41 protein-coding genes and 5 pseudogenes are annotated in these 43,208 nt (G+C 43.7%); 18 read left to right on the top strand and 28 right to left on the bottom strand.

Annotated elements, in window-relative coordinates:
* From R2Q26_RS08950 to R2Q26_RS08970, 5 genes and pseudogenes are all read left to right on the top strand, one after another.
* Positions 1 to 841: pseudogene (locus tag R2Q26_RS08950) on the top strand (calcium-binding protein); the annotation flags it as partial.
* 290 nt (positions 842 to 1,131) lie between these two features.
* Positions 1,132 to 1,590 (top strand): transposase, encoded by a 459-nt coding sequence (locus R2Q26_RS08955; RefSeq protein WP_317535951.1) that lies wholly within the window; start codon positions 1,132 to 1,134, stop codon positions 1,588 to 1,590.
* A 24-nt stretch (positions 1,591 to 1,614) separates the two neighbouring features.
* The gene (locus R2Q26_RS08960; protein WP_317535952.1) at positions 1,615 to 1,977 is read left to right on the top strand and encodes a hypothetical protein; all 363 of its coding nucleotides are present in this window, start codon (positions 1,615 to 1,617) and stop codon (positions 1,975 to 1,977) included.
* 90 nt (positions 1,978 to 2,067) lie between these two features.
* Positions 2,068 to 2,625 (top strand): GrpB family protein, encoded by a 558-nt coding sequence (locus R2Q26_RS08965; RefSeq protein WP_317535953.1) that lies wholly within the window; start codon positions 2,068 to 2,070, stop codon positions 2,623 to 2,625.
* A 162-nt stretch (positions 2,626 to 2,787) separates the two neighbouring features.
* Positions 2,788 to 3,582 carry a CPBP family intramembrane glutamic endopeptidase gene (locus R2Q26_RS08970; protein ID WP_317535954.1) on the top strand — a complete coding sequence of 265 codons (795 nt, stop codon included), beginning with the start codon at positions 2,788 to 2,790 and terminating at the stop codon, positions 3,580 to 3,582.
* A gap of 60 nt (positions 3,583 to 3,642) precedes the next feature.
* Here R2Q26_RS08970 and R2Q26_RS08975 read toward each other — a convergent pair.
* A pseudogene (locus R2Q26_RS08975) lies at positions 3,643 to 3,860 on the bottom strand (integrase core domain-containing protein); the annotation flags it as partial.
* On the opposite strand from R2Q26_RS08975, the gene R2Q26_RS08980 reads away from it, so the two are divergent.
* Positions 3,774 to 3,980, top strand: coding sequence for a hypothetical protein (locus R2Q26_RS08980; RefSeq protein WP_317535955.1), 207 nt, complete (start codon positions 3,774 to 3,776; stop codon positions 3,978 to 3,980). The pseudogene R2Q26_RS08975 and the gene R2Q26_RS08980 overlap by 87 nt on opposite strands.
* A gap of 142 nt (positions 3,981 to 4,122) precedes the next feature.
* Here R2Q26_RS08980 and R2Q26_RS08985 read toward each other — a convergent pair whose 3' ends face one another.
* The 3 genes from R2Q26_RS08985 to R2Q26_RS08995 form a co-directional block, all read right to left on the bottom strand.
* Positions 4,123 to 4,278 (bottom strand): hypothetical protein, encoded by a 156-nt coding sequence (locus tag R2Q26_RS08985; protein ID WP_317535956.1) that lies wholly within the window; start codon positions 4,276 to 4,278, stop codon positions 4,123 to 4,125.
* Positions 4,279 to 4,379: 101 nt separating this feature from the next.
* A complete protein-coding gene (locus R2Q26_RS08990; protein WP_317535957.1) occupies positions 4,380 to 6,215 on the bottom strand; it encodes a copper oxidase in 1,836 nt (611 codons plus the stop codon).
* 123 nt (positions 6,216 to 6,338) lie between these two features.
* A complete protein-coding gene (locus tag R2Q26_RS08995) occupies positions 6,339 to 6,539 on the bottom strand; it encodes a hypothetical protein (RefSeq protein WP_317535958.1) in 201 nt (66 codons plus the stop codon).
* A 253-nt stretch (positions 6,540 to 6,792) separates the two neighbouring features.
* Here R2Q26_RS08995 and R2Q26_RS09000 point away from each other — a divergent pair, with 253 nt between their 5' ends.
* Positions 6,793 to 7,647, top strand: a complete 855-nt coding sequence (locus R2Q26_RS09000; RefSeq protein WP_317535959.1) for a DUF6502 family protein — start codon at positions 6,793 to 6,795, stop codon at positions 7,645 to 7,647.
* Positions 7,648 to 7,854: 207 nt separating this feature from the next.
* Here R2Q26_RS09000 and R2Q26_RS09005 read toward each other — a convergent pair whose 3' ends face one another.
* The 8 genes from R2Q26_RS09005 to R2Q26_RS09040 form a co-directional block, all read right to left on the bottom strand.
* The gene (locus tag R2Q26_RS09005) at positions 7,855 to 8,529 is read right to left on the bottom strand and encodes a class I SAM-dependent methyltransferase (RefSeq protein WP_317535960.1); all 675 of its coding nucleotides are present in this window, start codon (positions 8,527 to 8,529) and stop codon (positions 7,855 to 7,857) included.
* Positions 8,530 to 8,621: 92 nt separating this feature from the next.
* A complete protein-coding gene (locus R2Q26_RS09010; RefSeq protein WP_317535961.1) occupies positions 8,622 to 11,765 on the bottom strand; it encodes a CusA/CzcA family heavy metal efflux RND transporter in 3,144 nt (1,047 codons plus the stop codon).
* Between the two features lies 1 nt (position 11,766).
* Entirely contained in the window at positions 11,767 to 13,359 is a 1,593-nt protein-coding gene (locus R2Q26_RS09015) for an efflux RND transporter periplasmic adaptor subunit (protein ID WP_317535962.1), read from the bottom strand.
* Between the two features lie 11 nt (positions 13,360 to 13,370).
* Positions 13,371 to 14,756, bottom strand: coding sequence for a TolC family protein (locus R2Q26_RS09020; protein ID WP_317535963.1), 1,386 nt, complete (start codon positions 14,754 to 14,756; stop codon positions 13,371 to 13,373).
* Between the two features lie 54 nt (positions 14,757 to 14,810).
* Complete coding sequence (locus R2Q26_RS09025) at positions 14,811 to 15,131, bottom strand: copper-binding protein (protein ID WP_317535964.1); 321 nt, start codon at positions 15,129 to 15,131, stop codon at positions 14,811 to 14,813.
* Positions 15,132 to 15,332: 201 nt separating this feature from the next.
* Positions 15,333 to 15,770 (bottom strand): hypothetical protein, encoded by a 438-nt coding sequence (locus R2Q26_RS09030; protein ID WP_317535965.1) that lies wholly within the window; start codon positions 15,768 to 15,770, stop codon positions 15,333 to 15,335.
* A 58-nt stretch (positions 15,771 to 15,828) separates the two neighbouring features.
* A complete protein-coding gene (locus R2Q26_RS09035) occupies positions 15,829 to 16,182 on the bottom strand; it encodes a hypothetical protein (protein ID WP_317535966.1) in 354 nt (117 codons plus the stop codon).
* A gap of 455 nt (positions 16,183 to 16,637) precedes the next feature.
* Positions 16,638 to 17,111: a PepSY-like domain-containing protein gene (locus R2Q26_RS09040; protein WP_317535967.1), complete on the bottom strand. Its 474-nt coding sequence runs from the start codon at positions 17,109 to 17,111 to the stop codon at positions 16,638 to 16,640.
* 387 nt (positions 17,112 to 17,498) lie between these two features.
* On the opposite strand from R2Q26_RS09040, the gene R2Q26_RS09045 reads away from it, so the two are divergent.
* A complete protein-coding gene (locus R2Q26_RS09045; protein ID WP_317535968.1) occupies positions 17,499 to 18,638 on the top strand; it encodes an NnrS family protein in 1,140 nt (379 codons plus the stop codon).
* Between the two features lie 316 nt (positions 18,639 to 18,954).
* On the opposite strand, the gene R2Q26_RS09050 is transcribed toward R2Q26_RS09045, so the two are convergent.
* The 3 genes from R2Q26_RS09050 to R2Q26_RS09060 form a co-directional block, all read right to left on the bottom strand.
* Positions 18,955 to 19,344: a RidA family protein gene (locus R2Q26_RS09050; RefSeq protein WP_256329213.1), complete on the bottom strand. Its 390-nt coding sequence runs from the start codon at positions 19,342 to 19,344 to the stop codon at positions 18,955 to 18,957.
* A gap of 150 nt (positions 19,345 to 19,494) precedes the next feature.
* Positions 19,495 to 19,674 carry a hypothetical protein gene (locus R2Q26_RS09055; RefSeq protein ID WP_317535969.1) on the bottom strand — a complete coding sequence of 60 codons (180 nt, stop codon included), beginning with the start codon at positions 19,672 to 19,674 and terminating at the stop codon, positions 19,495 to 19,497.
* 211 nt (positions 19,675 to 19,885) lie between these two features.
* On the bottom strand, positions 19,886 to 21,073 hold the full coding sequence (locus R2Q26_RS09060; RefSeq protein ID WP_317535970.1) for an EAL domain-containing protein: 1,188 nt from the start codon (positions 21,071 to 21,073) through the stop codon (positions 19,886 to 19,888).
* A gap of 345 nt (positions 21,074 to 21,418) precedes the next feature.
* Here R2Q26_RS09060 and R2Q26_RS09065 point away from each other — a divergent pair, with 345 nt between their 5' ends.
* Positions 21,419 to 22,279 (top strand): alpha/beta hydrolase, encoded by an 861-nt coding sequence (locus R2Q26_RS09065; RefSeq protein WP_317535971.1) that lies wholly within the window; start codon positions 21,419 to 21,421, stop codon positions 22,277 to 22,279.
* A 121-nt stretch (positions 22,280 to 22,400) separates the two neighbouring features.
* On the opposite strand, the gene R2Q26_RS09070 is transcribed toward R2Q26_RS09065, so the two are convergent.
* Positions 22,401 to 23,636 carry a TraB/GumN family protein gene (locus R2Q26_RS09070; RefSeq protein ID WP_317535972.1) on the bottom strand — a complete coding sequence of 412 codons (1,236 nt, stop codon included), beginning with the start codon at positions 23,634 to 23,636 and terminating at the stop codon, positions 22,401 to 22,403.
* A gap of 470 nt (positions 23,637 to 24,106) precedes the next feature.
* Here R2Q26_RS09070 and R2Q26_RS09075 point away from each other — a divergent pair, with 470 nt between their 5' ends.
* Positions 24,107 to 24,742, top strand: a complete 636-nt coding sequence (locus tag R2Q26_RS09075; RefSeq protein ID WP_317535973.1) for a DedA family protein — start codon at positions 24,107 to 24,109, stop codon at positions 24,740 to 24,742.
* A gap of 131 nt (positions 24,743 to 24,873) precedes the next feature.
* Here the strand turns inward: R2Q26_RS09075 and R2Q26_RS09080 are convergent, their stop codons facing one another.
* Positions 24,874 to 27,519 carry an MMPL family transporter gene (locus R2Q26_RS09080; protein WP_317535974.1) on the bottom strand — a complete coding sequence of 882 codons (2,646 nt, stop codon included), beginning with the start codon at positions 27,517 to 27,519 and terminating at the stop codon, positions 24,874 to 24,876.
* Between the two features lie 446 nt (positions 27,520 to 27,965).
* On the opposite strand from R2Q26_RS09080, the gene R2Q26_RS09085 reads away from it, so the two are divergent.
* Positions 27,966 to 28,946, top strand: a complete 981-nt coding sequence (locus R2Q26_RS09085) for a sulfite exporter TauE/SafE family protein (protein WP_317535975.1) — start codon at positions 27,966 to 27,968, stop codon at positions 28,944 to 28,946.
* Between the two features lie 60 nt (positions 28,947 to 29,006).
* On the opposite strand, the gene R2Q26_RS09090 is transcribed toward R2Q26_RS09085, so the two are convergent.
* Complete coding sequence (locus tag R2Q26_RS09090) at positions 29,007 to 29,306, bottom strand: hypothetical protein (protein WP_317535976.1); 300 nt, start codon at positions 29,304 to 29,306, stop codon at positions 29,007 to 29,009.
* Between the two features lie 26 nt (positions 29,307 to 29,332).
* Between R2Q26_RS09090 and R2Q26_RS09095 the strand changes: the two genes are divergently transcribed.
* The gene (locus R2Q26_RS09095) at positions 29,333 to 29,806 is read left to right on the top strand and encodes a universal stress protein (RefSeq protein WP_317535977.1); all 474 of its coding nucleotides are present in this window, start codon (positions 29,333 to 29,335) and stop codon (positions 29,804 to 29,806) included.
* Positions 29,807 to 29,982: 176 nt separating this feature from the next.
* Here the strand turns inward: R2Q26_RS09095 and R2Q26_RS09100 are convergent, their stop codons facing one another.
* Entirely contained in the window at positions 29,983 to 30,783 is an 801-nt protein-coding gene (locus R2Q26_RS09100; RefSeq protein WP_317535978.1) for an outer membrane protein assembly factor BamD, read from the bottom strand.
* A 63-nt stretch (positions 30,784 to 30,846) separates the two neighbouring features.
* Here R2Q26_RS09100 and rluD point away from each other — a divergent pair, with 63 nt between their 5' ends.
* Entirely contained in the window at positions 30,847 to 31,818 is a 972-nt protein-coding gene (gene rluD, locus R2Q26_RS09105) for a 23S rRNA pseudouridine(1911/1915/1917) synthase RluD (RefSeq protein ID WP_317535979.1), read from the top strand.
* Between the two features lie 133 nt (positions 31,819 to 31,951).
* Here rluD and R2Q26_RS09110 read toward each other — a convergent pair whose 3' ends face one another.
* The 3 genes from R2Q26_RS09110 to R2Q26_RS09120 form a co-directional block, all read right to left on the bottom strand.
* Complete coding sequence (locus tag R2Q26_RS09110) at positions 31,952 to 33,331, bottom strand: porin (RefSeq protein WP_317535980.1); 1,380 nt, start codon at positions 33,329 to 33,331, stop codon at positions 31,952 to 31,954.
* 937 nt (positions 33,332 to 34,268) lie between these two features.
* Positions 34,269 to 34,736 carry a DUF4113 domain-containing protein gene (locus tag R2Q26_RS09115; RefSeq protein ID WP_317535991.1) on the bottom strand — a complete coding sequence of 156 codons (468 nt, stop codon included), beginning with the start codon at positions 34,734 to 34,736 and terminating at the stop codon, positions 34,269 to 34,271.
* Positions 34,670 to 35,347: a hypothetical protein gene (locus tag R2Q26_RS09120; RefSeq protein WP_411182334.1), complete on the bottom strand. Its 678-nt coding sequence runs from the start codon at positions 35,345 to 35,347 to the stop codon at positions 34,670 to 34,672. Before R2Q26_RS09120 ends, R2Q26_RS09115 begins: the two co-directional genes overlap by 67 nt.
* A gap of 68 nt (positions 35,348 to 35,415) precedes the next feature.
* On the opposite strand from R2Q26_RS09120, the pseudogene R2Q26_RS15530 reads away from it, so the two are divergent.
* From R2Q26_RS15530 to R2Q26_RS09130, 3 genes and pseudogenes are all read left to right on the top strand, one after another.
* Positions 35,416 to 35,550, top strand: a pseudogene (locus R2Q26_RS15530) (transposase); the annotation flags it as partial.
* Positions 35,551 to 35,628: 78 nt separating this feature from the next.
* Positions 35,629 to 35,871, top strand: a complete 243-nt coding sequence (locus R2Q26_RS09125; RefSeq protein WP_317535982.1) for a transposase — start codon at positions 35,629 to 35,631, stop codon at positions 35,869 to 35,871.
* A gap of 42 nt (positions 35,872 to 35,913) precedes the next feature.
* Positions 35,914 to 36,748 (top strand): annotated as a pseudogene (locus R2Q26_RS09130) (transposase).
* Positions 36,749 to 36,846: 98 nt separating this feature from the next.
* Here the strand turns inward: R2Q26_RS09130 and R2Q26_RS09135 are convergent.
* The 4 genes and pseudogenes from R2Q26_RS09135 to R2Q26_RS15535 form a co-directional block, all read right to left on the bottom strand.
* Positions 36,847 to 37,140 carry a translesion error-prone DNA polymerase V autoproteolytic subunit gene (locus tag R2Q26_RS09135; protein ID WP_317535983.1) on the bottom strand — a complete coding sequence of 98 codons (294 nt, stop codon included), beginning with the start codon at positions 37,138 to 37,140 and terminating at the stop codon, positions 36,847 to 36,849.
* Positions 37,130 to 37,366 (bottom strand): hypothetical protein, encoded by a 237-nt coding sequence (locus R2Q26_RS09140; protein WP_317535984.1) that lies wholly within the window; start codon positions 37,364 to 37,366, stop codon positions 37,130 to 37,132. Before R2Q26_RS09140 ends, R2Q26_RS09135 begins: the two co-directional genes overlap by 11 nt.
* A gap of 325 nt (positions 37,367 to 37,691) precedes the next feature.
* Entirely contained in the window at positions 37,692 to 38,198 is a 507-nt protein-coding gene (locus R2Q26_RS09145) for a low molecular weight protein-tyrosine-phosphatase (protein ID WP_317535985.1), read from the bottom strand.
* Positions 38,199 to 38,546: 348 nt separating this feature from the next.
* A pseudogene (locus R2Q26_RS15535) lies at positions 38,547 to 38,733 on the bottom strand (YkvA family protein); the annotation flags it as partial.
* A 543-nt stretch (positions 38,734 to 39,276) separates the two neighbouring features.
* Between R2Q26_RS15535 and R2Q26_RS09155 the strand changes: the two are divergent.
* On the top strand, positions 39,277 to 39,549 hold the full coding sequence (locus R2Q26_RS09155) for a hypothetical protein (protein ID WP_317535987.1): 273 nt from the start codon (positions 39,277 to 39,279) through the stop codon (positions 39,547 to 39,549).
* 173 nt (positions 39,550 to 39,722) lie between these two features.
* Here R2Q26_RS09155 and R2Q26_RS09160 read toward each other — a convergent pair whose 3' ends face one another.
* Positions 39,723 to 40,265, bottom strand: coding sequence for a histidine phosphatase family protein (locus R2Q26_RS09160; protein ID WP_317535988.1), 543 nt, complete (start codon positions 40,263 to 40,265; stop codon positions 39,723 to 39,725).
* Positions 40,266 to 40,639: 374 nt separating this feature from the next.
* Here R2Q26_RS09160 and R2Q26_RS09165 point away from each other — a divergent pair, with 374 nt between their 5' ends.
* A complete protein-coding gene (locus R2Q26_RS09165; RefSeq protein WP_317535989.1) occupies positions 40,640 to 40,942 on the top strand; it encodes a hypothetical protein in 303 nt (100 codons plus the stop codon).
* 404 nt (positions 40,943 to 41,346) lie between these two features.
* On the opposite strand, the gene R2Q26_RS09170 is transcribed toward R2Q26_RS09165, so the two are convergent.
* Positions 41,347 to 43,146 carry a bifunctional metallophosphatase/5'-nucleotidase gene (locus R2Q26_RS09170; protein WP_317535990.1) on the bottom strand — a complete coding sequence of 600 codons (1,800 nt, stop codon included), beginning with the start codon at positions 43,144 to 43,146 and terminating at the stop codon, positions 41,347 to 41,349.
* Positions 43,147 to 43,208: the final 62 nt, after the last annotated feature.

Below are 43,208 nucleotides of genomic sequence, written 5' to 3' on the forward strand. Positions count from 1 at the left end.
TGACGTTTATATTGTTGATAATACTGGTGATGTTGTCACTGAAAATCTCAATGAAGGCACCGACACGGTCAACAGCAGCGTAACCTATGCACTATCAGCTAATGTGGAGAATCTAACCCTGACAGGTACATCCGCCATCGATGGTACCGGCAATGACCTGGCTAACATATTGAGAGGCAATTCAGCGGTTAATCAGCTGAATGGCGGCGCAGGTAATGACGTACTCAATGGCGGTGCTGGAGCCGATACCACGAGCGGCGGACTCGGCAATGACGTTTATATTGTTGATAATACTGGTGATGTTGTCACTGAAAATCTCAATGAAGGCACCGACACGGTCAACAGCAAAGTAACCTACGCACTATCAGCCAATGTGGAGAATCTCACCCTGACAGGTACATTGGCCATCAATGGTACCGGCAATGACCTGGCTAATAGAATCACTGGAAATACCGCTGACAATCAGTTAGATGGAGGTGCGGGTAACGACATCCTCGATGGGAAAACTGGCACTAATACGCTAACGGGTGGGGCAGATAAAGATATCTTCAAATTCACCACCGCCGGTCATAGTGACACGATCACTGATTTCACTGTAAGTGATGACACTATCATGCTTGAGAATGGTGTTTTTACTTCATTAACGACCACCGGGAGATTGGCTGCCGATCAGTTCACAATTGGTTCCCAAGCATTGGACGCGAATGATTTCATCATATACAACGATGCAACAGGGGCATTATTATACGATGCAGATGGCAGCGGTGCTGATGCTGCCGTACAAATTGCTACGGTTGGTACTGGTCTAGCCATGACCAATGCGGATATTGTGGTGATTTAGCTAAACAAGCTAGCTAATTAGAAGTTAACAATCAGAGAATGCTTTCCTAATTCTCCATATACAGGAATTAGGAATTTAAAAAACCCCGGCAAAACCCCGGGGACTTGATATGGGAAGCATCCTCCTTTCAGTAGCTTTAATTCAAGGTACACGCCTCAGTTCTGAACACTTTTTCCATTAATGAATAAAAATAGGTGTCAGTCATTGAAAAATAGGTGTCAGTCATTGCATAGTGCATGAAGCGCATTTATGATACGTAGCCATAAATGAATATGGAGAAGAATGGTTTTATGGCACGTCCGATCAGGCTGGAATTTTCGAATGGTTTATACCATGTTATGTCAAGAGGGAACGGTGGAGAAGCTATTTTTGCTGAAGATGAGGATAGACAGCAGTTTCTTGATTTATTAGCAGAGCTGATGACACGCTATCAAGCAATATGTTATGCCTACTGCCTTATGGATAATCACTATCATCTTTTGCTAGAAACGCCCAAGGCAAATCTATCTCAAATAATGCGAGGACTAAACGGGCGTTATACAAGATTTTTCAACAAAACGCGCCAACGATTGGGGCATGTGTTTCAGGGTCGGTATAAAGCGATTATTGTGCAAAAGGATAACTACTTACTTGAACTGTCGCGCTATATCATTTTCAATCCAGTACGTGCCGGTATAATTGATGTTCCAGAAAACTATAGCTGGTCCAGTTATAGTGCCACCATAGGTCGGTATACATGTCCTGACTAGCTTGCTGCTGATAATTTACTCAGTTTGTTCGATCATCAAAGAAGAAAGGCCATTCGCTTATACAAAGTGTATGTCAGTCAGGGTGTTGATCAGCCTTTCTCTGGAAAGGTATTACAACAAGCCTATTTAGGCGATAATGCTTTTATTGGTGAGGTACAAAAACATATTAGTTTGAAACAAAGTGATAGTATTCATATTACCAAGCGATCGAAGAAATCACCCAAGAAACCAATGGATGAAATTGTTGCCGGCATTACTGATAGAGGAGAAGCAATGAATGCGATATACAAAACGGGACATTACACCATGTTTGAAATTGCAACGTATTTTAATGTCCATTACAGCACTGTTAGTCGGTTAATTCGTTCATTTTGCAAGATACAATGACTGACACCTTTTTTGTGACAATGACTGACACCTTTTTTGTGAGAGAGCGTACGGAAGTTATTTAAATGGACTTATACTTTACAGAAAAAGATGTCAAAAATCATGGAAAGTGAAGTTTTGATTGGCGGAATTGAGAAAAGAGAAATCGTAATCGTAGACTATGATCCGATTTGGCCAAACAAATTTCTAGAGCATAAGAAAAAGATTGAAGTAGCCTTGAAAGACAGTTTTATCTTAATCGAACACATTGGATCAACATCAGTTCCGCAGCTGGCGGCCAAGCCAATAATTGACATCATTATTGTTGTTGAAGATTCTAGTAATGAAGCAACCTATCTCCCAACATTATTGGATGCTAGTTATGTTCTCCGGGTGAGAGAGCCCGAATGGCATCAACATAGAATGGTTAGAACTCCAGAACGGGATGTTCATGCACATATTTTTTCGCTTGGGTGTCCGGAGATTAAAAGGCAAATTGCCTTTCGAAATCGACTACGGCAGATTGACGGAGAACGTCTTCTGTACGAGTCTGTCAAGCGTCAATTGGCAAAACAGGACTGGACAGACATGAACGCATATGCTAGCGCAAAAGCGGAGGTTGTAGAGCAAATTACTGCTCGGGCGTTAAGCGAGTCAGACGGTATCTGACCCCATTCTGTATGCTCTTTATAGTTCAATTCTTAAATTATTACTTACGTTTAAATATCTGCTTTAACCTCCTAAGGTCCATGAAAATATTTATGCTATATAAAGTAAATATTTGTGTAGCATCAATCAATTGAATAAGATTTCCTTACTATCCGAATCAAGATGCTCAGGTTTTTTGTAACTCAATCAGATCAAAGTCTTACCAAATTACTGCAATGGCAAACAAAAAGAGCTAGCTTTAAAGTCGCGCTGATTTGTATCGTGGCAGCGTTGGTGCTGACCCTTCATCGCTATTTGGGAGATTATCGTTTTGTGTTATCGGTTTTAAAAAGCATAGAACTAAACAACCTCTCAAATATATTTCAATCATTCATGTTGCATCATGTTAATGCCCAATTACATCAATTAATGTTCTGGGCATCATCCATCGTTTTGTTTTATTTCATTCTGCCATTGCTAGTAATTGTGCTGGTGATAAAAGAAAAACCCGGTGATTATGGATTAGCGCCTAATTACAGTTTTAGCAATTACAGGCCTTACTTGATCATGATCATCAGTATGATTCCATTAATTGCTTATTTCTCAGGAACAGATGGTTTTCTGGCAAGCTATCCATTTTATAAAGTAGGGAAAAATGAGGGGCTTTATCCAAATTTTGTAATCTGGGAGATATTTTATTTTCTTCAGTTTATTGCGCTCGAATTTTTATTCCGAGGATTTTTATTGCATGGAACTAAACGAAGATTTGGAGTTTACTCCATATTTGTCATGACGATTCCCTATTGCATGATTCATTTTGGTAAACCTCTACCTGAAACGATTGGCGCAATAGTGGCCGGTATCGTGTTAGGTGCGATGAGTCTGAAAAGTAAGAGCATTTGGCCAGGTGTAATGCTTCATTATGGTATCGCAATCATGATGGATTTAAGTGTTTTGTATCGCAAAGGAATACTATGAATCAATCTGCCAAACTTCTTTCCCATTGAATAAAGTCTCCATAGGAGTTTTCCCATTTCAGATTTTACCCTGATGAGTTCTTTCATTATTGTAATAATCGATCCAACTGTTCAGGTCTTTCTTAAGGATTCTAAATCATAGTTGCGCTTCTTGCGGAAAGTTACTTGATAGAATTCCTGCAGAATGGTTTTGTGAAATCGTTCACAAATACCGTTGGTCTGTGGAGACATCACCTTCGTTTTGGTGTGATCGATATCATTGATTGCGAGGTACAACTGGGGAAACTATTGACTATGCAAACATTTACATTGGTTTTTCTTATTGCACTATTGCTTACAACACTGACCCAGATTTGGCTGGCAGTAAGACATATTCGATATAGTAATGACAGGATTTAAATTTACAAAAAACCAAGAATATGTATTTCTTGGTGATTTCCTGAGCGCGCCTGATATTGCTTACTATGGGTAAGTATGGTGGGAAGAATCATCAATCAGAAACTAGAAGGGGACGATTAACGCCCCCTTTGTTTGCTCAGTGCTAGCTCAGTACAGTGACATCATTCCAGCTAATTTGGCCGGGTTGTTCCGTTACTCCATTTTCAACTTCGAGAAAGGCCGTTACAACGCCATTCTCAATGGTAAATGTAAACCGTTTATCACTGCTGGTGGATAAATCATCATGTCCTGAGCTCATTTTTTCCCTCATTAATATAGGTAAGTAAAGGTATAAACAGTATTACAAATAGTATTACAAATCATGAGACTCTATCGAACACTGCTTATACCCGTCTTAGCTTATTTAATTGGATTAATTGGATCACGTTGCGCTGGGGTTAGTTGATCACTCCAGGAAGCAGGTAGATTCTGAACCCAGCCGTTATACACGACCGGGATTGGCAGGACACCTTGCCCCCCCATTCCAGGATTACCTTTTATGGTGTCATCGAGTTTTGTTGCGCCTGCAGCAAACAGTCCTACTTGACCTGCAATCATGGCATCGGAGGGATCGCCATCATTGTTTGGATCAGGATCGACAATTAGCAGTCTGTTGGAGAATTTGCTGGCAACATACGCATAGTAACCACCTCCTTGTTTGGCGCCGTATTGCACACCGTGGCAACCAGGATCGCAAGGCAACATGGCAACAACTTCATCAGTGCTGGTATTGACAACAGTAATCGTGCCTGTGAGCGTATTGGATGTGACCATATTTTTCCCATCGGGGGAAACGGGGGTTTGAACCGGTAATGCACCTACAGGGCCGGAAATGGTTCCTGCCACGGGATCATAATCTTTTAGCAGATTAATATGCTTGATAACTTGATGTGTGTCCATGTTTATAACAGCGATGGTGTTATCAAGGAAATTCGAAACATAATATTTGCTGCTATCTGGCATCATGCCGGCTGCCAAAGGATGACTGAATTCACCACCGACTTTTGTAAGGGAATCAATAGCATTTGTATGGAAATTGTATTGCGTGGAATCGCCGAAAAGGGCGTTTGCCGTTACCATGGTTTTGCCCTCATGACTCATCCAGTGCGCATGTGGATTACCTTGTCCAATATTCACCGTACGCAGCACCTCAGTTGCGAGCGGAGCTAGTTCCATGACTGAATCTTTTACATCATCGCCGTTATTGGTGACGTGAATCCGATCGCTATCGGGCAGAGTCATCACATGCGCAGGTGATTCGCCCACAGATACATTGCGAATCAATTTACCCGTTTGACGATCAAAAACAGCCAGTTTATCGTCAAACCATTGTGTCACATAAATAACGCTTTGATCTTTATCGGTCCACATATTGTGTGGATTGTTCATGTCGATGGAAGGCAACGCTACTTTGCGGGTGACCTGCCAAGAAGAGCCATCTACCGCTGATACCGTACCTGGTTTTTCTTTTCCTGAGGTGGTTTCAAACTCAGTGGCTACCCAAACTTCACCTACTGCGGGTATTTTAGGATTTTGAAGCGCTGCCAAGGGAATATCATTGCCATAGCGAGCATTCAGCATTTCTGGCAAGTTAACGACGCCACTATCCACACGTACATCAACATTAGGATAGGTAATATGCCATGGTTTATTACTTGCATAGTTCTGCCAGTTATCAGGATTAGTCGCGATAAAGAAAGTGCGTAATAGGCGGGTTGCCAGATCGCTGCTGCTTGGTACGGTAATGCCATTGATTAAACTGAGTGAAGATCCTAAATCCAGACCGGTGGTATTAGGATCATCAACAATCACTGCACCGAGCATGAAAGGATGAATACTGCAGAAAAAAACATATAAGCCTGGCGTTGTCAGCGTTACATCATCGCCCCCATCCGAATGTTTCGTATCATTATGTGGCATACCAGCGGCTCCAGTTGGGAAGATCAAACTGGTTCTCGTGTGCACCGTATTGGAATCACCAGAAAATTTAACCCGCACACCAGGCTGGGCAATTGCAATGGAGCGGTTGCCTGCGATCGCTGTTCCGGTGTCAAACCAGAGTGCTGCGTTGTCTGTCAGTGCAAATCGGACTTCGTTATCACCAGCAGAAACATTGCTTACAAATGACAAGGTTAAGATTGCTGAGGAATAAACTGCCAGGTTCACAATCTTTTTGATAAAAGACCTATCAAACATTAAATGTTCTCCATGGATTAATTAATACTATTCTCAGTTTGCCGTTAGTTTGGCGAAACTGGGTTTTTTACTTTTTCCTATCTCACGTTACAGTGGTTGGTCGTGTTAAACATGGTTGTTAATCTAAAGGTAAAGGAGTTTTCCAACGCGCCTTGCTTCAAGATCATCGGCTGCCATGTACAAGTTCTGCAAAAGCATATGCACTATTTGTGTATCCAATATAGTCGCATAGTCGCTTGAATTGACTATTTGTCGTGCCAGGGCTGGAGCAGAAGTAAGACCTATACTTAGTGTAAGAATTGAAATGTTTGAGAGTCTTCTCATAGCACTCTCCTTGATTTAGTTAATGCAGCATCAGTAAAACCATCACGATGTGCGTTGTGTGATTATTTCCCACACAGAAGGAATAGTAAATGAAAATAATTCTCATGTCTACATTTTGTGTAAAAATTTCCCACAAAATGCTTACCGCATTACCGTATCGTGTTATTATTACAATGTCATCATGTCATTATTACAATGTTATTAATTTCTGATTTAGTTTGATAATCTGATATTCTTATTTTTAAAATGCACTGTGCTTCCTTCCACTTCAATACTTTCACCAGCACTCGTTTCTGCGTTGCGCCGTGTATTGCGGCCATTTATCAAATTGATGCTAGCAAAGGGAATTACTTACAATTATTTATCTGAATTATTAAAAGATATCTTTGTAGAGGTAGCAGAAAAAGAATGCAAGATTGGAGGAAAGCCTTCTAGTGATAGTCATTTGAGCTTACTGACGGGTATCCATCGTAAAGATATCAAACGATTACGTCATAGTGACCATTCCACTATTCAAGTTATCCCGCACGCTGTTTCAATGGGCGCGCGACTCGTAAGCCTGTGGACAAGTGATGCGCGTTATCTGGATGAAAGCAATCAGCCCAGACCATTGCCCAGATTTATTAAAGAAGGCGGAGATATTTCTTTTGAAGGACTGGTTGCCAGTGTGAGCTGTGATATCCGTTCGCGAGTTGTACTTGACGAATGGTTAAGGCTCGGCGTAGCTTGCTTTGATGAAAAAAATCGCGTTTGTCTCAATACCGCTGCATTTGTCCCTGTGCATGGCTTTGATGAAAAAGTTTATTATTTTGGCCATAACTTGCATGATCATGCAGCAGCTGCTACCAGTAATTTGTTACAAGATGGTCAACCATTTTTAGAGCACAGCGTTTATTACGATGCATTAAGCGCGGATTCAGTTAGAGTATTGGCTGAAAAGTCTGAAAGTCTGGGAATGGAATCTTTACTTGCCATCAACAAAGAAGCTATAGAACTAAAAACAAATGATGCATTGAATAATAGTCCACGTTATCGTATGACATTTGGTATTTATTACTTCAGTGAACCTGTTGAGAAGAAAAATAATGTACATAATATGGATGAATAAAAAATATTTTAAAACTTCTGGATAACAAAAATTTCATTAACAACAGCATATCATTTCAGCGCTTCTTATCTATTACGCATTGTTACTTTGTTGCTCATATGCTTAATAAATATATTAGCGAAAAACAATTGCGATACCAACATTTCACAGGTTAATCCTGCAAACCTTTCTCATTCTGAAATAGGCGGTACGGCAGGTGCTTCCGTATCATCCAGAATTCACTTTCTTCCTACTCTTTATGGGTTTATCAGCGCGATATAAAGCAACAGTGCCAAGCACTGTACGGTAACATGTTGCCTCCTCCATCGAATGAAATCCAGCATCCGCCATATAAACCGGCAATAGACCCAGAATGTTATCGTGTACCTCTTCAAACCAACGCACTAACCAAGAGATCAGCCACATGACTGAATCATGTGGCTTGCCGAAATCCGCTACATGCAGTTTGCCACCAGGTTGGAGGACACGGAATGCTTCCCTGAGCATTTGCTGTTTATCTTGCCTCGTTAGATGATGTAGCATCAAACTGGCAAATACGTGATCGAAACTTTCGTCTGCATAGGGTAGACAAGTTGCGCTACCCTGCTGCAGGATGATGATCTCCCCTGCTTCTTCGGTCTTCCTGCGTGCGATATCTAACACCTCGGAATCCACGTCAAGTCCGCATACTGTAGCGTTCGGGTGGGCCTGTTTGATCATCAGGGTGAGCGTGCCTGTCCCGCAGCCAATATCCAACACGCTTTGGCCTGGCTGGATATCCGCTTGAGCAATCAACGCAGTCTTTAACGCCTCTTCAGGAAAGAAGAGCCGCATCATCGGATCGTACCAACGCGTCAACCAGTGGAAATGAAATGCTGGAATATAACGCAAAGGTTTCTTCATGGTGATCAACCTCTCATATAGTGAAAATTTTTTACTGCTACGATTAGCCACCCAATAACCAGGTCATTAAATTGGTTTGCAAATGTAAATTTTTATATTTTTTCGGTTTTAAATGAACGCTGAATCTGCATTTCCTTAATCATTGCATAAATAGCTGGGAAAATGATCAGCGTCAGCACAGTGGCCGAGACCATGCCGCCGACCATTGGAGCAGCAATGCGCCGCGTGACCTCTGAACCGGTGCCCGTGCTCAGCATGACCGGCAACAAACCCACGATGCTGCCGGCAATGGTCATCATGACGGCACGTATCCTTCTCACTGCACCTTCTGACACGGCAGCATAGAGATCTTCAACGGCGACTTTTTCACCGGCTGCATGGCGTTTTGCTGTAATGGATTTGAACGCCTGATCGAGGAAGGTCAGCATCACCATACCGATTTCAGCTGCGATACCCACTAGACCGATGAAACCCACTGCGACCGCAGTACTCATGTTATAACCAAGCCAGTAAATCAGCCAGATGCCCCCGATCACGGAAAAAGGCACTGTCAGCATCACGATCAATGTTTCGGTCAGACGATTGAAATTTAAATAGATCAGCACAAATACGATTAACAGCGTAAGGGGCACCACCACTTTCAATTTCTCGATGGCACGCTGCATATATTCAAACTGGCCGCTCCAGGTAGCGTAGTACCCCGATGAGAATTGTACCTGTTCTCGGACTGCCTGTTGTGCATCCGCGATATAGCTGCCGATATCACGATCACGTATATCAACAAAAATGTAAGCGGACAGCAAGGCGTTCTCGGTACGAATGCTCGGCGGCCCTTTGACAAGCTTAATCTGCGCAAGCTGTCCCAGTGGAATCATCGCTCCGCCCATAGTAGGGACCAGCACCTGTGTCGCAATCGCTTGTGGGTCGCTGCGCAGTTCACGTGGATAGCGCACGGTGACTCCATAGCGCTCACGTCCTTCAACAGTAGTAGTAATCGTTTCGCCCCCCAATGCTGTGGTAATGACTTCCAGCAGATCACCGACAGCCAAGCCATAACGCGCAAGCGCCATACGGTCGGGTTCAATATCGAGGTAATAACCACCAGTGGTTCGTTCCGCATAGACACTAGCGGTACCAGGTACTGTTTTGACGGCCATTTCGATCTGCTTGCCGAGTTTTTCTATTTCATCCAGATCGCTGCCAAATACTTTAATACCAATTGGTGTACGGATGCCGGTTGCCAGCATGTCAATCCTGTTTTTGATCGGCATTGTCCAGGCATTACTGACACCGGGTATTTGCAGCGCTTGATCCAGTTCAGCAATCAGCTTGTCGATGGTCATGCCGGGACGCCACTCACTTTCCGGTTTCAGATTGATGATGGTCTCGGTCATTTCCAATGGCGCTGGATCAGTCGCGGTATTGGCTCGGCCAGCTTTACCAAATACCGATGCCACTTCTGGAAAGCTTTTAATGATTTTGTTCTGGGTCTGCATGAGTTCCGCCGCTTTGGTGACAGAGATAGCCGGCAACGTTACCGGCATATAAAGCAGCGTACCTTCATTCAGCGGTGGCATGAATTCACTTCCCAATCTGACAGCTGGATAAATAGTTAATCCTAATAAAACAATGGCAGCAACGAGTATGCTTTTCTTCCATTTGATGACCCATGGAATGAGGGGCTGATAAAGCCGGATCATGAGCCGACCCAGTGGATTATCCTGCTCACGCGGAATACGGCCCCAAATCAGCAGTAGCATCAGCGCTGGAACCAGCGTGATGGATAGGAGTGCGGCGCCTGCCATGGCAAATGTCTTGGTAAAGGCGAGTGGTTGAAACATGCGCCCTTCCTGAGCCTCGAGCGTGAATATCGGCAGAAACGATACCGTAATAATCAGCAGGCTGAAAAATAACGCCGGTCCGACTTCCTTACATGCTGTAATAATGGTATCCCTACGCGCCACTGCGGGAGCAAGCGGATCAAGGCGTGCAAGGTGTTTATGCGTATTCTCCACCATGACAACCGCGGCGTCGGTCATCTCGGCAATGGCGAGTGCGATGCCAGCCAGACTCATGATGTTGGAGTTGATGCCCAGATGAAACATGACAATGAAAGCGATGAGCACACCGATTGGCAATATGATGATCGCCACCAGCGCACTACGCACATGCATGAGAAAAACGGCACATACCAGCGCTACGATAATCATCTGCTCGATCAACACTTCGTTCAGCGTCGCGATAGCACGCTGAATCAATTCGGAACGGTCATAAATAGATTGAATCGTTACGCCTTCTGGCAGACCTGGCTTAAGCTCATCGATTTTCGCTTCGATATCGCGGATAACATTGAGCGCATTCTCGCCATAGCGCGCAATGGCGATCCCTGAAACGGCTTCGCCTTCACCATTGAGTTCAGTGATCCCACGGCGTTCATTGGGCGCCAGCTCAACACGAGCGACATTACGCAATAGTACTGGCATACCCTCGTGTGCTTTTACGACCAGATTCTCTAGGTCACTGATGCTGCGTAAGTATCCTTTGCCACGCACCATGTACTCGGTTTCTGTAAGCTCGATCACACGCCCGCCCACATCGCGATTACTCTGAGCAACAACATTGATCACCGTCTTAAGTGAAATGCCATAAGCTTGTAAACGCCGTGGATCGACCGTAATCTGATAAGTTTTCTCAAACCCTCCGACGCTAGCTACTTCCGACACCCCTTCCGTCGCGACCAATTGATAACGCAGAAACCAGTCCTGGATGCTGCGCAGCTCATCCAGCGTTCGGTCTGCGGCAGTAACGACATATTGATAAACCCAGCCTACCCCCGTCGCGTCTGGACCAAGCGCGGGCCTGACACCCTGTGGCAATTTGTTAGCTGCAAAATTCAGGTATTCCAGCACACGTGAACGTGCCCAATAGATATCAGTACCATCTTCAAAAATGACGTAGATAAACGACACCCCAAAGGCCGACATTCCCCGCACAACTTTCGATTTGGGCACGCTCAGCATGGCCGTAGTCAGTGGGTAAGTGACCTGATCTTCAACCACTTGCGGTGCCTGGCCGGGATACTCGGTATAGATGATGACCTGAACATCGGATAGATCAGGAATCGCGTCAACCGGTGTTTTCAACACTGCATACACGCCCCAGGCAACGATGAAGAATGCTGCTAGCAATACTAGAAAAACATGCCGTACCGACCATTCGATTATTTTGCTGACCATCTCAGTGTTCTCCGTGCTCGTTGACGGCGGCACTGGTGTCTAGTAGATCAATGTGTACAATGACATACTCCCCAGCTGATTTTTCGGTAATTTCGAATGCAACCTTCTGGCCAGGCTTCAGCGAGCGAAGTAATGCCGGATCAGCAACCCGGAAATCCATAATCATTGATGGCCAATTGAGACTGGCGATCGGTCCATGCGCGAGTGTGATGGTTGTATGCGCAAAATCAATTGCCTCAATATTGCCATCACCACGATGAGTTTTTGACGGTGCGCCTTCAATTAATGTGCCAGGTTCGGCGTGTGATTTCTCGCGTTTCGCTAAGGAATGGTCTCCGGGACCAAAGCCACTTATGGCTGCCTTGAGGTTACTTTCCGCATCAATCAGGAAATTAGCCTTGACCACTACGGCCTCTCCTGCTTCAAGTCCTCCTAATACCTCAGCATAACCATCGGCATGCATGCCGAGTTTTACCGTGCGCGGTTCATAACGGCCTTCACCGAGATCAACCAGTACCAACTGTCGTATGCCAGTATCGAGTACTGCTGAGTCAGGGACAGTAAGTGCTTTTTCCTTACTATGAAAAGTAGCAAACTCGACACGCGCGTACATATCTGGTTTAAGCAGCCCATCAGCATTGAGCAGCTCAATGCGCACGAGAGCGGTACGTGTTTCTGGTGTCACTTCTGGATAGATAAAAGCCACCTTACCACTGAATACCTTATCCGGGTAGGCGTCGACTCTGATGGTAGCCATCTGACCTGGATGAATCATACGGAGATCCTGTTCAAACACATTAGCCAATACCCATACGCTTGATAAGTCGACAATCTTATAAAGTTCCTCTCCAGGCTCAAAGCGCTTGCCTTCAATGGATGGTTTTTCCAGCACGACGCCATTTGCTTGAGAGCGTAGTGTAAGATATTGCTTGATTTCGCCTTCACGCTGCAGGCGCTGCAATTCAATCTCCGATATGTCTAAGTTGCGCAATCGCTGCAATGCACTCTCGATCAGCCTTTGCACTCCAGATCGCGCATCTGGACTACCCTCGGCAACCATACGCATGCCTTTCATTGCAATAAGATATTCGTGTTGTGCTGTGATCAGAACAGGACTATAAACATCCATCAATGCATCGCCTTTTTTGACTGCTTGGCCAGTGGTATTGACGTAGAGTCGATGAATCCAGCCCTCGAATTTGGTCACTAACGTGTACAATTTACGCTCATTTGGCTGTATTGTGGCCACAACCCTGACGGTATGAATCATCTCTCGTAACATGGCAGTTTCAGTCCGAACTCCCAGTTTTTGTATTTTTTCAGTGCTAATCTTCACCGCTGCACTATCCACTGGAGGTTCTTCACCTTCATAAACGGGAATATAGTCCATCCCCATTGGGTCTTTCTTAGGTACGGGTGAAGTGTCTGGTAATCCCATTGGATTGCGGTAATAAAGAATCTTGCCCTTAGGAGTAATGACTTCAGGTGACTCGGCCACAGGCTTAACAGATTGGATATTTCCCCACCAATATCCCACAACGAGTGAAAGTGTGATTAGAACAGCAATAAGGATTACTTTAGCAAGTGCTCTCATAGCGAACTCCATTAATGGTGGTGTGCCAATTCATCAGGGGTTTTGCCAGTAAGCAGATCGATTTCTGCGAGCGCCTTGTTGTAGTTGGCTATCGCTGTCACCAGGCTGATTTCGTAATTGGATACCGTCATCTGGCTATCAAGCAGCGTGAGAAAATCGACTTGATTAACTCGGTAGGCAGCCAGCGCTGATTCAACCGTGAGTCTGGCCTGTGGCAGAATAGTCGTTTGATACAGCTGCACCGATTTGAAATTCTGCTCAGCCGTTGCCACCTGTTGCCGCAGTTTTGCCGCAATCTCGTTGCTTTGCGCCTGATGCAGATCCAATGCCTGATAGTGCAGCGCTTGCGATTCCGCAATACGTGGTTCAATTTTACTGGTGCGCCATACCGGAAGGTTGATCGCCACAGTCAGGCTGACCATGTCAGGGCGCGATGTGTTATCCAGCATCCTATCCCGCTGGCCATACGCAAGGCGCACATCAAAATCCGGATAGTATGCTTTTTGCGCGAGTTCCACTGCTTTTTTATTGCGCGTGGCAAGGCTCTGCAGTGCTAATAATTGCGGCCGCTGCGTCATTGCTCTCTCCCGCAATGATTCCAGCTTCAAGGAGGCTTGATGAATGTGTAGCGACTCGGGTATCAGCTCTCCAGCATAAGCACTATGACCAAGCGTGCGAATAAGCTCTGCTTCAATCACGGGCCGTTCGCGTGCCAGCTTGAGCAACTCATCCTGCATTCTGGATACCTGTGTCTGCGCCTTGAATGCATCGGCCTGAGTACCCATTCCCACCCGGTAATGATCCACAGCCAAGTGAGTAAGATCTTCCAGAATCAACTTGTTTTTCTCGACCAGCTTGGTCATTTCCAGAGTAAGCCCGAGGTCGAAATAAGCAACTTTGAGATCACGTACTACTCGATTTACTGTTTCTTGATAGCCGTAATCAATTGCTTCTGCGTCCTTGCTGGCAACTTCCTTGCGTAAACCACGTTTCCCCGGAAAGGGGAAACGCTGGGACAGGCCAATCATTTTCATGGTCATATCCTCGCGATTGAATGGCGAAGATGCCAAGGGCGCATTAATCACTCCCGCTTCCAGCACAGGATCATCCAGTGCCTCTGCGGGTGATATTCTCCGCTGAGCTGCTTCGCGTTCCCGCTGCGCAGCCTGTATTTCCGGATTGTTCTGTAAGACCTCGGTGATGAGGGTGGCCAGTGGCGTAACCTGCTTGCCATCGACTGTGGGCTTATCTTGCTGAAATATCGCTGGATGAGCATGGTTTGAAGCATCTGCCCGCACATTGAGCGGAATCACCATCCCTAAAACCCATACTGCGATAATTCCATTCCTGAGTATGGAAAAAACATTTCTAGTGCTGTCTGGCGATGAGGCAATCATTTTGCTCTCCCTCACGTATCAATGTATCACTGATATACGACCTCCCTGATAGCCCTATTTACTCCGCTGGATATGCGTAACTATATAGTCCCCATTCGACTGAATGACTGTAAAAGTCACACTGTCACCCACTTTGATTTCTTGCATGAGAGCACGCTCCTTGACCTTAAAATTCATCACCATAGCTGGCCATTTAAGCGATGCAATCGGCCCATGGGCAAGTTTTACGATGTTCTTGTCCAAATCAATCGCTTTTACCGTTGCCGTTCCCTCATGAGATACGACGGCGGCACCGGCAAGCTGCATGGTGATCAATCCAGTCAATACGAATAAAACACAAACATTGACAAAAACAACCATTACGTTTCGTTTCATGATTCTCACTCCTGAATAAATAAATCTTGGTATACAAATCGCTCTAGTAATCCAAGCAGGCAAATACATCCTGGCACACTGGCAGGATATATTGCGCTTTCCTTCTAACGAGGAAAGTGAAACAAGTTTGGAAAACGATTAAAAATATTCGTTGAATCGAATGGAATTTACTCACGCGCTGAGGGGCGTGCAGAAATCCAGTCAATCAATACTGAAAGGAGGAGTGGGAATGAAAAGACGCAGGAAGAGTAGATACAAAGGCGGCCCGAGGCCGGGCACAAATGCGGTATAAGAAGTATGGGGCGAAAAGCTAAGGAACAAACCCATCACAAACATTATCACTGGTAACCCGACGATCACATCAAACAACGTGATCTCACCTGTAAGCTTGGGTTTGCTTATCGAATATTCACAATTAGCCAGACAGACTCGCTCACTAGGTGAAGCAGGCTCAGCACAAGTCCCCTCCATATGCTCCATGCTCTGCAGTGCTGGCAGATAGGGTATTACCAGACAGCCCTCCAGCATAATCTTTGCTTGTATCATCAAAAGGGAGATGAGCAGTACCCCGCTCAACAGCCGCTTTGAAAAGCGCAAGGAAAACAGGCGGCAAAAGGTAGAAAGGGCCGAATGCTTCATGCTGGAAAGCAAACTCTTAAAACTGAGAGCCAAATCTTGCTACTTTGTTGATCAAACATTACTTGATCTCTGCAGCCACTTTACGATGAGAATTAGCCATATCCATATTCTCTTTTACAGCTTGCTCATAAAAATTGATCAAGGCATGGCACATCGATTCCATATCTAGACCGCGTCTACCATAGAATTCTCTGTGCGCTTCATATTGTTCAAGCATTCTCTTATGCTCTTGCGCTTTTGACTGCATCTCTCTGGCTGTCGCTTCATAATGCCTGGCTAGCGCCTCATGGTCAGCAGTAGTTTTAGCATTCTGGATAGCTTGTGTCATATCCATTGGATGGGGTTTCATTTGTGCACAGGAAATCAATAAAGCAAGAACGATTAAAATCACAGAAATTTTCCATATTCTCATGACATCGCTCCCAAATAAGTTGAAGTATTAAGCTAGCAATTAAGACTTCCTGATACGACTTACCACACTGGAGTTTACTATTAAATTGTCCCTGAAAAAAAGATTTTGCAGGCACGACCTAGATAGAGTAGAAAATAGATTCTCATCTACTTTCCCTTATCAAACTATGCTTAAGATTTTGCAGAACTAAAGCTTTGCTGATTCCAGTTCCTGACTAGTTCCTTATGCCCGGTAGAGGTTTTAGCACTCTGGATAGCTTGTGTCATATTCATGAGAGGAGGATGCAGAAGAAATAAATTTCAAACTGAGACACTGCTGCCTTATAGTCAAGCTGCCTGAGTGTAACGTCTTTGCTGAAGAATACTTCAGGAGAAATAACGGGCTCCTCACCCAAGTTAAAAGAAAGGCAAGTGGATGAGGATACTGTCTTGTATTAGTATCAGATAAAGATAAACTCAATCCCGCTCTGTTTTCAGAATATTTCCATTGAGATCCAATTCGAGTTCGAGTTCCTTTCCTTCTGTCTTGAGTTCAACTTCATAACCAGTAATCGTCCCATCAGGCTTCATTATCTTCTCAGCCTCCTTGATGGTCGCTTTTGGGTGTGCCTTGGAAATGGCTTGAACTACCGGTTCAGGTAGTGTCTTGACGTCGATGGTTTCTTCCTTCTGCAGCACCACACCTTCTGGGCTATACAGAATTTCGTGTTCTCTGCCGTCTTCTTTGTATTCCACCTCATAAGCATCTTTGCCTTCGAACATTTTCTTCTCGAATTCTACCTTTTTGGCATTTGGGTAAGCCTTTTCAAAGGCTTCGAGAACCGCTTTGGGTACTTGATGCTTGCTTAATTCTTTTTCACCGGCATTTGCCTGGCCGAATGCTGCTAAAAAAGTGGCCAGTGCCGCCACAATCCAAAGTTGCATTTTCATAAAACCTCCTTTGGCCGTAGCCGAATATGCACTCATTAAAACCTATCGATCTCTGTCTTTGCAGGCAGAGATCGAAAAGATCGCAACGAAAAAATTTTCGTTGAGTTCTACCTCTACTCTTTAGTTGAATGATTGTCAATATCATTTTCGTAGTATGAGAATTACCCAAAATAACGAGTTCGTCTGCATTTATCGCAGCAGTCGGTCATATTCAACCAGCAAAGCTGATTTGCAGCTAATTCCATTTCAAAATCAAACATGACGCAAGAGCGAACCGCAGACAGTATAAATAATACGGCGGAGAAGCCGACAAAATCGGGTTTGGTTTTAAAATGGAATAAAATAATAGTTTGAATAAAAAAGTACATTACCCAATTGAAAAATATATTGTTACAGTGGTTTCCGGATGAAACTAAAACTCACGCGCATCAATGGTTCTTTCCGGCTGCATGTGTATATGCTGTGCTGATGGTGCCATTGGCCATGCTGGCAAGGCATGGTTACGGACCGGGAGCGCTGGCCGCACCGACCGGCCATGCTTTTGAAATGCTGTTCGGTTTCGCCTTGGCCTTGATCGCGGGTTATCTGCTGGGTCCTATGCCTGCACGACGATTAGCCTTATTCATAGTTACTTGGCTGCTGGCGCGGCTAATGGGATTGATCGATCCTGCCAATTGGCTGACTTTGGTGAGTAATGCTGCCTTTGTCACGCTGCTTGCCCGGCATTTACTTCCCCGTCTGTGGGTTGCGAAGAAATGGCGTAATCGTACGCTGGTACCTTTGCTCGGTCTGATTTGCGCCATTACAATTGCAATCACCCTGATGAACCAGCTTGACTATCGCTGGTTGCATCGCTTTTTGCTGGATGAAAGCGTGCAATTATTCGCCTTACTGATGCTTTTCATGGGAGGACGCATGCTGGCGCCAGCAGTAGCCGGTGAGTTTTATCGCCAAGGGATGGAACTTGAGGCAAGGGTTCAGCCGCACATCGAAGCAGGGTTAATTGTGACAGTTACAGCTGCTTTCGTACTTGCTCCAGTCGCGACTTCGGTATCAGGTGTTTTGCTGATCATGAGTGGAATTTTGGCAGCTACCCGGCTGTTTCGCTGGCAATTATGGCATTGTCTGGCACGGCCTGATCTGATTTGTCTTGGGCTAGGCTACGGCTGGTTGGCGTTGGGGCTCATGCTGCTGGGCTGGGTAAAACTGAGTGGAGGTGACTATTTTAGTACCGCAGTTCACGCAATCACCGTAGGGGCGTTAGGTACACTCGCCGCCAACGTCATGGTGCGCGTGACACTGCTGCATGTGAAGCAATATCCTTCGCGGATACCACAGATCGTGGTAATGACTGGCATTATGAGTATTGCTGCGCTCATGCGTATGGACGCTGATTTTAGCGCCCACCGGGAAATATTATTGGCTATCGCAGCAGTAGCCTGGAGTACCAGTTTTTTGCTTGTTTTATTTGTTTTGCTGGATTGCCAGACGAATACACTGCAGCACAAATCTGTGAAGCAACAATAATTGGCAAAAGATAAGATCCAACACTTTCTTCGATTTATTACTTATCTGGCCAAAATTAAAAACAATAGATTGACAACTGCTGTTCAAAAGCCTGCGGAAAATACTGCAACCCATCCAGAATGGAATTGGTTGCAATATGATCCAGTCCGCAATGGGAGTTAGCGCCTGACCAGTTCGCTGGTACGCTGGTGTTCAGCCATATCGTAGCGTGATTTGTGCAGCTACCTCGCGGATCGGATTCCTCCGAAATATACCGGTGCTCTTGTGCAATTCACGCTGAATATGCAACAAATACAGGTACCTGGATATGGTTACCTTAGGGGCTCTTGCGTGCGGTTACCTGAATTTCAATTCGCATGCGCGGATCGGATAAGCCAGCCGCGATCATCATGGCCGCCGGGCGAACCTTATCGAGATACTTGCGAAAAACTGGCCAGCACAATTCAAAATCAGCCGCATTGGGTAGTACATAAGTCACCCGTACGATGTCCTGCAAACCGGAGCCGGCCTGTCGTAGGGCTGATTCGATATTCTTGAAGCACTGCTCGGCCTGCTCAAGTAAATCATCCGAAATGGTCATGGTGGAGTAATCAAAGCCTGTCGTTCCTGAAACAAAAATCCAGTCCCCTTCCACAACTGCACGTGAATAGCCAATTTCTTCTTCAAAGATGGAACCTGAGCTAATCAACCGCCTTGTCATACTCATACTATCTCCCCTTAAAATATTGATAAAAATTTCATTCAATAATGATCAACCGGTCTAGCAAATAAAGTCAACTACGTAGATTAAAATGTGAATAGATAATCAATCAACTGCGCTCCACCAAAACCACCCAATGGCAGTAACAGCGCTTGCTCATAATGCGTCAGTACTCTGCTGTTTGATCGGAACAAACTTCATCCACTCGACATCACTGGGGCGGGCACTTTCCAGCTGAATATTCTTGATCAGCACACTTATTGCAAGCAAGATCACCATAATGATCGGTAGCGGATTGATCAAGACACTTTTGTTGCAATCGGGATCTGCGTCCATGTCATTGGTTCATTAGTAACTTCGCACACTCTCAAAGGTAGTGAAAACGAATGTAATGAGTTTCGCTAAAAAATCGTAGCGAACACTCCAAGCGCAAGGCGGACGGAACGCAGCGATGAGAAAACGAAGTTTTAGCGTAGCTACATATCAAATAGATAGGCGAGAAGCGAGTACCGCCCAACACAACGATTGGAGTGTGCAGTAGATTTAATCACAACCTTTCAGTTAAAAATAATTCTTTTGCTGGTTTTGGTAACCCAAAAAAATTGCCCTGGACTAGGGTTGCGCCACATCGCTTGAGCACCTCAGCCTGATAAGCATTTTCCACGCCTTCCCCTAAAGTTTGCCCACCCAGCGCGGTAATCGCTCGAATCGTTTCTGACATCTCCCGTTCGACTCCGTCTTTACGACCAATGCGGCTGACTACAGTAATGCATAATTTAACAATTGCAGGGCGCAATTCCTCGACCGTCGTCATATCAAAAAAACCACAGCCCGTATCGTCCAATGAAAGCTTAAGCCCGTTGTTCCTGAAATCTGCCATCACGCTATGCAGCTTTACAGCCGATTCAATTGGCAGATGTTCTGTCAGTTCGAAAACAATGCGTGATAACAAAGGCTTGATATATGGATTGGATAAATATTGCTGGAACTCATGCGACATAAATAGCTCTGGCCCCAGATTGACTGATATCCATAAATGTTTAGGAATGTCAGTCAACCAATTGATTGCTTGTTTGAGGCAGGCAAATTCCAGCACTTGCGTCATACCAAACTGCCTGGCGGCGGTAAATAGGGCATCTGCCGTATAAAAAACTGAATCGACTGGTCCTCGTGATAACGCTTCATAGCCGACGATTTTTTGATCAGCAAGTGAAAAGATGGGTTGAAAATAGCATTGCAGCTGATCCTGCTCAATCAATCGTTGCAGGATTTCCCTGGTTTGATTCCCATGCAAAAGCAGGCTCGCATCAGCAGCAAGCTTAAGCGCATCATCGATGGCTTGGTTAATCGATTTCTCATCAAGCAATTCTGGGGCAGGTAGAATCAATAATCTAAAATTTTGCCGACTGCCAGTTGCTTGCCCGAAATTGGTGATCAGCAATTCATGCATCTTTGCTGTACCTACTTCCTGTAATAGCGGGATTTGCTCCGCCATGTCAAAAGACATCAAGGAAGCTTTAGGACTAAATACCCTGTACCAGCGTCCGAAATAAGATGAAGCGATCGAGCCGTAACATTGATATTTTTGTAACAGAACTTCGGATAAAAGTTGAATATCATATGTCATATCCACATAAGCAAACTTGACGATTGCCTCGCCAAAAATCTCACGAAAGCGCTCCGGTTGTGTCAGTTGAACAGCCAAAATAAAACGCTGATTGCCAGGTACTGTCATAAGCTCTCACCTCTTATTTTATTTCTAAATCAAACCCGACTTTATCGGTTTCTCTTTGCCTTATTATTTATACTGTTTACGGCTGACCTTCATGTCATATTTAATTTAGAAATAGAATGAGTTCAGGATAAGGCCTAAATATCAACAATCATTGCTTAATGTTATGCCATCCTTATCATACACGCACTTCTTCTGTATGCTAATTTTTCATCCCGGTCAGCCAAGAAAATATGCCGCTCTTATTCGCACTATAGAATATGTTACCTAAGCATGGTATAAGAACATGAGTTTTGACCAGATATTCACCTCATAATTTTCAACAAGTTATTCATCAAACTCTAAACAATGTATCGCTTGATTCTGATTCAAATCACTTCAATTCTGGTCGCTGCCGTTATTGGCATTGTTATCATGGGCGAGATTTTAACCAGCCCCGCATCCACCGCTGTTGGCGTCTTGATACCCGATTTTCCGGTGGAATCAGTGCAGATTCCAGCTGGCCAGGACCACAAAGTCCATGGCTGGCTGGCACGGGGCATCAGGGGTCACGGTGCAGTACTGCTTGTCCACTCCATCCGCAGCAATCGCCTGGAAATGCTTGGCAGAGCCAGATTTTTAAATGCGCAAGGATACAGCGTATTATTGATTGATCTGCAAGCTCATGGGGAAACACCGGGCGAACGAATTACTTTTGGTGTGCGTGAGTCGAAAGATGTCAAAGCTGCTGTTGACTATCTGCGGGACAATTTTCCCGGTGAACGCATTGCCGCCATCGGCGTCACCCTGGGCGCAGCCGCGATCACGCTGGCAGATCCCCCCTTGAGGCTCAATGCCGTTGTGCTAGAATCTCTTCATCCGACATTTGAAGAAGCCGTTGAGAATCGACTAAAACTTCATCTCGGTGAATTCGGCATATGGCTTAAGCCTTTCTTATTATCCTACCTATCCTTGCTTTTGGATCTTTCAACCGATCAACTCAATCCCATTGATCGGATAAGTAATCTGAATACCCCTATCCTCTTGATTTCAGGAACACACGACAGACATACGACGCAATCCGAGGCTGAGCGTTTATTTGATGCCGCTCTTCAGCCCAAAGAACTGTGGATTGTCCCAGGTGCAGGTCACTATAACATGTATACCTACGGCAGCAGAAGCTATGAGGAACGCGTTTCCTCGTTTCTGTCCAAGTACCTATGGCAGTAAAATATTTCTACTTTTTCTTTATTAATCAGAATCATACTAAAACAATAAGAGCAATCACTCTCGATTATTCAAACCCTTATTTTACTATTTGGCTGCTTATTCAAGGTTTTCTTAATAGGTATCAGCTACCAGTGATTAGTTCAAGTATTTTGAAACCTGCTATATATGTGCCAATAGCGGATCCGAATGAAGAAAGCAGAAATATCAGTAAAATACGTGTTACTTGATTGTGCCACCAGCCTTTTAGGCTAGTTGTATCGCTTCTAAGACGACTAAAATCACCTACTGTGGGTTTACGTAAATAAGCCTCTGCTAAAGCTGTATACATTCCGACCCCTGTTGTGGGATCAAGTGAGGTAATTGGGGCAGCTAGAAAAGCAGTTAAAATTGTGAGTGGATGGGCAAATGCAATGGCAGCACCTAAAGCAGCCAAACCACCATTGATGAGTATCCAATCGATTATCATTGTCATACCAACCTCAGGACTACGCATGAATCCTATTGTAAAGCCAGTCAGTACCAAGGTTACGATCACCCAGGGTAGAAATTTAAGCCAGTTTGTGGATTCTGGAATGGTGTCAAGCTGCTGAATAGTTATATCCGGATCGTTAATCCTACCGTCCACCATGATTTGTTCAATCCCTTTCAAGTGTCCAGCACCTACCACTGCAAGGGTGTGTTTATAATTGTTTTCCCTGCATTCTTTCAAGAGGCGTGCCGACATATATTCATCCCGTTCACTAATCAAGGGCTTAAATAGATGCTTTTCGTTTTCTGCAAACTGTGAAAAAGCGCTTTCCAACACATCACCTTCTTTCAATCGCTCGATTTCTTCAGCACTCACTGTTTCCCGTGTAATAATGCTGGCCAGCAAACCACTATATAACTCCATACGTCTCCACCAGGGTATGTTGTGGTAAATACGTTTAAGAGTGGTTCCAATCTCTCTATCAATCAGTAAAACCGGTAGTTTGGCTTCCGTAGCGTCTTTAATAGCAGTTCGCATTTCTGCGCCAGGTTCGATATCTAATCGTTCAGCCATCCGCTGCTGAAAAGCTCCTAGCGCTAGACTGGCAGCAACCATACTTGCTTGACCTTTTCGAATAACTTGGAAGAGATCCATTTTGCTTAATAGATCCGGATCAACGATAGCCTTATGACGGCTTGGGCATAATTCGACAGCAACCGCATCAAATTCACCAGTGGCAATCAATTCTTTCACTTTGTCTGCGCTAGCTTGGGAAATATGTGCGGTACCGAGGATCGTAATTTTGTGACCGTCTACCTCAACAGTTTTGATTGGTTCTGTCTCGGTTTCATTTTTTATTTTTACCGAGGGTGTTATCTGTTCTTGCATAATTCAGACATGAGTGGATTAGTTTTATCGATTAAGGCTTAAGGTAAGGTTATTTTAACTAGTGGAAATATTGCCAATTCAATTTTGGTATCTAAAGATATAAGCCTTTATGTATTCAGAATGATCAGTAATAAATAGGCAGTATAGTCGAATATAACAAATAGAGAGCAGCCGATATTAAGTGAAAAAAGAATTTTATGATTCTTTTCATTTGATGTTGCCGCATACAAAAAGAATTAAGGTTGTGAAACTTCAACACTTTTTATTCGTGAAGATCTGCATGAAAATATCATGTCGATCATCAGAATTCAAATTTACGACATTGCTACCAATTACAAATCCTAAACTTTTGGTGGTAATTTATCGCTTAAGCTAAATATTTTTTTTGACTGCTTATCAATGTGTTTGATAGCATGCTGGATTTTCCAGTCCATCCTTCTTAAAAAAGAAAATTATTTTTTCCTGCGCTCATGTTTCTTATTGACTTTATTCTCCATATTGACAAGTATCTGCATGCACTCGCATCAGAATATGGACTATGGATCTATGGAATTCTCTTCTTGATTATATTTTGTGAGACCGGACTTGTTGTGTTTCCTCTCTTGCCGGGTGATTCCCTATTATTCGCAGCGGGTTCTCTCGCATCGTTACAAAATTCACAACTCAATCCGCATCTCTTACTTGTTGGATTGTGCATCGCAGGTATTTTGGGGGATACTGTGAATTACTGGATAGGTAAAAAAATCGGACCAAAAGTTTTTACCTCGCAAGAATCTCGCTTCTTTAAACGAGAGTACTTAGACAAGACTCACGCTTTCTACCTCAAACACGGAAGTAAAACAATTATCATCGCACGCTTCATTCCCATTATTCGCACATTCGCTCCATTCGTCGCTGGTATTGGAACTATGCCCTATCGTACTTTCATCGTGTATAACATAATTGGCGCTGTACTGTGGGTAGGGTTATTTATTTATGCCGGCTATTATTTTGGACAACTCCCATTTGTTCAGAACAACTTCAAGTTTATTATTTTCGCAATTATCATTCTATCGATATCGCCACCCATAATTGAATATCTCAAATACCACCATAAAAAACAATGAAGTAGATTGAAATAAATTAGGATTCTGTTTTCTGAGTTATCAAGAACCGATTTTCAATCCCACATAGCTCAGAAGATCAAGTTGGTTGATTTACATAATCATTTAGCTGAAAAATTTAACGTAACCGGGATTCATGACTTTGCATACTGAGCAGGAATCCGCAGCAATGTAGGTAAGATGATGAGAGTACAAATCAAAGTAAAGGTTAGCCCAACGGTAAGTAATGCACCCATGCTGGCGGTACCTTTGTGCGATGAGAACATGAGACTTGCAAAATCGACCAAAGCAGTTAAAGCACTATAAAAAATAGCGCGCGCGGTACTGGTGTGAATCAGAATTTCACTTTCCTGCTTCTTATCCAAGCTCCGGTGCACCATATGCAGACTGCTATCGATACCAAGGCCAAGTAATAGCGGTAAGGCAATAATGTTGGCAAAGTTAAACGGTATATTCAACAAGACAGTGAAGACACCGGTAAATATGCTAGACAGCAAAAGAGGAATCAGCACTAGTAAAGTATATTTTATGCTGCGCAATAATATCAAAAGCGCTACTGCGACCCCTACCAGCGCCAGGGAAAAAGCCTGAACAAATGCTTCTACTACTGCTTCGCCTGCCTCAAGACTTACCACCGGCATTCCGGTAGCATTCGGTGCTATTTGCTGTACTGATCTTACGAAGCGAGTTAATGTTTCATTATCGCCGATATCTTCTGATGGATAAACAGCGATTCGATATTCTCCTGTATGGCTTAGCCAGCGTCTAGTGAGTGATTCGGGTAGCTCTTGCTCACTAAAGGGTGTAGCTTCAATCGAAGTGCGTAATCGCTGAATCGAAACAGGCAATGTGGAAAGCAGATCTTCTTCTATTGAATGCAGTAATTTTTCCTTATCACTGAGATCCATCATGTCTAGCCGGATAAACAGCTCTGCAAGAGATGCCTTGAGAGTAGGCGCAGAGTCAGATAAGGAGGATCCGGGGTGTTCCTTAATATAGCGGTCTAACGCCGCATTTAACTTATTCAATGCTTCCAACTGCTGTACCACCATTTGCTTATCTGTCGAAGGCTCTGGCAATGATAATATGAGTGGGCCTATTATAAGCGCCATTTCCTCAATGGCTGAGAGTTTCTCTTCCTGCTCCGTTGGTACAAAATCAAGAAATGTAACTATCTTGCCTACTTCAGGAAGCTCAGCCAAGCGTTCTTTTAATTGTCGCGCTTCTTCACGATCCTTAGTTAACACGACTGCGTGCCAAGGTGAATGTTCAGGTAATGCTAGTAACTTCCGAAAAGTCTGCACCGCTTTTCCTTCCGGGTCTTGCATGTTAAGCAGATTGTAGTCAAACCTTATCTGGGGCAATAGTGCTATAGCAATAAGTAACAACACTAAAGTAGCGGCATACGTCAATTTGCGCCACTTCAACGAGAACTCAAGCACTTTGCCCAGAGACCCTTTTATGCCCGCTTCAGGGGTAGGTCGTCTTGACAAATATCGTAGCAAAGCAGGACCTATAATAAAGGTAACCAGCAGGCTGATCAGCATACCTGTGCCAGAGATTACCCCCAACTCTGCCACCCCACTGTAACTGGTCGGGATAAATGCATAGAAACCAATAGCGTTGGCAATAGTACATGCAGCCAGCGCACTCCCGGCTTCCCCGCCCGCCTTATACATGGCTTCTGTTGAGATCAGACCATTCTCTAACATTTCGCGATATCGTAGCAAAAAATGAATAGCGAAATCTGCGCCAAGACCTATGTATAGCACTGCAAAAGCGATAGAGATAACATTCAGTTGACCAATGGCAACGGTAGCAAAGGCTGCAGTGAGCAACAGTCCTAGCGTTAAGCAAAGCACTACGGCAAGTGCCATACCAATCGTGCGCATTGCGAAATAGAGTACTATTCCCACCAGCACAAATGTGATTATTCCAGCATATTCCATGCCACTGAGCGAACTCTTGAGTTCATCATCAGCTAACGCCATATCGCCAGTAACACGAAGCTGAATTGGACCATCTTCTGTTAAGCCAATATCTATCGCCGCAGCATGAACTGCAGATATAGCCTGTTCACTTGGAAAAAGTTGTGAGTAATCTGGTCTTGGTTTTACTAAAATCATCTCTTGGTAGCTATTTTTCTGCGGTTCACCGCGAAAAAGTGTCTGCCATGATAGCTGCTGTGGCTTACCTGCAAGCCGCGCATCCAGAGTATTGCTCATACTTTTTAACACCGGCTCCAGCTCCAAGTTACGCCCTTTTCTTAATTCTTCTATTGCGCCGGTAAGCACTGAGGTAAAAGTATAGAGTGATGGATTATCAGCAATGCGCGCAATTAATGGTTGTGCCTCTGCCAAGCGATCAGTAATGCGTTCGAGTTCTGAAATACTCTCGTAAAGTAAGCCATTGCGCTCAAAAAAAACATCAACATTTGGAGCATAAACATCAATAAAATTCTTGGTGTCTTTTTTTAAGTGCGCTGCAAGCTGATTAGCAGCAGAATAAGCCTGCTCCGGTGTAGGAGCATCCAGCACGAGCAGCAGAATATCCATCTCCTGAGGGAATGTTTTATTGTAGTGGATACTATTAACACGAAACGGCAGATCCTTAGAGAGCATATCTGTAGTATCGGTATTCATACCAAGATTGCGCGAGATGTATACAGTGCTGGCTACAGCTATCAGGAATGCAGCAAACAGAACCCAAGGAGCATAGTGGTAGGAGAAGCTGGCGCATCGGGCAAAGGCTCTGTAGGTATAACTGTGTGAAGCTTCCATTATTTAAATTTTCCTTCTGGCAACAATCTGAGAAAATCAGCTTTAATCTGCCAGTGTGCCAGTGTTAATTCCATAATTGATAGGATTTAAGCAGGCTGTTGACAGTCTGGTGTATAAAAAAGCTGAGAGTATTTCATAATAGGTGGCGTTATTCAAACCCTTAAGAGGCTCAACTGTAATAAGTTAAGTAAGTACAGTCGACTAATTCGATACCATTTAGCTAGATAAGTAGCTTTCCAATGGCGTGTTCAATAAAACCATCAAATGCACCTGGCGCTCCGGTAAGGCTAATTGAGTGCGTTTATAGATGTTCAGTCATAGTATTTATTGGAATACTCTAATTAGCGTTAGAAATTTTTCATATAAGCTTATTACTTAATATTATTTCTCATTTTTCTCGAGCAAGACTATAGTGCCAAACATTTTAAGATTATTAAGTTAAGCTTATGAAAATCCGCAATCTGGACCTGACACTCAATCCGGTAAATGAAGAACACCAACAATTGGGGCTACCACCTGTTGAAGACACTGTATCTCACTTAGAGGCACACCCTTTTTTACGCGCTTCCGTCTGGTTTGCTGTCATTATTTTAGTTTCGCTTATTTTATTTCTGATTGGTCGCTTCTTCCTTGCACAGAATTGGGATGATAGTTGGCAGATCATTAACGGTACGCTGGATAGCAGAATTTTCTGGATCGCTGTTGCTGTTGGTTTTCTCGCACAAGTGGTCGATGGTGCATTGGGTATGGCCTATGGCATTACAGCAACTACTTTTTTATTGGCATCAGGCGCAAGTCCTGCTGCAGCTAGCGCTAGTGTCCATATTGCCGAGATTTTCACAACCGGTGTTTCAGGTATTGCTCATGCCAAATTTGGCAACGTGAACAAACAACTATTCACGCGCTTACTGGCACCAGGCATACTGGGTGGTATATTAGGTGCAGTATTAGTTACACATATAGATAGTACATTATTTAAACCTTTCATTTCAGCTTACCTGCTTCTGCTAGGAATTTACATCCTGAGTAAAGCCTTTCGTCAGTTAAGTATTCGAAAAGAAGCCCCAAAACATGTAGGTAAGCTGGCACTTTTTGGCAGTTTCATGGATGCTGCAGGTGGCGGAGGTTGGGGGCCTATTGTAACAACAACCTTGGTAGGCACGGGTAATGATCCACGCACAACAATTGGTTCAGTCAATTTTGCAGAATTTTTCTTGACACTAACTAGTGCAGCCGTTTTTGCATTACTGATGGAGACTAACACTTGGCCACTTATTATAGGTCTAGTATTCGGAGGTTTATTTGCAGCGCCCTTTGCAGCAATCTTATGCAAGAAATTTCATGCACGCACATTACTCATACTGGTAGGAATTCTGATTACTATTATTAGTTCCTACAATCTTTATAAAGCCTTTATTTCTCTATAAAAGGAAGCCTTCGGCAAGAGCAACACATAATAGAGTAGACTCATCACAACAAAAGCTGTGTCATGAACTATTTGTTACGGATCTTGTTACTGGGATTTTAGCGTTACGCTGACAATTCTCAAGCAGATTACGGCCTGCAATTTTTGCAGAATAATGAAAATCATCGCTGTCTTTCTTGAATTGCATTCTCGAATCCAGCTTAATCGGCAAAAAATCTTGGCTACTATCTTGGTTTTTGCCCATATAAACACCGCTACTATAACATTCATACTTACAATAGTAGACACTATGAGGAACACGTTTCCTCGTTTTTGTCCAAGTATCCATGGCAGTAAAATAATTGTTTTTACCAGTCAGCATTATCCTGCCAAACTAAAGGAGTAATTATGGCCGATTATCAGCATATTCTGTTAGCAGTCGATTTCTCCGATCAGGATACGTATGTTGCCCGCAAAGCTGAACGTTTAGCGACCTTCTTCAACGCAAAATTGAGCATTATTCACGTACTGGATAATATTCCAATGCCAGATACCGCCTATGGCACAGTGATTCCACTTTATTCGGATTCATCCTACGAACTGCTTGAAATAGAAAAAAACAAATTAATCCAGACGGCCAATAGATTAACTATTGATCCCGCCAATCGATGGTTAATCTGGGGTAAGCCAGAAGTAGAAATTATTCGAATCGCGAATGAAGAGGGTGTTGATTTGATTGTAGTAGGTTCACATGGACGGCACGGCCTTGCATTACTTCTAGGATCTACTGCCAGTGGTGTGCTGCACCATGCGCAATGTGATGTTCTGGCTGTTCGCTTACAGGATGAGTGGGCTGGCTCGGTAATGCTTGCATCTGCCTAGCAGACGTTGAAAAACTATCTACGTTGCCGCTGCGGTGTTAAAAACAGGTTTAAAATGCTCATTTATCAGGTATAAACTCCGCTTTTTTGCCTGTTTTTGCCTATCATCGACTGGCCTCAAATACGTTTTTCAACAACTTGCTAGAAGCATCCTCTCTTCCAGGCAGATTCATATGATTACCATATTTTCCACCAAGCCTCTTTTCCTAGCGAACTAGAACCCGAAAAGAATTCGCTTTCAGGAAAATTTTTTCTCATGACACGTTCTGCGTCATCTCGTAAATCGTTCATTCCCATTTCATCATAGGCCTTGGCCATGATGTACAGAGCTTCTTCTGTAGCAGGTGTTTGTGGATATTCTTCCAGAACATATTGCGCGCGCCTGGCTGCAGCAACATACGCTTTACGTTTCATATAATAGCGCGCAACATATATTTCACTTTTAGCAACTACGTTAACCAAATGTGCCATACGCTTAAGCGCATCAGGGGTGTACTTGCTCTTCGGGAAGCGGATAACCAGTTCTTTGAAATTTTCAAACGATTCACGTGATGCCTTCGAATCACGCTCACTCATATCCTGATTAATAATTCTCGATGAGATATAACCCATGATTCCCAAGTCATCATGAAAATTAGCTAACCCCTTGATATAATATGCATAGTCAACATTGGGGTGATGGGGGTAAAGCTGAATGAAACGATCTGCTGCCGCAATCGCTGAAGCTTGCTGTTGATCTTTATAATAGGCATACGCAATTTCAAGTTGCGCTTGTTGCGCATACCGTCCATAAGGATAGCGCGCCTCCAGCGCTTCGAATAATTTGACCGCTTTCTCATAATTACCATTATTTAGTTCATTCTTAGCTTCAGAGTAAAATTTATTAGGTGACCAGTGGCTATTGTCCGCTGACTTTTCCTTCAATAAACCACATGCTGACAACCCAAAAACCAAAACTAAAATCAAACGATACCACATGAAATTTCCTGTAAAAACTAACAAAGCTATTCAAGATTATAACGTAAAGCTACCTTTATTCGCATGACTGACCAAACTGAATCGATTATTGAATTAGTTGTGCCCCAAAGTTATATCGGGCTTCGACTAGACCTCGTGTTAGCACAATTACTACCCCACTGGTCACGCAGCCGTTTGCAGTCATGGATACTTGAGAAACGTGTGAACGTAGATGGCAAGATTGCTACCCCCAAACAAAAAATTTGGGGAAACGAAAAAATTAGTATTAGACCTCATATTGTTGGGGCCAACGAGACGCATGCTGCAGAAGCAATTTCGCTTGAGATCATTTATGAAGATAATCACTTACTTGTGATCAATAAACCAGCAGGAATGGTCGTCCATCCTGGCAATGGGAATTGGCAGGGAACACTATTAAATGCACTCCTTCATCATTCCAAGCAGCTTAACAATATACCAAGAGCGGGTATTGTCCATCGGCTAGATAAAGATACCAGTGGTTTGCTCGTTGTCGCAAAAACAATAGAAGCACAAACCAGCCTGGTGCGGCAACTGCAAGAGCATAGCGTCAAGCGGGATTATTTAGCAATTGCATTAGGTGAGGTCAAACAAAACGGTTATATCGATGCTCCCATAGGTCGACATCCTGTACAGCGCACCAAAATGGCTGTGACTATCCATGGCAAGCCAGCACGTACTTACTATCAAATATTAGAATCATTCGATGGTTGTACTTTGCTTCGTTGCAGCTTGGAAACCGGACGGACTCATCAGATCCGCGTACACATGCACAATATGGGCCATCCGCTCGTAGGCGATCCGGTCTACACTGGAAAAACCAGGAAACTACCTCCAGAGATAGCACGATTGATCATGCGATTCCCGAGACAAGCTTTGCATGCACAACAGCTAGCCTTCGTTCATCCGCTGCATGGTGAAACAATGATATGGAATTCTGAACTACCGGAAGATATGAGTGTACTGCTGCAGGGGCTACGGCAATATGGTACGTTGCCAAGTCTGGCATCATTTTAATCTCTTAATAGAGAATCTATTAAGCTAGAGTATGCAAAAACTAAGAGACAATATAAGAAATGCACCCGCAGGTACATTTCTTGAATAGTTTAAATAAGTTTAACAATTCACTATCTCCTAGAAAATTGTTGTTTTAAAAAGGCAGTATTGCATCGAGTGACATCAGGACTTGATCGTTATTACCGCCAAATGGCCTAAAGGATGATCCATGAAGCGGATCTGCTATATCGTAGCGAAAGTTTGGTCGAATATTCAGCTGCCGCAGGCTATCGGTAAAATTAAACATTTTTCCTGGCTTCCAATTCAAACCCAGTGTTACAGCATAATAGTCTGAAGGAGAGCTGGTAGCAAGTTGGGTTGAGCCACCTAAGGCAAAGCTCTCGCCTAAGTGGTTGGTTGCAAGGGAGACCCGAGCTGGCGAAAATACACGGAACCCATCCCTATCGCGAAACCATTCCCCCCGCACACCTACCGACAAATCTGATGTCACATCATAATAAAGGTGCATATTGATTCCATACCACTCGGCATTCTTGGTTACATTAGTAAAATGGAGATTATTAAGCAATACGTTATCTGCAAAACCATGATCATGTTGCAAAACAAAATGGGTTTTTGAAGTAATCATATGTTTCAGAACAATACTGAACATCCCCCAGAAGCTACTATTCCGGGTGGAAGTTGTGCTACCCGTACCGCTGATATTGAGAGAAGTATCACCATCATCACTTGTCCAGGTTAATCCACCTATCCCACCCCAGTTAGCCAATTGTTTATCAAAATTACCATCCCATCCGCCTGTCGCACTCCCTGTAAGTGCCCCAGCCACCATAGACCAATTATCGGTAATGGCATATTCACCCAATAAGCCAGTATGGGTAAAAGGTTCACCATATTGCATAGTATAAGCATGGGTGTAGAAGAAATTATTAGGCGCTGGAACCGATTCATAACCAATCGGTGTATAAAAATGCCCAATTTTTACGTTGACACCTCTGCTGTCAGTAATGGGAGCGTACACCTCAGCAAAGGCTTGTGGAATGGCGATGCCATAGGTACGACTGGAGTTACAGCAAATATCAAGATCCCAATTGCCTCTGTCCTCGAGAGGTCTACCATTATTTACATCAAATGCCGGATTTCCAAAGGCTTGTGCGAAAATAGCATCGGTACCGAACAAAAAGTCGGCTCGGAAGCCTATATCCCATGAACTTCCCTCTGTTACTACAGGTCGTTCCATGAACAAATTAAGTTGGTTGAGTTGAAATCGGTTAGCCTGATCTGCAAAAGTAACCGGGCCGTTAAATCCATCAGTCTGAAACGTATTGAATGTTGCACCACCATGAATCCAACCACCAACTTTAAGCCCGTATTGATCAAGATTAAGTCCGTATTTATCAAGAAAATTCATGGTGGTATTTGCATGAACGGCAGCAGAGCTCATGCCAAATAATAACAATCCCACGATTACAGCAAAGATCCCCTTCTTTCTGCATTTAGAATTAATTCTCATTCTCCCCCTCTTTCCTCGGACTTATAAATTAAAAATATAAAAATGAAAAGTTAATACCCTTATTTAATACAAGAATTTGACTTTACACATAACATAAGACTGGGTCAATGTAAAACCTCTCTAGCATTAAGTAAAGTGATTTGAACTATCGACACCAGAAATCAGCGATAAGGGATGGTGCAATAGTTAACATGATGAGGGCAAAATTGGAACTTTAATACTTATGCAGATTGGGAAGCTTTGGGATAAATTAGCAAGCAAAGGAGAAACGTAGAGAAAGGAAATTGTTCAAGGATGCAATTTTAGAACGCAGAACCATTTGATTCTTAAGAAAGAAAGTTGGTGTAATGCTTTCTTTCTAAAAAATTATCACTATATGATAGATTTTCTACTTTATATAATGAATAGTTAGATTTTATTAATTTAGAATAAAAAAATGCCGCACATTACCCTTCATGATATAAAATGTGCGGCGATTATTACTGATAATAACCTATCGCTTATTTATATTAAGCAATCCCTTCAAGAATATTTAATAATGAAAGAATAGATAGAATAATATAATATGCTGTTGGTAATTTCATAAATTTTCTCCTTTATAATTTTATTACATTTGAGAAACCATACTGGTAATATGGTTCTCTTAAGGATGTATAGTAGCGATAACATATTCAAAGAATAAGCATAATAAAATGAGTCACATTGGCGCTTATTAGGATACAATCAATTCATATATGAAAACTTAATTTACTTATACTCTCAATTTTTGTGATTAATAAATAGAAATATTGGCTTTATATAGCAGAGTATTGGCTTTATTTTTTCAGAGAGTTTATAAATAAGCCGATAAATACTCAGTCCCCAGAATGTGAGATGATGGTCAAATATTCTGACTTTCCACCTTGGTTACTGCTAGCTCGACCTGAGCTAGCATACTTCATCTTGCAATCACTAATTCTTCCCATTTTGTCGTATAAGCAGGACTTCTATTTTCCTGTTTCATTTTCCATGGCTGCCGGAGTCTTTCCGAAGCAAGTTTCACTGATTGTCTACCCATAGCACGATTGATCATGTCAAGTGTAGCCACTAATTGATTAGATTTATCATCTAAATTACCTGAAGAAAAAAGCTTTCCCTGGCAGCGCTCTGCTGGCACCAGTTCCAACAGCGTCACACCTGCTTTTTGGTAGGAATACCCCGGCCTGTAAATACGCTTCAATCCCCACAAAGCAGCTCTGACGAGCGCTATGGTATTATCAGTTGGTGAAGGTAACAGAATAGTCAGACTGTTGCTGTAATATGCTTTTTTCTTGTTGAACGGGCTGGTTCGAATATATACTATACATACACCAAACTCGCATACGAGCGCTGCTGGCGCAATTTTTCCGCTGCTCGACTTATATATAGCGTGACAGCTTCTTGCAAGCTTTCCAGATCCATTACCAGCCTACCAAATGATCGGGATGACATGATCTGTTTCTTAGGTAACTGCACTTCTTCTAACCCGAGACAGACTACACCATTCAACTCCTGAATGGTTCTATCCACCATAACGGAAAAATAGTTGCGTATGACCATAGGATCGGCCATTTTGAGATCAAGTGCCACCTTGATACCCAGCTTGGCAAGCTTAGGAGCAAGTCTAGGGCCGATCCCCCAGATCTCCCCAACCTCGATACGAGAAAACCAGCTATTCCGATCAGCATCGTTCATCGCAGTGAGATTGCAAACACCATTAAACTGCAGGTTCTTCTTTGCCATATGGTTAGCAAGCTTAGCCAGCGTTTTGGTGCTGCCAATACCGATAGAAACTGGCAAGCCAGTCCATTGTTTGATACGTTTGCTGATCTGCTGACAATAATCGATCAGATTGCGAGATTGAAATCCCGTTAAATCAAGAAAGCACTCATCAATCGAATAAATTTCCTGTTCTGGACTAAACTGACTAAGAAACTGTTTGGAAATTCTGAGAGCTAGCTGATGTAGCGATTTTTGCTGTTTGTTAACATTCACCATTTTATGAATCAACCAAAAAACGGAAGAAGCGTTATCCGAGCAACCTAAGCTCTGGAGCGTGGTATTACTTGAAACCCCACCTACCGGTATCAGCAGTAGGAAGGCCGAGAGAGGTAAGTCTACGCCAGGTGGTAAATGCAATTTTGTATGTTTTAAAAACAGGTTGTCAATGACGGCAATTACCCCGCGAGTTCCCAGCTTGGAGTGCGGTTTACTATTATTTCAACTGTTGGTCACGCAACGGGACATGGGAGCGTATTCATCATTTATTGCGTTCGCGGTTGCGAGAAAGATGTGGACGCCACAAGCACCCTACGGCAGGTTGCTTAGACAGCCAAAGTGTCAAATGTACTGCGGTTGCGGGGCAGCGTGGTTTTGATGCTGGCAAGAAGGTTAATGGCCGCAAACGCCATATTCTGGTGGATACACTGGGTTTAGTACTGACGGTTATAGTAACTGTCGCTAGGAGCTATGATCATTTCTGGTGTATGACAGGAGAAGGAAGCGGTGTAACCTGTTGGTAAAGATCTTGGCAGATCAACCACCAATAGAAGGGACACACCGCTATGATAGATAGTAATCATTTTGACCTGAACAAACCAGATCAAAATGATCTGCTACAGGAAGTTCTCCGCGAAGGCGCCCGCAAAATGTTGGCTGCAGCCATTGAAGCGGAAGTAGCTGCCTTTATTGAGCAATATAGCACTTTAAAAACTGATGAGGGAAAACCGGCAGTAGTCAGAAATGGTTATCTGCCAGAACGTCCGATTCAGACAGGACTGGGAGCTATCGAGGTCAAAGTACCAAAGATTCGGGATCGCTCTGAATCTGGCATCAAGTTTAACAGCAGCCTGGTGCCACCCTACTTGAAGCGCACCAGGAATATTGAAGAATTTTTACCCTGGCTTTATAACCGACCAGCAACGCTGCTGGGTACATAAAACTGCTAATGTATTGGAAAAACTACCCAAAGCCATGCAACCCAAGGTCAAAAAAGCCTTGCATGATATTTGGCAAGCCAGTACCCGGGAAGAAGCTTATCAGGCATTTAATCATTGTATGGAACGATTCAGCCCGAAATATCCAAAAGCAATGGAGTGCCTGGCTAAAGACAAAGCTTCCATGCTGGCTTTCTATGATTATCCTGCCGAAAACTGGCAGCATATTAGAACAACCAATCCAGTTGAATCCGTCTTTGCTACTGTCAGATTGAGAACAGACAAAACCAGGAATTGTGGTAGCAGAACAACCACGTTGACCATGGCGTTCAAACTCATGGAAACAGCACAGAAAAAATGGTTTCGATTACGAGGTTATAAGCTGTTAGCTGATGTCATCACCGGCGTCAAATTTGTTAACGGTATTAAACAATCAGGAGATCAAAAACAGGCAGCCGCTTAACTCTCTATACACCAGATTTGACTATAGCTCTTGAATACCCGTTCACAGGATACATAGAAGTTATTGACATCAATGAGTGCGATAGCACGCATGATAATCTATTTCACAGGATGAATGACGTTGGTCACAACACCCCAAATAATCAACTCCTGATCATTCCTAAGTTCGATGGGTGGATATTCTGGATTCTCGGCCAGTAAGCAAACCTTACTGTGCTTGATGGAAAGTCGCTTCACTGTGAGCCCCCCATCTACTACTGCGATAATCACCTGACCTAACTGAGGTTCAAGGGAGCGATCCACTACCAGTGTATCGCCATCGAAGATATCGGCATCCGTCATAGAACTACCCTGCACCCGAACAAAGAAAGTAGCTGAAGGATTACGGATCATTACGGATCAACAGCTCATTGAGGTCGATTCTACCTTCGATATGGTCATCTGCAGGTGAAGGAAAACCTGCTGGGACGCGATTGATAAACAACGGCAGGTGTAATTTAGCAGGCTCGGCTGCAGGTAATAATACTTCTTGTGGCAATGCCACAGTCTCCTGCAACTGCTGGCGTGTTTGAAGAAAGTTGATGATGGCTGTTTTTTCGTCCAGAGGAACGCGCATCACCGTTGTCGGAATCCTAAACTTTCCATTTTTAGGCTTACGGCCTGCACCTGGACGTCGTCCACCATGAGCTCTACAAGAATCTTTCGTATGCCCACTTGATTATGTAGCACTAATCAAATGTACTGAAAATGGATAAGATTAGCAATATTTCAGGAACTACTCACGATTCAGAAAGATCGCCGACTGGAGAAAATCCAAACAATAATATTGTATTCGCCCCACATCGATTGATATGGCATTGATTCTGAAACATGCGCACAAAAATACTACCTAGCACAATTTCTAACAGGTTGTGATCAGCACAACACAAAGACCAGAATTAACGTCACTGATCACACTTTTCAGCAAATCCCTCCACAATATGCCTTAGCAATCCTTGATTGGCATCTTCCACTAAATCAAGCACCATCTCGAATCCATGACTTCCTCCATAGTAAGGATCTGCTATTTCCTGATACTTATCCCATTGACTGCTGTAACGCATCAATAAATCAAGTTTGTGACTATATTGTTGTGGGCAACGATCTTCCAGTATTGCAAGATTATTTTTATCCATTGCTAGAATATAGTGAAACTCTTCAAAATCATTTAATTCTACGGTCCGAGCGCGCAACTCCTGCATGTTATACCCTCTTTTCAGTGCTGCTTTTTGTGTACGTCTATCAGGAGGCTCATCGATATGGTAAGCGTGTGTCCCCGCTGAATCGACATAGATCTGCTTCTCCAGACCAACAGCCCTGACTTGATGCCTAAATACTGCATCCGCAGTAGGTGATCTGCAAATATTACCCATGCAAACAAAGAGAACTTTAACTTTATTATCTTGCTTCATTTTTGTTTCATTATTCCCAGTTCATTTTGAAAAATAATTCTAAAAACCTATGAAAACTTTTCTGTAATTGTAAGATGGATTTCATCCTCCAACGAACTCACCTCTCCACCCTGCCGTAGATGGACAGTGCTTACATACCGCTTCCGTAAGGGTGTTCTAAATCTAGAATATAGAATATTGGTTTTTCCCTTTTCCAGGGCTGCAGAAGATCTCATAAATCTTCATAAACCCACATGACACAGAGCACCCCCACTAGTAACCAGATCATAATAATAATCCCACCTGCCACTCGGCTCACTGGTTTTGCGTCCTGGCTGATTTCTTGGGCCCGTACCCTGCACGCTGCCAGCACTTCTGGAGGAATCAATTTGATAGCCAAGGCAATTCCTAGGGGCAGCAAGACGAGATCATCCAGATAACCAAGAATCGGAATAAAATCTGGAATCAGGTCAATTGGGCTGAGCGCATAAGCAACAATAGCAGCAACGAGAAACTTAGCATACCAAGGAGTAGCAGGATCACGTGCCGCGAAGTAAAGCGCAAGGGTTTCTGCTTTCAGACGAAACGCAAGTTGCTTTAGGTTTAAGAAAAGATTCATAGTCAATATACCATACCAAATGAATAATCACTAAAGGTACACATCGCCATCGGTAAGCCAGACTATTCTCCCAGTTTCCCAATGCTTGTTTGATCCGCACCCTAATTCTAGAACCATCGCCGATACCGCAAAATCGACAATTTGCAACCCCATTCATGTTCCCTACGGACGCTTGAGCTAATGCGTCAGCTTACATTGGAATAGGGTCTTACTGAAAGGCAAGTGCGCAAAATAAAAAATAACCCAGAGAGCAATATATAACTCACCGGGTTAGAGGGGATACGAGAATAGTATTTTCGAATCTTATTTATCCATTATCGACCAGAACTGAGAAAGCTTTAGCATCTTTTTAAAGCACTCGAAATAACCTTTATCCTCCCTCGACATAAAGCAGTTACTCACAAGCTTATCCACGAAAATTGTGGATAATAAAATCCGAACACTCTCCATCTTCGCAGTAGCAAAGGGAAATAACAACAGATGAATATAATACTTTCCATAGCGTGTAGTGCTCTTTATTATCGGAATTGGGTTGGTTATCCACTTTGCGGAGAAGCTGATCAAAGGAGCTGCTGGCAAGTCCCTGGGCTTTGGAATTTCACCTTTCTGGTGAGCGTCATTTTTATTGGCTTTGATCCAGAAAATCTCTCTTTGAAAGCAGTAGCCTCATTTGAGGGTGTAGCCGGAATCGCGTTGAGCTCTATTGCTACATTGGACAGCTTTTCCGCTGCGTGGCGTGAATCGCGGAACTGAATAAACTTGACCGCCCACCCCTATCTGGATACTTCACCAGGATGCTTCCTTTGGGGGGACTGGCTATCGTATCTTCAATTCTAAATGAGAATATACAAAAATATCTCAATCTGAATAAGTCATTATCGAACTCACTTAGGTAGGTTAATTTTAGATGCAAACCCTGGGTAAATTTAGGCGCAATTCAACACATAATGCTTATATTCACAATTGCCCACATGAATATCCCTCAGTTGATCATCTTTAACGCCCCCCTCAAAATAGGCGACGAATACCCGCATGGTTTCTTCATGAGCGACTACCAATAGTGTTTTATCCTTCTGCTCTTTTAACCAATCGATAAATCGTAACACACGCTGCTTATGGTCCAGCAATGATTCGCCACCATTCACGCGTATTCGTAGCGGATCATGGATAATCGCTGAAAAATAGTCAGACACTGGTATGCCATCAAACCCTGAGCGGATGTCGGCAAGATCAGGATGCACCTCAATTGGCACTGCGTGGTAACAGTTTATTACCTCCGCCGTTTGGTATGTCCGTGGCAGGGGCGAAACAATAATACGATCAAATACTACATCACGCAGCGCCAGCGCTGCCAACTTCGCTTGCTCTATACCTACTTCTGTTAAATGAACATCCCGGCTGGGATCATCGTTACACAAACCAAGATCATTATAGTTAGTGCGCCCATGGCGCATGAAGTAGATATCCATGTTGCAAATGACTATAAAAATAAAACAGTAAGTAGCAAGTAGAGTCAGCACAAAATTAGCAATGTACCAAATGGCGCACCAAAAATGTACCGGTTAGACCTATAAAAAGCAGGTGCAGCTAGACTGGAAACCGGTTATCCTGAATAAAATGAGTTGAAAGCCCAAAGAAATATGGTGGCGAACATTTGATCGCTTGAGTGATATACATAATGTCACCCTCACGGGAACTCTGATTCGGATAGCGAAACAAATTGAAGTGAAGATCAGGATCTGAAATTTTATTCACGCAAGAATATTCGATAGATAAACAGTTTATCAGTTAATTCAACAGCGAATCGAGTTGTTAGCAATGAGCAAAATTATGAGGAGCAATCATGAGTATTCAATTACTACCAAAGCTCACCACGGATGAGTGGCAAATGATCCTTAGTACTTACGATGGCAATTGGGTAGAACCTCATCAGCCATTGAGTATAGCGACAGACATTATGGATGATAAAGGGGCTATTTCACTCACGGATTTAACGCCGGAATATGCAGCACTCGCACAAAAAATGCATACCTTAAGCCAGACTGAACAATTAGCTATTATGGATTTCATTCAGAAATACTGGGCTAACGATTGGAGTGAATACCAAAACTGGGATGAGATTTATCAAAAGGTGATCAATCTTTAGAGCGGAAGTATTCTAAACCGGTAAAGGCTTTGGAATCACTGTCTGTAGTCAATAGACTACAACGCTAAAACGGTCTGATATTGATCTGAATAACCGATCTTTCACGCTATCCAATACTAAGAACTGGGAACCCTACCCTTGCCTGGCACTAGTAAAACCGTTTGTTTATTTATAAAGAAATTGAATTCAATCAGCGCAACACCCTGAAAAAAAAGATAAAATAGAAAAAATCTTGACTGATGAAGAACTAAAAGCATGGGAAAACAGCAGAACAGGGAAGCTGAGTTACTGCAAGCAGTACGGCACATGACTATCAGAAAAGGTCATAGGGTTATGTTCTCCATTATTTCTGCATGCAAGAAATCAGGTTTTTCGCACCTACCAATCCTGTGAGCAGCTAATTATCAGGGCAGCAGCGTGATGCGATTCTGTGGTCCTGGTGCTACAGGGCTGTTTGTGACGAAATAGGCTTCCAGCGCATCAAGATCAAGGGCACCACCCATACGGTCGATACCTTCTTTAAGAACGTAAAACTGGTCACCTCCCTCAGCCAAGAAACTGTTCACAGTCACCCGATAGCTCTTCTCCGGATCAACCATTATGCCGTTAACTTTGATACTGGTCGGATTAACATTATCGCAGGGCGTGCCCTTTTCTTTCCATTCATAGGTAAAACCATGGGATACCTGCAGAATACGGTTGAATGGTTGCCCACTGGAACCGCCTGTCAGATAACCTGCTGTGCAGCCCATGAACTGTTGCTCCAGCAGAGTGTGAATTTGTGAGCCAGTCAGAGTCATAGTCACCAGGCTGTTGCCGAAAGACTGCACAAGGAAGGCCTCGCCATAGGTTATCTTGCCGTCACCTTCTTTGGCGTTGCTGGATGGAAAAATAAGATCGGCACGCATGCTACCCGGGTTCACAAAAGCCACCACGGCCTCGCCAAAACCGGGAATCTTGGTAACATTCAAATGCGCATCGGCGATCAAATCCCCTAAGGCCGATTCGCCAGCCGCATTTGGAGTGCGGACAATGTCGGCAGTAATCGAGCCAATCACACGATTAGCGATGGGTTGCGACAGGGCTTTATAGCCATCGACCACGGCCTTGATCGCTGCATTGGGAGTAACACTGGTGTCGTTGCGATCGACCAGAACGTTCTGGGCGTTAATCTTGATAACGTGACCAGATCTATTGTCGATGGTCATGTCAATGTCAGTCAGGATTCGGCCTATTGAGTTAGCGCTGGTCACCGGAATGGAGCGACCTATGCTGTTGGTGATCATGCAGTTGTATGCCTGATGGGTGTGGCCTGAGATAACTAGATCCACATCATCATGCAGGGCATTGACGATGGGCTTCAGCGGAGTATTTTCCAAGTTGCCTTCACATGAGTTCATGGTGGAGGCATCCTGATTAGAGAGCACAATACCGCCTTGATGAATCAAGATCACGATAGCTTCCGCGCCTAGCTTACGCAGTTCAGGAATCAAAGCATTGATGGTAACTGCTTCGTCGTTGAAATCCAGGCCAACCACGCCACCTGGGCTAACAAGAGTGGAAGTTTCCTTCAAAGTCAGGCCAATGAAACCAACTTTCAGATCACCTTTGTATGTCTTAATGGCGAAGGAGGGAAAGATAGTTTGGCCGCTTTTCGTTTCCACCACATTGGCCGCCAGGAACTTGAAATTCGCCCCGCTGAATTTTCCCTCGTCATCGGTTGGCGCGCCCACTTCAGCGCCGCGACAAGAATTGGGATCGGTAGGATGGCAACCACCTTTTTGCATACGTTTTAACTCATCTAAGCCTTCGTCGAATTCATGATTGCCCACAGCGTTGAATTCCAGGCCAGCCATGCTCATGGTTTCGATGGTCGGCTCGTCATGAAACAGAGCAGAAACGAGGGGAGTAGCACCGATCAGGTCACCGGCAGAAACGACGGTGGTAGTAGGATTCTTGGCTTTAGACTTGGCGATATAACCAGCCAACCAATCCACACCGCCGACTGCAACATTGGACCTAGCCCCTTCTGGGGTCACAAAAGTTCCAGGTGATTCAATCTGGCCATGAAAATCGTTAAAGGCAAGTATCTTGATCGTGGTAGTAGTCTGAGCATTGGCTGCATAGGTACCCGCACTGACCATCAATAATAGGGCCGCTCCCATGGCAATCCAATTCAGTCTCATGATTAGAGCATTCTGCATTTAAGTACGTCCATACCCTGAATTCAGGAAGTAATTTCTGCATTCATATGCTGAGAAGAGCG

Source organism: Nitrosomonas sp. Is37 (genome assembly GCF_033063275.1).
GTDB lineage: Bacteria > Pseudomonadota > Gammaproteobacteria > Burkholderiales > Nitrosomonadaceae > Nitrosomonas.

Coding starts and splice junctions, on each gene's coding strand:
- R2Q26_RS08955 (WP_317535951.1), top strand. CDS start 1,132: ATGGCACGTCCGATCAGGCTGGAATTTTCGAATGGTTTATACCATGTT.
- R2Q26_RS08965 (WP_317535953.1), top strand. CDS start 2,068: ATGTCAAAAATCATGGAAAGTGAAGTTTTGATTGGCGGAATTGAGAAA.
- R2Q26_RS08970 (WP_317535954.1), top strand. CDS start 2,788: ATGCTCAGGTTTTTTGTAACTCAATCAGATCAAAGTCTTACCAAATTA.
- R2Q26_RS08985 (WP_317535956.1), bottom strand. CDS start 4,278: ATGAGCTCAGGACATGATGATTTATCCACCAGCAGTGATAAACGGTTT.
- R2Q26_RS08990 (WP_317535957.1), bottom strand. CDS start 6,215: ATGTTTGATAGGTCTTTTATCAAAAAGATTGTGAACCTGGCAGTTTAT.
- R2Q26_RS08995 (WP_317535958.1), bottom strand. CDS start 6,539: ATGAGAAGACTCTCAAACATTTCAATTCTTACACTAAGTATAGGTCTT.
- R2Q26_RS09005 (WP_317535960.1), bottom strand. CDS start 8,529: ATGAAGAAACCTTTGCGTTATATTCCAGCATTTCATTTCCACTGGTTG.
- R2Q26_RS09010 (WP_317535961.1), bottom strand. CDS start 11,765: ATGGTCAGCAAAATAATCGAATGGTCGGTACGGCATGTTTTTCTAGTA.
- R2Q26_RS09015 (WP_317535962.1), bottom strand. CDS start 13,359: ATGAGAGCACTTGCTAAAGTAATCCTTATTGCTGTTCTAATCACACTT.
- R2Q26_RS09020 (WP_317535963.1), bottom strand. CDS start 14,756: ATGATTGCCTCATCGCCAGACAGCACTAGAAATGTTTTTTCCATACTC.
- R2Q26_RS09025 (WP_317535964.1), bottom strand. CDS start 15,131: ATGAAACGAAACGTAATGGTTGTTTTTGTCAATGTTTGTGTTTTATTC.
- R2Q26_RS09030 (WP_317535965.1), bottom strand. CDS start 15,770: ATGAAGCATTCGGCCCTTTCTACCTTTTGCCGCCTGTTTTCCTTGCGC.
- R2Q26_RS09035 (WP_317535966.1), bottom strand. CDS start 16,182: ATGAGAATATGGAAAATTTCTGTGATTTTAATCGTTCTTGCTTTATTG.
- R2Q26_RS09040 (WP_317535967.1), bottom strand. CDS start 17,111: ATGAAAATGCAACTTTGGATTGTGGCGGCACTGGCCACTTTTTTAGCA.
- R2Q26_RS09050 (WP_256329213.1), bottom strand. CDS start 19,344: ATGAGTATGACAAGGCGGTTGATTAGCTCAGGTTCCATCTTTGAAGAA.
- R2Q26_RS09055 (WP_317535969.1), bottom strand. CDS start 19,674: ATGGACGCAGATCCCGATTGCAACAAAAGTGTCTTGATCAATCCGCTA.
- R2Q26_RS09060 (WP_317535970.1), bottom strand. CDS start 21,073: ATGACAGTACCTGGCAATCAGCGTTTTATTTTGGCTGTTCAACTGACA.
- R2Q26_RS09065 (WP_317535971.1), top strand. CDS start 21,419: ATGTATCGCTTGATTCTGATTCAAATCACTTCAATTCTGGTCGCTGCC.
- R2Q26_RS09070 (WP_317535972.1), bottom strand. CDS start 23,636: ATGCAAGAACAGATAACACCCTCGGTAAAAATAAAAAATGAAACCGAG.
- R2Q26_RS09075 (WP_317535973.1), top strand. CDS start 24,107: ATGTTTCTTATTGACTTTATTCTCCATATTGACAAGTATCTGCATGCA.
- R2Q26_RS09080 (WP_317535974.1), bottom strand. CDS start 27,519: ATGGAAGCTTCACACAGTTATACCTACAGAGCCTTTGCCCGATGCGCC.
- R2Q26_RS09085 (WP_317535975.1), top strand. CDS start 27,966: ATGAAAATCCGCAATCTGGACCTGACACTCAATCCGGTAAATGAAGAA.
- R2Q26_RS09090 (WP_317535976.1), bottom strand. CDS start 29,306: ATGCTGACTGGTAAAAACAATTATTTTACTGCCATGGATACTTGGACA.
- R2Q26_RS09095 (WP_317535977.1), top strand. CDS start 29,333: ATGGCCGATTATCAGCATATTCTGTTAGCAGTCGATTTCTCCGATCAG.
- R2Q26_RS09100 (WP_317535978.1), bottom strand. CDS start 30,783: ATGTGGTATCGTTTGATTTTAGTTTTGGTTTTTGGGTTGTCAGCATGT.
- rluD (WP_317535979.1), top strand. CDS start 30,847: ATGACTGACCAAACTGAATCGATTATTGAATTAGTTGTGCCCCAAAGT.
- R2Q26_RS09110 (WP_317535980.1), bottom strand. CDS start 33,331: ATGAGAATTAATTCTAAATGCAGAAAGAAGGGGATCTTTGCTGTAATC.
- R2Q26_RS09120 (WP_411182334.1), bottom strand. CDS start 35,347: ATGGTGAATGTTAACAAACAGCAAAAATCGCTACATCAGCTAGCTCTC.
- R2Q26_RS09135 (WP_317535983.1), bottom strand. CDS start 37,140: ATGATCCGTAATCCTTCAGCTACTTTCTTTGTTCGGGTGCAGGGTAGT.
- R2Q26_RS09145 (WP_317535985.1), bottom strand. CDS start 38,198: ATGAAGCAAGATAATAAAGTTAAAGTTCTCTTTGTTTGCATGGGTAAT.
- R2Q26_RS09155 (WP_317535987.1), top strand. CDS start 39,277: ATGAATATAATACTTTCCATAGCGTGTAGTGCTCTTTATTATCGGAAT.
- R2Q26_RS09160 (WP_317535988.1), bottom strand. CDS start 40,265: ATGGATATCTACTTCATGCGCCATGGGCGCACTAACTATAATGATCTT.
- R2Q26_RS09165 (WP_317535989.1), top strand. CDS start 40,640: ATGAGTATTCAATTACTACCAAAGCTCACCACGGATGAGTGGCAAATG.
- R2Q26_RS09170 (WP_317535990.1), bottom strand. CDS start 43,146: ATGCAGAATGCTCTAATCATGAGACTGAATTGGATTGCCATGGGAGCG.